The organism is Streptomyces sp. NPDC057302, assembly GCF_042667685.1.
Classification (GTDB): domain Bacteria; phylum Actinomycetota; class Actinomycetes; order Streptomycetales; family Streptomycetaceae; genus Streptomyces.
Genome location: NZ_JBHUZJ010000011.1, coordinates 97,742 through 154,457, shown reverse-complemented (window position 1 = coordinate 154,457; position 56,716 = coordinate 97,742). Strand labels below are relative to the sequence as shown.

Here is a 56,716-nt window from a genome sequence, read left to right as displayed (position 1 = left end):
GTGCATGCCCGCGCTCACCCTGGGCGTCGTCTCCTCGCTGCCGCCGCACCAGGCGGGGCTCGGCTCGGGGCTCGGCACGTCGGCCCGCGAGATCGGCGCGGCGCTCGGCGTGGCCGTCACGGGGACGGTCATGGCCTCGCACCCGGGGTTCGCCTCCGGGATGGAGGCGGCGCTGCGGACCGTGGGTCTCGTGGTGGTGGCCGCCGCGGTGTTCGTGACCATCGGCCACCGGGCCGGACGCACCTCGCCCCCGGCTGCCGAACGAACGGCCGCCGGGGGCGAGGTGAAGGTACGCGCGTACGACCGCGGTCGTACGTGAGCGGGTCCTAGATGAGGCCGAGGCCGCGAACCGCCTCGCGCTCCTCGGTGAGCTCCTGCACCGACGCGTCGATGCGCGTGCGGGAGAAGTCGTTGATCTCCAGGCCCTGGACGATCTCGTACTTGCCGTCCTTGGTGGTGACGGGGAAGGACGAGATGAGGCCCTCCGGAACGCCGTACGAACCGTCCGAGGGGATACCCATGGAGGTCCAGTCACCGGCGGCCGTGCCGTTCACCCACGTGTGGACGTGGTCGATGGCGGCGTTGGCGGCGGAGGCGGCCGAGGACGCGCCACGGGCCTCGATGATCGCGGCGCCGCGCTTGGCGACGGTCGGGATGAAGTCGTCGGCGAGCCAGGACTGGTCGCTCACGACGTCCGCCGCGTTCTTGCCGGCGATCTCCGCGTGGAAGATGTCGGGGTACTGGGTGGCCGAGTGGTTGCCCCAGATGGTCAGGCGCTTGATGTCGGAGACCGGGGCGCCGGTCTTCTTCGACAGCTGCGAGAGCGCGCGGTTGTGGTCCAGGCGGGTCATCGCGGTGAAGCGCTCGGCCGGTACGTCCGGGGCGGCGGCCTGCGCGATGAGCGCGTTGGTGTTGGCCGGGTTGCCCACGACGAGGACCTTGATGTCGTCCGCGGCGTTGTCGTTGATCGCCTTGCCCTGCGGCTTGAAGATGCCGCCGTTGGCGGAGAGCAGGTCGCCGCGCTCCATGCCCTTGGTGCGGGGGCGGGCGCCGACGAGGAGGGCGACGTTGGCGCCGGAGAAGGCGACGTTCGGGTCGTCGCTGATCTCGATCGAGTTCAGCAGCGGGAAGGCACAGTCGTCGAGCTCCATGGCGGTGCCCTCGGCGGCCTTCAGGGCCGGCGTGATCTCGAGCAGTCGCAGATTGACCGGCACGTCCGCGCCGAGCAGGTGGCCGGAGGCGATGCGGAAGAGCAGCGCGTAGCCGATCTGGCCGGCCGCGCCGGTGACGGTGACATTCACGGGAGTGCGGGTCATGGCGATCTCCGTAAGACAGCTGGCGGTGGGGGTCCCTGCCCCTTGTGCTGGATCCCCTGCCGACGCCCTCGTCGATCGCCTCTCGATGATCGATCTCTTGGCATCAAGAGAGATCCGCCGTCAGGCTATCGCGCCCCGCCCACCCCCGAGCCCCGGGAGGGTGTGGCCCACCCCACAAAGATCCGTCCGCGCTGGTCGGCGGCGGTTCGCGGCCCGTGTCCGGCCCTCCGAAAAATTTCTCCGAAATCGACAGGCATGGCTCACGCGACCCCGGGCACACGAACCAGTACCCCCACGGGAGTGGTCACACCCCCAGGCGGCCGCCACGCTCCCCCCCTGTGGTGGCCGCCACCTCCCGGTGGCCACCCCCGGCGCGCGGACCGGCTGTACTTACTTGGTGCAGCCGGTCTGTCCGGCTTTGAGGGTCGCGCACGCCTTGGCCGACGCACCGTCCTTGACGGCCACCATCGGTGTGTACGCGTCGAAGTCCGCGTTCACCGTGCCGTTCTGTTCGGCGCCTCCGGTACCGGAGATCGTGACCTTGTCGCCCGGCGCCGCCTGCGTGATGCGCGCCCAGGCCGCCCCGCACGTCTTGCTGTAACGGACCTCGATCAGGGCCTTGCCCACCGTCGCGCGCGTCGTCGTACCCGCCAACTCGCCGCCGCAGCCCATGGTCTCCGGGTCCTTGCCGGTGCAGCTCTTGCCGCTGCACTCGACGCCCGCGGGCAGATCCTTGTCGCTGGTGCTCGGCGACGCCGACGGCTTGGCGCTCTCGTCGCCCTTGTCGCCCTTGCCGAAGTCCGTCAGGAAGACGGCGACGGCTATGACGACGAGCGCGCCGACGACGCCCGCGAGGAACATCGTCAGCTTCCTGCGCCGCCGCTGCCGGTCGGGCGAGTCCCCGCCCTGGCCCGGCTCGTAGGCACCGGGCGGGCCCAGGACGACTCCCGGGTCGCCCACGCCTCCGCCCGCGCCTCCACCGGCGCCTCCACCGGCGCGTGCACCGGCACTTGCACTCGCGCTTGAGTACGACGGCTGCTGCGGCGGCGCCGTGGGCGAGACACCCGCGGGTCCCGCGACCCCGGTGACGCTGCCGCCCGGTCGGGCGGCGTGGCCGGGCCGATCGGGGCGGTCGGCGGAATCGACGCCGGCGCCCGCACTCGCGCCCGCGCCCGCGCCCGCGGCGCCGTTGCGTGCCGTGCCGCCGCCCTTGCTCTTGGGCGGGTTGGGACCCGTCTCGCCGAGCGCGGCCCGCGCCTGGGAGATCCGGATCGCCTGCATGGTCATGTCGTGCCGCATCTCGGAGCGGCTCCACGCGCGCTCGGCGAGCTCCCACATGGTGATGAGGTGCACCGGGTTGGTGCCCGTCACCTCGGCGAGCGCGACGATCGCACCCTTCGGAGCGAGGAGCCGCCCGTTCAGATAGCGCTCCCACGACGTCTTGCTGTACCCGGTGCGGTCCGACACCGCGGCAATGCTCAGACCACTGCGGTCGACGAGCCTGCGCAGCTGACTGGCGAACTCCCTGACCTGCGGGTCGAGCTCATCCGGTAGCGCCTTCCAACGAGGCATTACTCCCCCTATTCCCCCCGTACGTGCCAACTTGCCCCCGCGCGTGGTCTCCCCCGCTCTGCCCATGGGGCAGCCCCCGCTGCTCCCGACCATGGACTACCCAGAGGGATGCCGAAAGTCAGGATGTCAGTTCCCGGACGGGGGGCGTACGGGAGCATCCGGGCCACTGGCGTGCACCGTCGCACTCCCTGCGGCCCGGCGTCCAGTGTCCCACCGCCGTCCCGCTCCACGATGCGGAACCCCTGGTAGCGACCTGGGACGTCCCAAAGCGTCCCGATTGCACGGGTTGACCCTTTTGTGAAACGCCGCAGGCAGGAAGCATCGGAGACGTCAACGCACCACCTAGGGGGATCACATGCGTATCAGCAAGGGCAGGTCGAAGCGGCTGCTCGGCTCGGCGGTCGCCGTGACGGCGGGGGCGGCGATCGCGCTCGGCGGCACCGCGTCGTTCGCGCAGGCCGGCGGGCCACACGTCGTCGACGGCAAGGGCGCCGCGTACAACGACTGGGGCGACGAGGGCACTCTGTCCCGCCACAGCCACGCGAACAGCAACGCCACGCGCCTCTGGCAGACCGTCCTGTACGCCGACGGCGCCAAGTGGAAGGACAGCGCCGGCAAGCGGCACACGTTCACGAAGTGGGACATCGACGGCAACTTCGGCCGCAGGACCGAGTCGGCCACCAAGTGGTGGCAGCAGCGCGAGGACGTGGAGGACGTCGACGGCATCGTCGGCAAGGAGACGTTCGGCGTCGCGGACGACTTCCTGAACGGTCCGGGCGGCGGCGGTCACGTCACCTACAGCGGCTACCAGCACGACGCCGGCTTCAAGCGCCTCTCCGGCACGTACTACGTGAAGATCCACGGAAAGTGGAAGAAGGCGGCGTACAACTGGCGCGGCTGACCCGCGACTCCATCCACAACCGCACCCACACCCCCTGCCAGGGCCTCGCCACGTCGTGGCGGGGCCCTACCGCAGGAGGTAGCGCAGCACCCCTTCGAGCAGCACCATGAGGACGAGGAGCGTGGTGACACCGGCGGCGGAACGCCATGACCACGCCGGGCGGCGCGCACGCGAAGGCCGCCGTGGCCCGCTCGGCCGGGCAGCGGGCACGGCCTCCTCGGCCTCGACCGCCGAGGGCCCCGAACCGCCCGTACCGCCCGAACTGCCCGCACCGGCCCGGGGCCACACCCGTACCGCCAACTCCCAGTGCGCGCCGTACCGTTCGCCGTCCGCCCCCGCCACCCGGCACAGCGCCGCGACCGCCTGCCGGGGCGGTGGCTGTCTGCCGTTGAGGTAACGCTGCCAGGAGGACTTGCTGTAGGCCGTCTCCTCGCCGAGCGCGACCAGGCTCAGGCCGGTGCGGTCCTTGAGCAGCCGCAGCTGTTCGACGAAATGCCGTACTTCCGGCGGAAGTGTCTCGGGAAGCGGCTGCCAGGCAGCACTCATGCTTCACCCCCAGCATGGGCCCAGTTTGCCCCGATGACGGCTGGGCGACCCGAAGTGGTTCCTTCCGCGCGGGACGCCCGCCGCGGCGGTGCGGGGACACCATTGCGGAATGGTCACCTCCATGCCACAGGGGCAAGGCATCCCTTGTACGGAGTTGGCGGGGGCATGACGCTGTATCCCGTTGGAGCGGCTCCCCAAGAACGGGCGGCGCTCGTCCTCCCACGGGGGAGAGGACGGGCGCCGTCTTCACGTCCTCACGTCTTCACGGCCTCACGGCCTCACGGCCTCACGGCCTCCGGATCAGCGGCCGTGGCCGCCCGGCGTGACGAGGCCCGTCTCGTACGCCACCACGACGGCCTGCGCCCTGCTGTCCAGGTCGAGTTTGGTCATCGTCCGGTTGAGGTGGGTCTTGACGGTGGCCTCGCTGATGTAGAGCCGCTCGGCGATGTCCGCGTTGGACAGGCCCGTGGCGATCAGCTTCAGGACCTCGACCTCGCGCAGGGTCAGCGCCCGCAGATCGGGCGGCGGCTCGGCACGGTCACCGGCCGCGGCTCCGGCCCCGGCCTGCCGGGCGAAGGCGTCCACCAGGCGGCAGGTGACGCTGGGTGCGAAGAGCGCGTCACCGCCACCGACGGCGGCCACCGCGGCGAGCAGGCGCTCGGGCCCGGAGTCCTTGAGCAGGAATCCCGACGCTCCGGCCCGCAGCGCCCCGTACACGTACTCGTCGAGGTCGAACGTGGTGAGCACCAGGATGCGCGGCGGCGGGTCGGGGGCCTCGGCGAGGATCTTCTCGGTGGCCACGATGCCGCTCATGCCGGGCATGCGGATGTCCATCAGGATCACGTCGGGCCGGGTCGTCGCGGCGAGGGCGACGGCTTCCGCGCCGTCACCCGCCTCACCGACGACCTCGATACCGGGCGCGGCACGCAACAGCCCCGCAAGACCGGCCCGGATGAGGAACTGGTCGTCGACCACGAGCACCCTGGTCATCTAAGTCGCGCCGTCCCCCTGCGATGCGGCCTGCGCGGAGGTCGGCAGGGTCAGGCGCACGGCGAACCCTCCCTCCCCCAGCGGGCCGATGCTGATCGTCCCGCCGTAGAGCTTGGCCCGCTCCCGCATACCAATCAACCCATGGCCGCTTCCCGTGACCACTCTGTCCGGAATCACCCCCTCCCCGTCATTGGTGACCGAGACCGCCAAGTGGTGCTGCCGGTAGTGCAGTTCGACCAGCGCGGCCGAGCCTCGCGCATGCTTCAGTACGTTGGTCAGGGCCTCCTGCACCACTCGGTACGCGCACAGTTCGACCCCCGGTGCGAGCTGCCGCCGCGCGCCCTCGACGCGCAGCTCGACCGCCACTCCCCCGGCCCGCACCCGCTCGACCATCTCGCCGAGCCGCGCGAGACCGGGCATCGGGGCGTCGGGGGCGCCGTCGCCGTCCTCCCGCGCCCGCAGCACCCGCAGCATGCGGCGCAGCTCCTCCAGCGCCTCACCGCTGGTGCCGGAGATGGTGGAGAGCGCGGCATGGGCGGTGGCCGGGTCCGAGGTGAAGACGAACTTCGCGAGGCCCGCCTGCACGGAGATCACCGACATGTGGTGCGCGACGACGTCGTGCAACTCCCTCGCTATGCGCCCGCGTTCCTCGGCGACCTCGCGCCGCGCCCGCTCGTCCTGCTCGCGCTTGAGCTGCCGTGCCAGCTCGGCGGACCGGCGGGCGACGTACCCGAACCGCCAGATCACCAGGGGGAACCCGATGGCCTGCCCGGCCACGGACGCCATCGCGGCGCCCTCGCTCACCAGGCCCGCATAGATCCAGACGGCGCTCATCAGCGCGGCGCAGGGGACGGAGACGCGCGGGGGCCGCAGGGCCGCGACCGTGTAGACGGCGAGCATGGGCGCGAAGGTGTTGACGACGGGCCAGTAGCCGAGGGTGACGTACCCCGCCCAGACCAGGTGCACCAGGAGCAGGACCGCGAGCGGCGCCCTGGAGCGGAAGGCGATCGGCACATTGGCGAGCGCCACCAACGCGTAACCCCGCGCGTCGAGTTCGGGCCACCCCTGCCGCACCGACTCCTGGCCGAGGAGTACGGCGACCGTGGTCAGGGCGACCGCGATCGACGTGTCGGCGACGAGGGGGCGGATCCGCATCGCCGCAGCGTAGCCCCGGTGCGGGCGACGGAACGTCAAACTCCCGCGGTACCGCGGAAGTTGCAGGAACCGCGGCGGTACTCCGCGGGGCGTGCCCGAAGCTCAACCCGGCACGGGACGACGCCCCCGCCCCGCCGCCGTAACTTCTTGCTCCAGCACCACGGCACCGGCCGACCACCGGGGCCACACGGATCGCGGGCCGTCGGGGGACCCAACGGGGGGACCCGGCCCGGGACCTGAAGGGGAAGACACCATGAGGAACATCCGTAAGCGACTCGCTCTCGCCACGGCCACCGTGGCCCTGGGCAGCGGTCTCGCCGTCGCCCCGGCCGTCGGGGCGTTCGCGGCGCCGCAGGCCGCTCCGCGTGCCGCCGCCGAGTACAACTGCGCCAGCGAGCTGTACTCGGGCACGGCCATCACCAAGTCCGGCAGTCCCAAGAAGCAGGTGGCCGAGGTCCAGTGCCTGCTGAAGCTGTTCCACGGCTACCCGAGCCTGAAGGCCGACGGCCTGTACGGCGACAAGACCTACAACGCCGTCTACAAGTTCCAGAAGAAGAGCTTCCCGGGCACGCCCGGTGAGTGGGACGGCATCGTCGGCCCGAAGACCTGGAAGAAGCTGCGCTCGTAGCGCACCGGAAAACGACGGCAGCCCGTCCTCCCCGGGGGAGAGGACGGGCTGCCGCCTTCGCGCGCGCGGGTCAAGGCCGCCCGCCGGGCCCCGCGCTAACTGCTGATCGTGAAGTGCAGGATGCCGTCGAGGAACGGGACCTGCATCCCGTTCGGCTGCGCCATCAGCGCGAGCAAGACGATGACGGCACCAAGGGCGCCGTACGTGACCATGTCCGTGAAGCGCGAGCGCACCGCAAGCATGCCGACGCCGGGCAGCGCCCACCGCATGACGGCGCCCCCGATCAGCGCGAGGCCGATCAGGATCGTGCCGGCGCGGAACACGTCGAAGGCCGTGAGCAGCAGCCCGAGCCCCACCGTCGAGAGCACGCTGAGCAGCGGCCACTGCCGGGCGGGCGCCGGGGCGTCGCCGGCCGCGGCCCGGCCGCCGCCCTCGGGCCGCGCGGTGTCGCGGGTCAGGAGCGGGAAGCGCCGCGTGGTCTTCTTCGGCCCGTCGGGACCGGGGGCGCTGACGGCACCCTTGGCCTCGGTGTCCTCCACCGCCTCGGCCTCCGCCGCCTCGGCCTCCGGGACCTTGGCCGGCGTCGCCCCTTGCTCAGGTTCTGCGCTCATGGGCTGCACCCTTCCCGGTTCAGCTCGCGGCGGCGGACGCGGCGCGCTCGGCGGCCTCTACGACGTTGACGAGCAGCTGGGCGCGCGTCATCGGGCCCACGCCACCGGGGTTCGGCGAGATCCACCCGGCGACCTCGTGGACGCCCGGGTGAACGTCACCGACGATCTTGCCGGATTCGTCGCGGGAGACGCCGACGTCCAGGATGGCGGCGCCCGGCTTCACGTCCTCGGGCTTGATCAGGTGCGGGACGCCCGCGGCGGCCACGATGATGTCGGCCTGCTTCAGGTGCGTGGAGAGGTCGCGCGTGCCGGTGTGGCACTGCGTCACCGTCGCGTTCTCCGAGCGGCGGGTGAGCAGCAGCGGCATGGAGCGGCCGATCGTCACACCGCGGCCGACGACCACGACCTCGGCGCCGTTGATCTCCACGCCGTGCTGGCGGAGCAGCGTGATCACGCCGTTCGGCGTGCAGGGCAGCGGCGCGGGCTCGTTCAGGACGAGGCGGCCGAGGTTCATCGGGTGCAGGCCGTCGGCGTCCTTGTCCGGGTCCATCAGTTCGAGGACGCGGTTCTCGTCGATGCCCTTGGGCAGCGGGAGCTGCACGATGTAACCGGTGCAGGCGGGGTCTTCGTTGAGCTCGCGGACGACGGCCTCGATCTCGTCCTGCGTGGCGGTGGCGGGAAGTTCACGCTGGATGGAGGCGATGCCGACCTGCGCGCAGTCGCGGTGCTTGCCCGCGACGTACTTCTGGCTGCCCGGGTCGTCGCCGACCAGAACAGTCCCGAGGCCGGGCGTGAAGCCCCTCTCCTTCAGGGCCGCCACGCGGACGGTCAGTGCGGACTTGATCGCGGCTGCGGTGGCCTTGCCATCGAGAATCTGGGCGGTCATGACTCCATCTTCCCGGATGAGACCCGCCCGGTACCAATCAGGGCGCCGCCGCGGCCCGGCTGTGTCCCAGCTGTGTCCCGAGACCTGACCAGCTCTGTTGCACTTGCACAACACATAGTGAGTGCGGCTGGACAAATAAGCCTGGCCTAAAGAACGATATGCGTCACAGTGCCGCGGGCAGTGTCGGGGGGACGGACCGCATCTGTAGAACTCTCCTCCGTGATGTGCCGCGTCGTCCCCGCATTACCCGACGGAGGAAGACCGCCATGAGTTACGGCGACCCGAACAACCCTTACGGGCAGCCGCCCCAGCAGCCCCCGGCCGCTCCCGGGTACGGCTACCCGCAGGCCCCGCCCGGCGTCCCGCCGCAGCAGGGCTACGGCTACCCGCAGCAGCCGGCGTACCCCGGTTACCCGGGCGGCAACATGATGCAGCAGTCGATGCCGGGTCTCCTGGTCACGGCGCGCGTCTTCCTGTTCCTGATCTCCGCGGTGCAGATACTTTTCGCGATCATCTACCTCTACGTGGGTGCGATCGCGAGCGACGCCGGTGACAGCGGCGAGGACCTCGGCCTGAGCGGCATGGGCGAGGCGGGCGACGCGGTGGCAGGCATCGCGATCATCGGCGCTCTCATCGCGGCGGCGCTCGCGGTGCTCTCCATCACGCTCGGCGTGAAGTTCAGCCGCGGCGGCCAGGGCGTCCGGATCACCACGGTGGTCTACGGCGCGCTCGGTGGCATCCTCGGCCTGATCGGCCTCTTCGTCGGCCTCGACTCCGGCCTCGCGAGCGCCATCATCCTCCCGCTGATCTGGGTCGTGTTCGCCGTCATCATCACGATCGCCCCGGTCGTCCCCAGCGGCACCGCGTGGTTCAACCGCCCCCGCTACTGAGGCGAGAACGAAGCAACGGTGGCCGCGCCCTTGGGGAAAGGGCGCGGCCACCGCTCTGTACGGGTACGGGTATCGCTCAGTGGAATCAGTGGAAGAAGTGCCGCGTGCCCGTGAAGTACATCGTCACGCCCGCCTTCTTCGCGGCCTCGACCACCAGCTCGTCGCGGACCGAACCGCCCGGCTGCACCACGGCCTTGACGCCCGCGGCGGTCAGGATCTCCAGGCCGTCGGGGAACGGGAAGAACGCGTCGGACGCGGCGTACGCACCGTGCGCGCGCTCCTCGCCCGCCCGCTCGACGGCGAGCTTCGCGGAGTCGACGCGGTTGACCTGACCCATGCCGACGCCGACGGACGCGCCGTCCTTGGCGAGCAGGATCGCGTTGGACTTCACCGCGCGCGACGCCTTCCAGGCGAAGGCAAGCTCGGCGAGCTCGCCCGCGTTGAGCGCATCGCCCGTGGCGAGCGTCCAGTTGGCGGGGTTGTCGCCGTCGGCCTGGAGGCGGTCGGTGACCTGGAGGAGCGCGCCGCCGTCGATCTGCTTACGTTCCCAATTGCTTTCGCGGGCGACCGTGTTGGACGGGGCCGCGTGGGAGCGCAGGACGCGGATGTTCTTCTTCTTCGTGAGGACCTCGAGAGCGCCGTCCTCGTACTCCGGCGCGACGATGACCTCGGTGAAGATGTCGGCGACCTGCTCCGCCATCTCCTTGGAGACCGGGCGGTTGACGGCGATGACGCCGCCGAACGCGGAGAGCGGGTCACAGGCGTGCGCCTTGCGGTGCGCCTCGGCGACGTTCGAACCGATCGCGATGCCGCAGGGGTTGGCGTGCTTGATGATCGCGACGCAGGGGTCGTCGTGGTCGTACGCGGCACGGCGCGCGGCGTCCGTGTCCGTGTAGTTGTTGTACGACATCTCCTTGCCGTGCAGCTGCTCGGCCTCGGCGAGGCCGCCATTGCCGTCGACGTAGAGGGCGGCGCCCTGGTGCGGGTTCTCGCCGTAGCGCAGGACGTTCTTGCGGGTGTACGCGCTGCCCAGGAACTCGGGGAAGTCCGAGGTGCCGTCGGCCGCGTAGTCGTCCGCGAACCATGAGGCGACCGCGAGGTCGTACTCGGCGGTGTGCCGGAACGCTTCGGCGGCAAGCCGCTTGCGCGCGGTCAGGTCGAAGCCTCCGTCACGGACGGCGGCGAGCACGTCGGCGTACCGGGAGGGGCTCGTGATGACCGACACCGAGGGGTGGTTCTTGGCGGCGGCGCGAACCATCGAGGGGCCGCCGATGTCGATCTGCTCCACGCACTCGTCGGGCGTCGCGCCCGAGGCCACGGTCGCCTTGAAGGGGTAGAGGTTCACGACGACCAGCTGGAACGGCTCGATGCCGAGCTCGGCGAGCTGGCGCCGGTGGTCCTCCAGGCGCAGGTCGGCGAGGATCCCGGCGTGCACGCGCGGGTGCAGCGTCTTGACCCGGCCGTCCAGGCACTCGGGAAAGCCGGTCAGCTCCTCGACCTTGGTGACGGGCACCCCGGCGGCGGCGATCTTCGCGGCGGTCGAACCGGTCGAGACGAGCTCGACGCCGGACTCGTGCAGCCCGCGCGCGAGCTCCTCGAGCCCGGTCTTCTCATAGACACTGATGAGCGCGCGCTTGATGGGGCGCTGCGAACCGTGCGTACCTTCGGCGGTCACGGGATAAGTACCTTTCGTCCCTCAATGCGGTAGCCGTTACGGGCCAGACGCCCCACGACATCGACGAGCAGCCTTCGCTCGACTTCCTTGATGCGCTCGTGCAGAGCGCTCTCGTCGTCCTCATCCCCGACCGGGACCACGCCCTGGGCGATGACCGGGCCGGTGTCGACGCCGTCGTCGACGAAGTGGACGGTGCATCCCGTGACCTTCGCGCCGTACGCGAGCGCGTCGCGTACGCCGTGGGCCCCGGGGAAGCTGGGCAGCAGGGCGGGGTGCGTATTGACGAACCGGCCGCCGAACCGTGCGAGGAATCGCTTCCCCACGATCTTCATGAACCCCGCCGACACGACCAGATCGGGCTCGTACGAGGCGGTCGCCTCCGCCAGGGCGGCGTCCCACTCGTCGCGCGTCGCGTGGTCCTTCACCCGGCAGACGAAGGTGGGAATCCCGGCCTGCTCGGCACGTTCGAGCCCCACGATGCCGTCGCGGTCGGCGCCGACCGCGACGATCTCGGCGCCGTAGCCGGACGTCCCATCCGTCGCGATCTTGTCGAGCAGAGCCTGCAGATTCGTACCGGATCCGGAGACCAGCACGACGAGGCGCTTGGCCACAGGGCTCTTGGCCACAGCGGGGCCCTTTCTCGGGAGGTGCGTCTTTGTAGGGTCGTACAAAAGCTTCATGCCCCGCGATACGGGGAACTCTACGAAGCGGCCGACCGTCAGCAACGATACCGGCACACGGTGCGGCCCCTCACGGGACGGGGGCGCGGCCGGAAGGTAGCGTCTGCACCAAGACGTCACATGACGTCACACCGTCCTTAAGTTCGCTCAACCAAGGGGAAGACGCACACCTGATGCCGGACCGTAGCCTCCGCCTCCCGCTGTCCTTCGCGTTCGGGTTGACGCATGGAGGGGAGCGCGGCTCGACGCTGCTGCGCGACGGCCGCCCGTCGTCCCCGCCGCAGGACTCCCAGGACTCCGGGGGGTCTGGGGGGTCTGGGGGCTCCGACTCCTCTTCTGATGCTTCCGGCTCGGGCGGCTCCGGGAAGAAGGACGACAATCCCTTCGCGCCGCCGCCGGAGGGAACCCCGGACCAGCCGTGGCGCCCCCGCCCCGGCAACGGCGGCGACGGCCCGGACGACCAGGGCCGTTCCCCCTGGGGCAGCCAGTGGAGCGACCGGCAGCCCGGCCGCGCCCAGGGCGGCGGCTTCGGCGAGCGGCCCGGCCAGCAGGGCGGGGGCCAGGGCCCCGAGGGGTCTTCCGGCCCCGGCTCCGGCATGCGCTGGGACCCGACGGACCCGGCCCAGCGCCGCGCCCGCTACGCCCTGCTCTCCGGCATGTGGGCCTTCTTCTTCGCGCTCTTCGGCTGGCGGTACGTGGCTCTGCTCCTGGGCGCGCTCGCGCTGAACTGGGGCATCAGCTCGCTGCGGGCGAAGCCGAAGCAGCCGGACCCGACCGCGCCGGCCCCTCAGCAGCCGGTGGCCGACCCCGCGAGCACGAAGCCGCAGCGGACGGCGGCGATCAGCGGCCTGGTGACGGCGTCGCTCGCGCTGGCGCTGGTGGCGGCCACGTTCGCGGCGCAGCTGGTGTACCGCGACTACTACACCTGCGTGGGCGACGCCCTCACGAGCCAGTCGCAGCAGCAGTGCGAGGACCTCCTGCCGGAAAAGCTGCGCCCCCTCCTGACCGAGCGCGACTAGCCCTGGCCGGGGGGCCTCAACCGGGGCCGCCCTCTTGCCCCCGGATCAGCCGCTGGTCCCTGTTCGCCAGAACGCCGCTTCGCGGCGGTGTTTCCCGCCCACCCGCCCGATTGCCCCGGGGTGCTCCGGTGGGGGGCCGTTGGGCGCGATGCGGCGCGCTTTGGTGCGGGTGGCCGGGAGAGGGGTACACCACCCGAGCCGCCCACCCAACCGGATACGCCGCGGGGTAATCGGGTGGGTGGGCGGAAAAAATCCGGCGCGAAGCGGCGGGCTCGGGTGCGACGGCCGCAAGCCAAACGCACCACCCAAGCCCCCACCCGGATACACCACAGGGCAATCGGGCGGGTGGGCGGGAAAGAATCCGGCGCGGAGCGGCGGGCCTGGCGTGGGGCGGCTGCGGCTACGGTGCACGCGAGGGATGCCGGGCCCTCAAGCCCCCGGAGGCCGCTCCTCAGCGCCCGCGCCCGCGCCCGCATCCCGCAACGCCGCCCACCGCGCCTCCCGAGCCCCCTCCTCGTGCCAGTCACCCACCGCCCCCGGCAGGAAGTCGTACGGCTCGAACACCTCCGGAGCAGCCGGCACCGGCGTCGGCGCAGGCGCAGGCTTCGGACGCCGCCGGGGAAGCCGTGGCACGCGGAAGCCAGGAGTACGCAACCGCGGAACGCGGGGCCGCGGCAACCGCGGCCACGACCACCGCGGCACAGCCCTACGGCTCCGCAGCCGCCACCCCCGCACCGCCAGAGCGACCGGCACCCCCACCACCCCGGTCCACCCCACCGCCGCCGCCCCCGCCTGCCACCACACGGGCCCGAAGTCGGCCAGGACGGCCACCCCCATCGGGCCCCCCGCAAGCTCGGCAAGACCCGCCACGACCACCCCGCACAGCACCGCCGCCGCCCCCGCGACCAGCGCCGTCCGCCCCCGTGACCACGCCTCGTCCCGCTCCCCGCGGACAGGCGCCGCCGCGGCCGCGGTGAACCACGCCACCGCGATCCCCGCACCCAGCGGCACCGCACCCGCCGCCCACGTCAACGGCGACCCGGGTCCCTCCACCGGCACCGCCGCCAGCAGCGGGAACGCCGGCAGCATCGGCCCCGCGCTCACGCCGAGCGGCCCCGCCACGCTCCCCGTGCCCAGCGCGAAACCGGGCCCGAGGCCGTACGCCGCGCCCCACACCGCCGCGTTCGGCACCAGCGCCACGGCGAGCAGCAGCACCGCGAATCGGCCCGACCACACGTCCGTGACCTGCGCGAACGACGCCCTCGCCAGACCGCCGTGCAGCGCGAGGGAGACCCCGGCCAGCAGCGCTCCACCGCCGAGCAGCACCAGCGCCCCCGCCGCCCCGGCCCGCGTGACGGCGCGGACGTACCGGCGTACGAAGAAGGGACGTACCCCCGCAGGCAGCAAGCGAAGTCCCACCCGCACCACACCCGGCAGCGGCCCCGGAGGCCGCCCCAGCGCCGTCCAGACCCCCACCGCCGCCGCCCCCGCCACGAGCACCGGCAGATGCACGGCCGCGCTCCCCCACGAAGGCCGCAGCTCACCCCCGGCCGCGTACAGCGTCGCGGCGGCGCCCACCAGCAGATAGCCGCCGACCACCCCGCACCACGCGGTCCGCGGCGCCATCCCCCGCTCCTCGGGATCCGCCGCGACCCGCGCCGCCCGGTGCGCCAGCCAGCACGGAAGCACCATCAGGAGCATGGGCGTGACGCCGAGCGGGGCCGGAGCCCCGGAAAGCGTGTCCGTCCTGATCAGCTCCGTGCCGTGCGCGAGCAGCCACACGGAGGCCGCGACGTTCAGCGCCCCGCTGGGCCCGCTGTCCGGATAGGGCGAGCTGATCCAGAGGACCATCACCATGACGGCGCACGAGCCGAGCCCGAGCCCTGCCGCGACAGCGCCTCCGAACAGGCACGTCGCCAGTCCGGGTGAGCGGTCGCGGAACCGCTCGATCAGCGGTTTGAGGGGCGGCAACGGAGAGCTGCGGTCAGTGATTTGAGTCACGGCGCCATGCTCCCAACGACACGCGCTTTCTCCCCGTAACAGGCGAATACCCGATGTGTCGCACAAGATACGTTTATGTACTTTTTCGTACGACGGATCAGCCGCGCCCGGCTCCCCGCCGCACGAAGGCCCACGGTCCCCGGCGCGGAGAGTCCGACATGACCCAGAGCCCTGCCGCACCCAAGCGCTCATCAGCGCTCAAGCAGGGGGGATCCCCTTCGTTGCCGTCCCCCAAGGAACGCCGCCGCCTGCGCGAGGCGAAGTCCCTGAGCCAGACCGAGGTCGCCGCGCGGGTGGGCGTCACCCGGGAGACGGTCCGCTCCTGGGAGTCGGGACGCTCGACGCCACGCGGGCGCAGACGCGACGTCTACGCGAAGCTGCTGGCCGAGATCGCGGACGAGCGGGCCGGGTCCGGTGCCGGGAGCACGGACAGGACCGAACGGGCCGGCAAGCGCCCTGCGCGGCGTCCCAGCTGGGCACAGAACCTGGAGCCGACCGTCGACACCAAGGAAGGCACGACCCCCGGGCGCATCCCGGTGGGCGCGGCGATGAACGGCCACGCACGGCCGCCCGAGCCGATGGTGCGGGCGACGGCGACGAGCACGGCTGCTGCGACGGCGACGCGTACGGCCACGGCCGCCACCCGCGCCGAGCCGGCGCCCGCGGCGACCAGGCCCGCCGCCGGGTCGACCCCCGCCGAAGCCTTCGACGCGCTCTGCACCACCTGCGCCCCCGGCCTCGTACGCCAGACCTATCTCCTCACCGGGCGCCGCACCCTCGCCCAGGAATCCGTGGAGCGCGCCTTCCAGCTCGCCTGGCAGCGCTGGCCCGAGGTCGCCGTCGACCGCGACCCGGCGGGCTGGGTGCGCGCGGCGGCGTACGAGTACGCGATGTCGCCCTGGCACCGGCTGCGCCCCGTCCACCGGCACCCGGCAGCGCCACCCGCCCTGGCCGCCGACCGCGCCTTCCTCAAGGTGCTGCTGAGCCTGCCGCCCGCGCAGCGCCGCACCCTCCTGCTCTACGACGGCGTCGGGCTCGACCTGCCCGAGACCGCGGCCGAGACGGAGGCGAGCACGCCCGCGGCGGCGGGCCGTCTCCTGCACGCGCGCGAGGCGCTCGCCGAGAAGCTGCCCGAGCAGGCGGCGACCCCCGAGGACCTGCACCAGCGCCTGGCCGAACTGAGCGCCGCGGAGAAGCTTCAGCCCCCGAACGCGGGCCGGGTCCGCACCGGCAGCGAACACCGCACCCGCTTCTGGACGCGGGCGGCGATCGCGTTCACGGCGCTGATCGTCGGCGCCACGGCCCTCACGCTGCGCTCGGCCCCCACGCACTACGAGCCGCCGCAGGCCCCCGGCAAGGCCATCAGCGGCGTACCGCCGAGGATGGGCCCCGGCCACCTGACGTACCAGGACCAGATCCTGCACAAGAAGCTCCGCGAGGACCTGTCGAGCGGCCCGGAGAGGCTTTCGCCGCTGGCCCGTTAGGGGCACTCCGAAGGGGGCGCGGGGAACCGCGCGAGCAACCACGGTCGGCCCGCAGACAAAAGAAAGTGGGCCCGCACCTCTCGTGAGAGAGATGCGGGCCCACTTTTCACACGGTTCAGGCAAACTCAGCCCGCGAGGATCGCTCGCGCAAGCTTCGCCGTCTCGGTCGGCGTCTTGCCGACCTTGACGCCCGCGGCCTCAAGGGCCTCCTTCTTGGCGGCAGCCGTGCCGGAGGAGCCGGAGACGATGGCGCCGGCGTGGCCCATGGTCTTGCCCTCGGGCGCGGTGAAGCCGGCGACGTAGCCGACGACCGGCTTCGTCACGTTGGCCTTGATGTAGTCCGCCGCACGCTCCTCGGCGTCGCCGCCGATCTCGCCGATCATGACGATCAGGTCGGTGTCGGGGTCGGCCTCGAACGCCTCGAGGGCGTCGATGTGCGTCGTGCCGATGACCGGGTCGCCACCGATGCCGACGGCCGAGGAGAAGCCGATGTCACGGAGCTCGTACATCATCTGGTACGTCAGCGTGCCGGACTTCGAGACCAGGCCGATGCGGCCCGGCTTCGTGATGTCGCCCGGGATGATGCCGGCGTTCGACTGGCCCGGGGTGATGAGGCCGGGGCAGTTCGGGCCGATGATGCGGGTCTTGTTGCCCTTCGACTTCGCGTACGCCCAGAAGGCGGCGGAGTCGTGGACGGCGATGCCCTCGGTGATGACGACCGCGAGGGGGATCTCGGCGTCGATCGCCTCGACGACGGCGGCCTTGGAGAAGGCCGGCGGCACGAAGAGGACGGAGACGTTGGCGCCCGTCTTCTCCATCGCCTCGGCGACGGTGCCGAAGACCGGTACCTCGGTGCCGTCGAAGTCGACGGACGTGCCGGCCTTGCGCGGGTTCACGCCACCGACGATGTTCGTGCCGTCGCCCAGCATGAGCTTGGTGTGCTTCATGCCCGTGGCACCGGTCATGCCCTGGACGATGACCTTGCTGTCCTTGGTCAGGAAGATAGCCATGGTGTTCTGACCTGGTCCCTTACTTCGCAGCCGCGAGCTCGGCGGCCTTGTCGGCCGCGCCGTCCATGGTGTCCACGCGCTGTACGAGCGGGTGGTTCGCGTCCGACAGGATCTTGCGACCCAGCTCCGCGTTGTTGCCGTCGAGACGGACGACCAGCGGCTTGGTGACTGCCTCGCCCTTGGACTTGAGCAGCTCGAGCGCCTGGACGATGCCGTTGGCGACCTCGTCGCACGCGGTGATGCCACCGAAGACGTTGACGAAGACGGACTTGACGTCCGGGTCGCCGAGGATGATCTCCAGGCCGTTCGCCATGACCTCGGCCGAAGCGCCGCCGCCGATGTCGAGGAAGTTGGCCGGCTTGACGTTGTCGTGCGCCTCACCGGCGTACGCGACGACGTCGAGGGTGCTCATGACGAGACCCGCGCCGTTGCCGATGATGCCGACCTCGCCGTCGAGCTTGACGTAGTTGAGGTTCTTGGCCTTGGCGGCAGCCTCGAGCGGGTTGGCTGCGTCCTTGTCCTCGAGGGCCTCGTGGTCGGCCTGGCGGAAGTCGGCGTTCTCGTCGAGCGAGACCTTGCCGTCCAGGGCCAGGATGCGACCGTCCTTGGTCTTGACCAGCGGGTTCACCTCGACGAGGAGCGCGTCCTCGGCGACGAAGGTGTCCCACAGGGTCACCATGGCCTCGGCGACACCCTCGGCCACGTCGGCCGGGAACTTCGCCTGGGCCACGATCTCGCGGGCCTTGGCGATGTCCACGCCCTCGACGGCGTTGACCGGGACCTTCGCGAGGGCCTCGGGGGTCTTCTCCGCGACCTCCTCGATGTCCATGCCGCCCTGCACCGACGCCATGGCCAGGAAGGTGCGGTTGGTGCGGTCGAGGAGGTACGAGACGTAGTACTCCGCCTCGATCTCCGGGGACAGCTCGGCGATCATCACCTTGTGGACCGTGTGGCCCTTGATGTCCATCCCGAGGATGTCCGTCGCGCGAGCGACGGCCTCGTCGGGGTTGTCGGCCAGCTTCACGCCGCCGGCCTTGCCGCGGCCACCGACCTTCACCTGTGCCTTGACGACCGACTTGCCGCCCAGCTTCTCGGTGGCCTCGCGCGCCGCCTCAGGCGTGTCGATGACTTCACCGGCCAGCACCGGTACACCGTGCTTGGCGAAGAGGTCCCTCGCCTGGTACTCGAACAGGTCCACGCGCGTCCGTCCCTTTTCCGTGATCTCGCTGCGATCTCGCTGCTTTGTGGTCAGCTGTCTGCGTGGGCGTGCCGCGGAGGGCAACGTGACTGCGCTGTCACAAGGGAGGCGTAGGACGGAGTCCGGTACGCGGCATGTCCGTCTCGCAGGTTATCGCCGTGGGCCGTAGGTCCCTAAATCGCAGATCACATTTGGGCGGTGATGACTGTCACAGATCGCGAGAACGCCTACGGGGAGGGCGGCCCCTGTGGTGACAGAGGCCGCCCATTTGCTCCTGTTACTGCTGGTGCAACTGCGTACACGGCTACAGCTTTGTACGCAGCTGCGGCTACAGCTCGCGCCGCCGCACGGCTGTGACCGCTACCGTCTCGCCGCCGACCGTCAGAGGGCGTACGTCGCGTTGTACGCCTGCTCGTACGTCGGCAGGTAGTCCGGGGTGACCGAGCCGGCCACGCCCTGGACGCCCGTCACGGCGTTGCCGGCGAGGGACCGCGCGTCGGGGGCGACGGTGCCCGTGAGGTCCCGCGCGAACGGCGAGACCTGGCCGACGACGCCACCCGCGAAGGGGCGGACGTCGCCCGTGACGCCGTACGCGAGCTCGTCCGCGCTGCCGCCGACGCCCCGCACGACGGGCCGCACCTGGTCGGTGACGGTCTGCACGAGCGGCGACACCGCACCGACGACGCCGCCCGCGAAGGGCTGCACGTCGTCGCCGACGACACCCTGCGCGAACGGCGGGACCTCGCCGACGACCCCACCGGCGAACGGCGTCACGTCGCCGACCACGCCCTGCGCCAGGTAGGAGACGTCGCCGACCGCCTGCCCGGCGACCGGCACGACACTGTCGACGGCGGTGGCGGCGACGGGCGGCAGCACGGCCGTGGCCGTCTCGTCGACGATCGGGGCGGCGGTCGCTGTGGCGGTCGCTGCTGTGCCCTTGACGTCGGGGGCGAAGGCGGAGAGCGGGCCGAAGAGGTAGTCGACGGAGTCTTCGGGGGTGCTGGCGCCGGGGGCGGTGACGTCGGGGGTGCTGGCGTCGGGGGTGCTGACGTCGGGGGTGCTGACGTCGGGGGTGGTGGCGGCAGGGGCTTCGACCGCGGGGGCCTTCGGGGCGGCGGCCTTGGGAGCTGCGGCCTTCGGGGCGGCGGCCTTCGGGGCTGCGGCCTTCGCATCGGCGACGGTGGACTTCGCCTTGCCCTGGGCGTCGGCGACATCGGCGGCGTCGACAACATCGCTGACGTCGGCGACCGCGTCGGACGCGTTGTCCGGCAGGGCCACAGAGTGCTGGGGCAGCTCGTCCGCACTGGCGACGGCGGAACCGAGCGCCCAGGCGCCCGTGACACCGGCGGCTATGACGATGGAACGACGGATGTTCTTGTTCATGCGTGCTTCAGATCCTTCGAACTCTGGCTGTGGATCCGACCCGGATACGTCGGGTCGGCGGGCAGACCTTTGCCACCCCCGCGCGGCAGGTCTTCGCGGGGAAAGGGCTGCCCTAGCCAGGGAATTCGGGAATGTCCCGGTGCCGTTCGCGGATCGGCGCGAGGACCTGAACGGCCCCGGCACCCCGCAGAAGCCGCACCGGCGCACGGCTGTCGAACGCCGCCGCACACGGATCACCGTGTCGCACGGAACTGCCGTCACCGGCCGCCTGGCCACCCAGCGTCCGCGCCGGATCGCCGGGCCCGCGCACGGGCGGGAACGACTCGTGCCCCCTGCGGTGCGCGTCGTCGGAGGTGTCGCCGCCGAACAGAACGACGCCGCGTGCCTGCTGACCGACCGAGAACGTGACGCCGGTGGCAGTGCTGGTGCCGACGCTGGTGCCGGTGCCGGGGCTGGTGCCGTACGGGGACTCGCCCCGCGCCTCGTGCGCACGGCCGACGCCGGGGGTGTGGGCGCTCCCCGGAGAGTGGGGCTCGGCACCGTGGTCCGCGTCGTCGCCGGCACCGGGGTCGGTGCCGGGATCGATGCCGGGGAGAGCGGGAGCGCCGGGGATGTGGGGAATCCCGGGCAGCTTGGGGAGCCCCGGAAGGTCGGGAAGCCCGGGAGCACCGGGCGGCCTCTGAGGGAGCACCCGCTGCGGCGACGCACCCTCAACAACTCCGGTGGCGCTCTCCGCAACCGGCCGCACCGCACCCCGCGCGCTCCGGACCACGGGCTCGGCGGCATCAGCCACCGGCTCGGCGGCATCGACCACCGGCTCCACCGCAACGTCGCGCACCGGCTCGGCCACCCGCTCCCGCAGAGGCTCGGTCACCCGTGCACGCTCCGGTGCCGCCGTAACTCCGTCCACCGCGTGCGCCCGTTCCCCACAGAGGAAGCCAAGGACGAGCAACCCGGCAAGCAGCAGCATCACTTGCAGCACACGCCGCCCGGCCGCCGCGCGCACCACGCGCACAGCGGCATCAGGCAGAGCGACTGCGACTGCTGCGGGAGTCAAGACGAGGGGGTTCCTCTACTGGGCGAGGCGGGACACGCGGAACTGACACGCGGAACACAATGCTCCGGGAGTGAGGCCCGCCGATCCTCGCACGAGCCTCCCGCTCTCGCGCAAGCCCCCTGTTACCGATGCGTATTCATGTCCGGTATGGGAAGGGGACGCTTCTCGATCGCCGCCGCCATCACCTCCGGGAAGAGGTCCGGGGTGCAGGCGAAGGCCGGTGCGCCCAGCGCCGAGAGCGCCGCCGCGTGCTCCCGGTCGTACGCGGGTGTCCCCTCGTCGGAGAGCGCGAGCAGCGTCACGAACTGCACCCCGGACGCCTTCATCGCCGCGACCCGCTTCAGCATCTCGTTGCGTATGCCCCCTTCGTAGAGGTCGCTGATGAGGACGACGACGGTGTCGGCGGGCCGGGTGATCTGCGACTGGCAGTACGCGAGCGCCCGGTTGATGTCGGTCCCGCCCCCCAGCTGCGTGCCGAACAGGACATCCACCGGATCATCGAGCTGATCGGTGAGGTCGACGACATTCGTGTCGAAGACGACGAGCCGCGTGTTGAGCGACCGCATCGAGCCGAGCACGGCGCCGAACACCGAGGCGTAGACGACGGACGCGGCCATCGACCCCGACTGGTCGATGCAGAGGATGACCTCCTTCTTCACGGACTGCGACGCCCGCCCGTACCCGATGAGCCGCTCGGGCACGATCGTCTTGTACTGCGGCAGGTAGTTCTTGAGGTTGACCGCGATCGTGCGGTTCCAGTCGATGTCGTGGTGGCGCGGCCTGCTGACACGGGCGCTGCGGTCGAGCGCGCCGGTGAGGGTGGCGCGGGTACGCGTGGCGAGCCGCTTCTCCAGGTCCTCGACGACCTTGCGCACGACGGCCCGAGCGGTCTCCTTGGTGGTCTCCGGCATGGCCTTGTTGAGGGAGAGAAGAGTCCCCACCAGATGTACGTCGGCCTCGACGGCCTCCAGCATCTCGGGCTCCAGGAGCAGCGTGGAGAGGCCGAGCCGCTCGATGGCGTCGCGCTGCATGACCTGGACCACGGACGAGGGGAAGTACGTCCGGATGTCCCCGAGCCACCGCGACACGGACGGCGCGGACGCCCCGAGCCCCGCCGAACGGTCCCGCCCCCGGTCCTTCTTCCCCCCGTCCCCTCCCCCGTACAACGCGCCGAGCGCCCCGTCCATCGCCGCGTCCCGCCCGACGAGCTCGCACCCCGTACCGTCCGCCGCACCCCCACCCAGCACAAGCCGCCACCTGCGCATCCGCTCCCCCGCGAAATCCACCGCTTCCTCCACCCTCAACCCACCTCCACAAACACACCATCGCCACCGCCACCGCCACCAACCCGGACCCCAGCCCCGTCCCCGTCCCCGGACACGAAACCGCCCCCCAGCAAGAGACTCAGCACCGGCAGCACCGCATCCGCGCGCTCCGCGTCCAGCTCCGCCCCGAAGCCAGGTATCCCGCCGGAGACGGCCGGGCCGCCGCCGCCCTCCCCCGTTCCGCGCCGCACCAGCTCGCCCAGCGTCCGCCGCACGCCCGGTTCGTAGGCCGAGAAGGTGCGCCGCAGCAGGGGCAGTACGTCGGTGAAGGCTCGGTCAGGGACCCCGGTCAGCCAGTCGTCGACAAGACCCAGCAGTCGCTCGTCGTGCACGAGCAACATGCCGCCCCCCGACCCACCGCCCACGAACCCCTCGATCCAGGCGGCGGCTTCAGCGGGTTCCGTTCCTCGGGACAGGGCGAGCCCCATGAACCGCGCGGCCTCACCTTCGGCCAGCGCCCCGCCGTCCATCAGGATCCGCACGCACCGCCCGCGCACCACCCCGGCAACGCCGTCCCGCTGCCCCAGCACCCTCAGCACGGTGTGCCACCGCTTCCGCATACCGGCGCCCGCCGCGGCGGCACTCGGGACGCCCGGCGCCCCTTCACCCACGGAGCCAGAGCCCAACTCCCCGAGCAGGCCCACCGCCTGGTGCACCGCGTCCACATGCCCCCGCATCTCGAGCGCGGCGTCCTGATCGAGGCCCGAGCAGGCGGGCGGCAGCCCGACGAACACCCGCTCGGCAAGCCCCACGGCCACCTCCGCGAGCGCGGCCGTGTCCGTGCCCCGCACATCCCCGTACCGAAGCGACCGCACCAGCGCGGGCAGCGCCTGCGCCAGATGCCCGACGTCCGTGTCCAGCGCCGCCCGGTCCGCGAGGACCCGCATCACCACCGGCAACACGTCCGGCAACTCGGCCAGCAGACACCGCTCGGCCAGCGCGGTGACATCGGCCAGGGCGCCGGCCCCGACGGCATCGGACTCCACCCGGGCGGTGGCCGCCCCCAGCACGGTCGTCCCCCACACCCCCGCCTCCGCCACCTTCACGGAAAGCTCCGGCTCCCACCGCAGCCGCCAGGTCTCCCGGAACGTACCCGTACTCCCCCGTGACACGGCGGGCTCGCCCCAGCCGATCCCGAGCAGCCGGAGGCGATGCAGCAGCCTGCTGCGTGCCGCGTCCGTCTCCTTGCGCAGGTCGAGCTCCAACTCCCGCTCCAGCGCCTCCGGTTTGAGCCGCAGCTTCCGCTGGAGCCGGGTGAGATCGCGCTGCAACGGCACGGCAGGCGCCGAGTCAGGCACCTCCCCGAGGACGTCCCCGACGACGAGCCTGTCGTGCACGAGGGAGAGCGGCACGTCCGAGCCCTCGCACATCACCGCCCGGATCGCGTCCGTCGTCTCGGTCAGCCCCGGCAGCGGCCGCCCCCGCATCGCGGCGAGCGTGTCCGCGAGGCGTACCGCCTCGATGACATGCGCGGACGACACGAGCCTGTCCTCGTCCCTGAGCAGTCGCGCGACCTTCGTCAGCCAGCGCTCGACGGGACGGTCGGGCGCGTTGAACAGATGCCCGTACCAACCGGGTGAGGCGATCCCCGCGCCGTACCCACTGGCCCGGGAGAGCCGGCGGTGCGTCCAGGGCACCCAGGTCATGTCGACCTTCACCTTGGGCAGCCCCTTGAGCAGCGCCCGGTCGGCCGCCACGGTCACCTTCTGCCGCAGCGCGGGAACATGCCAGGCCCCGCACACGACCGCGACTCCGTCCGACCCGAACTCCCGCTGTGCCGCACGGACTTCCAGCCTCATGTACGCCTCGCGCACCAGGTCACGGTCGTGCCCACCGGTCCCGTACTCCTCGCGCAGCGCCCCCATGGCCTCGCCCACCGCGTCGAACGGCGCGAAGGCGTCCGCCCCCGCCCCCCGGTGCTCGACGACGTCCTCCCACCACCGCTCGGGATCGTCGTACCCTGCCGTCTCCGCGAGCACCGCCAGCGGATCGATCCGCACAGCGTCCACACCCCCCGGAGCCGCGGCGCCCTCCGTGTCCTCCGTCTCCTCCATCCCGGCCGTCTCGTCCGTCCCCTCCGACCGCGCCAGCGCATGCGCCGCCGGAAGGTCCATGAACCGGACCGGAACCCCGGCTGCCGCAGCCCACTTGATCGCGACCCACTCCGGCGAGAACTCGGCAAGCGGCCAGAAAGCCGAACGGCCCGGCTCGTCCACCACGTGCGCGAGCAGCGCGACCGGTGGCCGCATCCCTTCGTCAGCGGCGAGCGCCACCAGGCCGTCGGCCTCCGGCGGACCCTCGATCAGCACCACGCGCGGGGCGCCCTCCTCGAGCGCGGCCCGCACCGCACGCGCGGACCCCGGCCCGTGATGCCTCACCCCGAGCAGCAACGGCCCCTCGCCAGCCCGAGTCGTCCCCCGCACCTCGTCGTCCATGTCCGCTCCTCCCCGTCTCACGCGAACAACCCAGCGTCATGCCCGCACCCGACCCGCTCGGGCCCGCCCCGCCCGTCACACGCTCACCTCTCGGCACGCGCGGTAGAAGTCCTTCCAGCCGTCGCGCTCACGGACCACCGCCTCCAGGTACTCCTGCCAGATCACCCGGTCCGCCGCCGGGTCACGCACGACCGCGCCGAGAATGCCCGCGGCGACATCGCCCGGCCGCAGCACGCCGTCCCCGAAGTGCGCGGCGAGAGCGAGACCGTTGGTCACGACGGAGATGGCCTCGGCCGTCGAGAGCGTGCCGCTAGGCGACTTCACCTTCGTACGCCCGTCGGCCGTGACTCCGTCCCGCAGCTCGCGGAAGACGGTGACGACGCGGCGTATCTCGTCGATCCCCTCGGGCCCGGTCGGCAGATCGAGCGAGCGCCCGATCTGGTCGACGCGGCGCGAGACGATGTCGACCTCGGCTTCGGCGCTCTCCGGCAGCGGCAGGATCACCGTGTTGAAGCGGCGGCGCAGCGCGCTCGACAGGTCGTTGACCCCGCGGTCGCGGTTGTTGGCCGTGGCTATCAGATTGAAGCCGCGGACGGCCTGCACCTCTTGGCCCAACTCCGGTATGGGCAGGGTCTTTTCCGAGAGGATCGTGATCAGCGTGTCCTGCACGTCGGCGGGGATGCGGGTCAGCTCCTCGACCCGCGCCGTCATGCCGTCGGACATGGCCCGCATGACGGGGCTCGGCACGAGCGCGTCGCGGCTGGGGCCGTGCGCGAGCAGCTGCGCGTAGTTCCAGCCGTACCGGATCGCCTCTTCCGGCGTCCCCGCGGTGCCCTGCACGAGCAGCGTCGAGTCTCCGCTGACCGCGGCCGCCAGATGCTCGGACACCCAGGTCTTCGCGGTGCCGGGCACGCCGAGCAGGAGCAGGGCGCGGTCCGTGGCGAGGGTGGTGACGGCGACCTCGACGATGCGGCGCGGCCCCACGTACTTCGGCGATATCACCGTTCCGTCGGGCAGCGTGCCACCGAGCAGATACGTCGCGACCGCCCATGGCGAGAGCCGCCAGCGGGCAGGGCGCGGCCGGTCGTCCTGCGCGGCGAGCGCGGTGAGTTCGGCGGCGAAATCGTGCTCGGCGTGCGGCCGCAGCACGCTCTGCTTCCCGGGCTGGTTCTCGGTCGTCGAGGTCGTCGAGTCGACGGACACGGTCATGGAGCGATCCCCCTCCAACTCGTCCGGACGCATCTGGCCCGGATGTGATTCCAACCGTGCACCACGCCACTGACAATCGACCCTGGCACCCCGCTGACCTGCACAGATACCGAGTGCCGGATCGATTGTCAGTGGTGGGATCTACCTTCGATGACATGACTCAGCAGGGGGTGCGCTGGACGGCGGATCAGGTCCTTGCCTTGGCACCTGATGCCCCGTCACGCAAGGCGGGAAGCAAACTCGGCGTCGCCGGCCCATGGTCGGAGGCGGGCAGTTCGGGCGAGGGGACGGTGTGGGGACTGTGCAAGGGAAGTGGCAGCAAGCCGTATCAGACGGTTGTCGACATCGCGGACGTCACCGGCGCGGCAGCCCCGGCGTACACATGCAGTTGTCCGAGCCGCAAGTTCCCGTGCAAGCACGCGCTCGGGCTGCTGCTGCTCTGGGCGGCCGGCGAGGGGCCGTTCGGATCGGAGCCCGACGCACAGCAGCCGCCGGCCTGGGCGGAGGAATGGCTGGCCGGACGCCGCAAAAGAGCAGAGAAGAAGCGGAGTTCGGACGCGGCACCGGGCTCGGCGCCCGCTGATCCCGAGGCCGCGCGCCGCAGGGCGGAGCGGCGGGCCGAGCGGGTCACGGCGGGAGTGATGGAGCTGGAGCAGCGCCTCTCGGACCTGCTGCGCGGCGGCATAGCCTCCGCCGAGCAGTCGGGGTACGGACTGTGGGAGGAGACCGCTGCCCGCATGGTCGACGCCCAGGCGCCCGGACTGGCGGCGCGGGTGCGGGAGTTGGGGGCCATACCCTCCTCCGGGCCTGGCTGGCCCGTGCGGATGCTGGAGGAGTGCGCGCTTCTCCACCTCCTCGACCAGGGCTGGCTGCACCGCGAGCAACTACCGGAGGGTCTGGCGGCCACGGTCCGCTCCCGCATAGGCCTGCCCACGCCGGCGGAGGGTCCGCCGCTGCGGGACCACTGGCTGGTGCTCGCGCAGTACGACACGGCGGACAGCAAGCTCACCACCCGCCGGATCTGGCTGCACGGCGCGGAGTCCGGGCGGACGGCTATGCTCCTGTCGTACGGAGCCGCGGGCCGCGCACCCGCGCTCGCGCTGCCGGTCGGCCTCGCACTGGACGCCGAGCTGACCACGTATCCGGGCGCCGGTCAGTTGCGGGCTGACCTGGGCGAACAGTTCACCGCGCCCGCGCCGACGGCAGCCCGGCCGCCCGGCATGCGTACGGAACAAGCCGCGCACCGCTACGGCGATGTGCTGCGGGACGACCCATGGCTGGATTCCTGGCCGGTGACACTGAGCGAGGTCATACCGACCCCGCTCCCGGGTCCCTCGTCCGACGGGTGGCAACTGGCGGACGCGGAAGGCGGCACGGCGCTGCCCATCACCCCTTCCGCGGTGTCTCGAGCGGGTCTGTGGCGGCTGGTGGCACTCTCCGGAGGCGCTCCGGTGACGGTCTTCGGCGAATGTGGTCACGAGGGCTTCACCCCTCTGGCGGCCTGGCCGCGCGGATCGGGAGAGGCGGTTGCCCTGTGCTGACCACCACGCCTCGCCACCGTCGCCACACCGCCCACCGCCTTGCGGCCACCGGTGTGTTCCGTGAACGCGAACGGCGGATCGAGCAAGGCCAGTAGGCCCAGCAGATCCAGCAAATCCAGCAGATCCAAGAAGGCAGTTCCAGACGAAAGACCGAGTGATTCGTCCGAGGGAGGAGTCCACATGACCGGCACCACCGCACTCACCGAAGCGACCGTCGTCCCCTGGGAAGACCTGGTCACCGCCGCACTCCTCGGCACCGACCGCCGCACGCCTCCGGTACCTACGAAGGACACTCAGGGCTCCAACGACACTCAGGGCTCGCAGCACGCCCAACCCAAAGACGCCCCGACCGCTCTGCTGGACGCAGCAGCCGTGCAGACCGTCCGGCGCAGAGCCGGTCTTCGCCCCGCGCCCGCCGCGGCGCCTCCGGAGCCTGCCGCGGACGATCCCCGGCCTCTGGTGCCGCCCGCGGCGCGGCGCAGGCTCGCCACGCTGCTCACCGACCACCCCGGCGCGGGCAGCGGCGGACGCCGGGGCGCGGTGCCCGACCTGATGGAGCTGCTGCCGCAGTGGCTGGCGCTGGCCAACGACCGCGGCTTCGCCGCCCCGCCCGAAATGCTTCCGGCCCTCCTGAACGCGGCCCGTGGGCGCACGGACCTCCGGCCGCAGGCGCTCGCCTTCGCGGGCCCGCGGGCTCTGTGGCTCGCGCGGCTCAACCCGGACTGGAAGTTCGCACTCCGTTCCACCCCGGGCGGCGGGGTGTCCCTGCCCGCCCCGGAGGAGACAGCACAGGTCCAGCAGCTTTGGGAGGAGGGGCTGTTCGCCGAGCGGGTCGCCCTGCTCGGGGCGGTTCGGGCGCATGACCCGGCCGCCGCGCGCGATCTGCTCGCCACCACCTGGAGCACGGAACGGGCGGAGGACCGCCTGATGTTCCTCGACTCCCTGCGCACCCAACTGTGCGACGCCGACGAGCCGTTCCTGGAGCAGGCCCTCACCGACCGCAGCCGCAACGTCCGCGCGACGGCGGCCGAGCTCCTCTCCGCGCTCCCCTCGTCCGCCCTCGCCGCGCGGATGGCGGCCCGCGCCGCCTCGTGCGTGGCGATCGACCACGCGCAGGGCACGAAAAGCACGCCGACGCTCACGGTCGAGGCACCGCACGAGTGCGACGCGGGCATGGAGCGGGACGGCATCATCCCCAAGCCGCCGTCCGGTCGGGGTGAACGGTCGTGGTGGCTCAGCCAGTTGGTCGAAGCGACGCCGCTCGGGACCTGGACGGAGCGGCTCGGCGGGCGGACCCCGGCCGAGATCGTGGCGCTTCCCGTGGCCGACGACTGGCAGAGCGAACTGCACGCCGCGTGGTGCCGCGCGGCTGTGCGGCAGCGTGACGCGCTCTGGTCCCGGGCGCTGCTCGGGGCTCCCTCGTCGCCCGACGCGGCGGGCCCCGGAGCGGCGTCCCTCGCCGAGCGCGCGAAGCTCCTCGCCGCGCTGCCTGCCGGGGAGCGGGCCGGCTGGGTCGCGGGGTTCATCGCGACGCACGGCCTCTCGGAGGCGTTCCAGCTGCTCGGCGTGTGCGCGTTGCCCTGGTCGGAGCCGCTGGGCAGGGCGGTGGTGGACGCGCTGAACATCGCGCGTGACGCCGGGAGTTACCCCTGGAGTTTCAGCGGAGTGATGGGTTTGGCCGAGCGCTGCCTCGACCCCGCGGAGGCGGTCCGTCTCGACGCACTGACCGCGGTGCCGGACGAGCCGGAGGACGCTTCCCCCGGGGCGGGCGGCTACTGGTCGGAGGCGTTCCAGCGCCTGGTCAGTACGTTGCGTCTACGCGCGGCGATGCGGGCGGAGCTGGGCGCCGGGCCCGGGAGCCCGGGTGCGGCGCCGGAAGACCCGGAGGTGCCGTCATCTTAGGAAGCCCCACTGTCGAGCCGAGGCGGTCGGCCACCCTCACCGACGCCCCGGCCACGAGGCAACGGCAGCCGGACCCCTCCACCACGAGGCGAAGGCAGCCAACCGCCCCCGCGGCAGCCCCAAGCCGACGAGCAGCTCTCTGCGCGGCACGCGGTCGGCGGGCCGCTCCCACCACGGCGCCAAGCCGTCGAGCGACCCTCACCGCGGCACGGAGCCGACAGCCCGCTCCCGCCGCACCACAGAACCGCAAGGCCACCCTCACCGCAGCGCGAGGCCGACAAGGCACCCTCGCTCCACCGCGCGAGAGGCCGGGCACCCTCGCTCCACCGCGCGAGAGGCCGGACGCCCGCGCCCCGGAGCAAGAGAGGCCTGGCGCCCGCGTCGCAGGGCAGCGGCCGTCAGGTGCCCGCCGGCTGGCGGACGTTCGCCCGGACCCAGTCCACGATCGAGGCGGTGGTCGCCCCGGGAGTGAAGATCTCCGCGACGCCCTTCTCCTTGAGCGGCGCGATGTCCGCCTCGGGGATGATGCCGCCGCCGAAGACCTTGATGTCCTCCGCGTCGCGCTCCTTGAGGAGCTCGATCACCCGCGCGAAGAGCGTGTTGTGGGCGCCGGAGAGGATGGACAGGCCGATCGCGTCGGCGTCCTCCTGGATCGCGGTGTCCACCACCTGCTCGGGCGTCTGATGCAGGCCGGTGTAGATGACCTCCATACCCGCGTCACGCAGTGCCCTCGCGATCACCTTGGCCCCGCGATCATGACCGTCGAGACCCGGCTTCGCCACCACCACGCGGATCGGACCGGCTGCCACACCCATCACTGCCTCCATGTACCGATATCCATCTGCCCAAGCACTGGCACCCCGTGCCGCACCGGCCGGGGAAGTGAACGAACGTTATCTCCAGCATCTCGCACCCGGCAGTTTCACGGTGGAGAGCGAGGGGGAAATCACACGATGGGACACGTTCGCTGCGCGCCACTCCCGTATCCAGCGGTCTGCGGACCGTTTGCGGGACGGCGCAAGGGGAGCCGCAACGAGGTCGCCGTGCCACCGCGCCGTCAGCCGCGCGCCGTGGTGATGCGGCGCATCGGCGACAGCGCCGGTATTCGGAGCGCCACCGGCGCCGACCACGTACCGCCGTACGACCTCCGCCACGCCTCCCCACTACGGGCACACGGGGGACAGAGCCGTCCCCTCGCGTGCCGACCGGGAGGTCGACCATGACCATCACGAGGGTCTTGCCCTTTCGCCCGCCATGCCTCATGTTGCCCGCCAGACTGGCGGGGCTCTCCCTGGCTCTGCTGAAAGCGACCGCACTCGAGGTGGCGATCCTCGCCGGCCACCTTCTCCTGTACCCCTCGGGCATCGTCCAGGAACGCAGGATCGCCGCCGAACTGCCGTCGCCCGACGCGCCCCGGCTCCCCGCGGAGCGCCGGCCCCCGGTCATCCTCCTGCACGGCTTCATCGACAACCGCTCGGTCTTCGTCCTGCTGCGCCGCTCCCTTGCCCAGCACGGCGGCCAGCACGTGGAGTCCCTGAACTACTCCCCCCTCACCTGCGACATCCGCACCGCGGCCGAGTTACTCGGCCGCCATATAGAGGAGATCTGCGAGCGCACGGGACACCACCAGGTGGACATCGTCGGGCACAGTCTCGGCGGCCTGATAGCCCGCTATTACGCGCAGCGCCTCGGCGGCGACGAACGCGTCCGCACGCTGGTCACCCTCGGTACCCCACATGAGGGAACGCGGGTCGTGCCGCTGGCCGACGCACACCCGATCGTGCGCCAGATGCGCCCCGGCTCGGACGTGATCGAGGAGCTGCGCGAGCCCGCGCCGGGCTGCCGGACCCGTTTCGTGAGCTTCTGGAGCGACCTGGACCAGCTGATGGCTCCCCTCGAGACGGCCTGCGTCAACCATCCCGACCTGATCGCGCAGAACGTACGTGTCTCCGGTATCGGTCATCTCGCCCTGCCCGTGCACCCCGCGGTCGCCGCCGGAATCCGGCAGGCCCTCGATCTGCCTGCTCCGGGGAGCTCCGTGGCGGGCGCCGAGAACGGTCTGACCGTGGCCTGAGGAGCAAGTCAGGACGGCAAACGCACCCCGCGGGGCACGCAATTTGTCGAACGGAGCTCGAACGCAGGGCCAAAGCTGTGCCCGCAGACCGCCGAAAGGCGGCCGAATGCCCGTTTCCTGAGAGCGTGAAACCTGCCGAAGATTGTCGCGCCCGCATACCGCCGGGTACAGTCGCCGCACTGCTCTGCCCCTGCTGCCGAGGCGAAAGAGAAGTTGGTGAACGACCGTCACCCGTCGGGGAGCTCGACACCCCCGGCCTCGGCACCCGCCGACTATGCGCCCTACGCGGCGTATGACCAGCAGAGCACCCAGCACGGCGCCTACACCGGGTACGACGGCTACTCCACGGGGAGCTTCGACACCACAGGCAGCTATGCGACGGCCGGTCCCGACACCGGAAGCTTCGCGTCCGACCCGCTCTTCGGCGACATGCCCGGCAGTTCTTACGACACCGGCCAGTGGTCCACCACGGGGACGCAGCAGACTCTGAACTACGACCCGTACGCCGCGCAGCACCAAGCCGCGTACGACACCAGTGGGTACGAGACCGGCAGCTACGACACCAGCGCCATGTGGTCGACCGGCGGCTATCAGCACCTCGCCGCCGACATTCCGGCGCAGCCGGGCCCCGACGCCACCGGCCAGTGGGAGACCGGCGCCTGGAACCAGCCACAGCACCAGCATCAGCCGCAGCAGACCGGCCAGTGGGAGACCCAGGCCTTCGACACCGGCGCGTACGACGCGACGGCGTGGAACTCCGGCGGCCAGGAGATGCCGTACGGCGCCACCGGGACCCACGAGGCGTACGGCGCCCCCGAGACGCTCGTGACGCACGAGGCACCCGGCGCGTACGAGCCCCAGGACACGCCCGGAGCCCCGGACACGTACGAGGCGCCCGAACCGTACGAGCATTCGCCTTACGACACCGGGTCCTACGCCTCGGCGGCTCACTCCCCCGAGGCCTACGCGCAACCGACCCCCACCGGGCACGAGTTCACGCCCGACGAGGCTCCCGCCGATTCACTCGGTCCGGTCGAGCCGAGCCGCCACAGCTCCATCGAGGACGACGAGCCGCCGGTCATGGACCGCGCGCACGGCACCCGCTCGCGGGCCCGCCGCCGCTCCCCCGCCAAGCGTTCCGCGCTCTTCACCGTCGCCGTGCCCTCCGCCTGTGTGATGGGCGTCGCGGGTATCGCCGCCGCCTCCGTGGGCGACTTCGGCGGCGGCGACGAGAAGGAGGCGCAGGCGGCATCGGCCCCGGACCCCGCGTCGGTCCAGCCCTCCGCCGCCAACAACAAGCTCGACACCCAGCTGGCGAACCTCTCCGCGGATGCCGGCGACTTCGCCGACCGCGCGAGCCGCACCCAGGAGCGCATCGACCTCAAGGCGGAGAAGGTCGCCGCCGAGAAGAAGGCCGCCGAGGAAGCCGCGCGCAAGGAGCGTCTGCGCCCCAAGTTCGCGCTGCCGGTCAAGCAGCATGGCCTGAGCGCCTACTACGGCCAGGCGGGCGTCAACTGGATGTCCGCGCACTCCGGGATCGACTTCCCGGTGTCGTACGGCACCGAGGTGCTCGCCGCCACCGATGGCGTCGTCTCCACGAAGTGGAACAGCGCCTACGGCAACATGGCGATCGTCACCGCCAAGGACGGCACGGAGACGTGGTACTGCCACCTCTCCACGCACAAGGTCTCCAGCGGCCCCGTCAAAGCAGGCGACCCCATTGCCTTCTCCGGGAACTCCGGCAACTCCACGGGACCGCACCTGCACTTCGAGGTGCGCCCCGGCGGCGGCTCGGCGATCGACCCGCTGCCGTGGCTGCGCAGCCACGGCCTCGACCCGACGTAACTCCGGCCGCCGCCCGCGGCGCTACAGCTTCTCCACCGGCGCGTACCGCAGCAGCAGCCGCTTCGGCTTGGGCTCCCCGAAGTCCACCGTCGCCTCGGCGTTCGCTCCCGTGCCCTTCACTCCGACCACGGTCCCGAGGCCGAACTGGTCGTGCGTGACCCGGTCCCCGATCGCCAGCGCGACCACCGGCTTCTCCGAGGCGCGGCGCGTGGCGAAGCCCTGCGCGCCCCCGGTGCGCGAGCGCGACGACGACAAGGAGGAGGCGATTCCGGCCGCTGGCCCGGAGGACGCCAGTGCGCCGACGGAGCCCTTCCGCTTCCAGTCCAGATGGACCTCCGGGATCTCCTCCAGGAAGCGCGACGGCGGGTTGTACGAGGGCTGTCCCCAGGCGCTGCGCATCGAGGACCGCGTCAGATAGAGCCGCTCACGCGCGCGCGTGATGCCCACGTACGCGAGGCGGCGCTCCTCCTCCAGCTCCTTGACCTGGCCGAGGGAGCGCATGTGCGGGAAGACGCCGTCCTCCATGCCGGTCAGGAAGACGACCGGGAATTCGAGGCCCTTGGCGGTGTGCAGCGTCATCAGCGTGATGACTCCGGAGCCGTCGTCCTCCTCGTCGGGGATCTGGTCCGAGTCGGCGACGAGCGCGACCCGCTCCAGGAACTCGGAGAGCGTGCCCGCAACCGCCGTGCCCGCGTCCTCTGCGCCTTCGGCCTCCCCCTCGGAGTCCGTGTCACCGCTGTCCTGCTCGAACTCCAGCGCCACGGCGGCGAGTTCCTGGAGGTTCTCGATGCGCGTCTCGTCCTGCGGGTCGGTCGATGCCTGCAACTCGGCGAGATACCCGGTCCGTTCGAGCACGGCCTCCAGGACGACGGCGGGGCCCGCGCCGGACTCGACGACGGTCCGCAGCTCTTCCATCAGCACGTTGAAACGCTTGACGGCGTTCGCCGAGCGGGCCGCCATTCCGTACGCCTCGTCGACGCGCTTCAGGGCCTGCGGGAAGGAGATCTTCTCGCGCTGCGAGAGCGCGTCGATCATCGCCTCCGCGCGGTCACCGATGCCCCTCTTGGGCACGTTCAGAATGCGCCGCAGCGGTACGGAGTCCTCCGGGTTGGACAGCACGCGCAGGTATGCGAGGACGTCCCGGACCTCCTTGCGCTCGTAGAAGCGGACGCCGCCGACGACCTTGTACGGCAGGCCGACGCGGATGAAGATCTCTTCGAAGACACGGGACTGCGCGTTCGTCCGGTAGAAGATCGCGACGTCGCCCGCCTTCGCGTCGCCCGCGTCGGTGAGCCGGTCGATCTCGTCGGCGACGAACTGCGCTTCGTCGTGCTCGGTGTCCGCGACGTAGCCGGTGATGCCCGCGCCCGCGCCCGCGTTGGTCCACAGGTTCTTGGGGCGGCGGCTTTCGTTGCGCTCGATGACGGCGTTGGCCGCGGTCAGGATCGTCTGCGTGGAGCGGTAGTTCTGCTCCAGGAGGATCGTGGTCGCGTTCGGGTAGTCCTCCTCGAACTGGAGGATGTTGCGGATCGTGGCGCCCCGGAAGGCGTAGATCGACTGGTCCGCGTCACCCACGACGCACAGCTCGGCGGGGTCGTCACCCTCGCCGCCGGCGGGGCCCACGAACTCGCGCACGAGGGCGTACTGGGCGTGGTTGGTGTCCTGGTACTCGTCGACCATCACGTGCCGGAAGCGGCGGCGGTAGTGCTCGGCGACGTCCGGGAACGCGCGGAACATGTTGACCGTCGTCATGATCAGGTCGTCGAAGTCGAGGGCGTTCGCCTCGCGCAGCCGCGACTGGTACATCGCGTAGGCCTGGGCAAGGGTCTTCTCGAAGCCGTCGGCGGCCTGACCCGCGAAGGTCTCCTCGTCGATCAGCTCGTTCTTCAGGTTCGAGATCTTGGCGCTGAAGGACTTCGGCGGGAACTTCTTCGGGTCGATGTCCAGGTCACGGCAGACCAGCGCCATCAGGCGCTTGGAGTCGGCGGCGTCGTAGATCGAGAAGGAGGAGGTGAAGCCCAGCTTCTTCGACTCGCGGCGCAGGATGCGGACGCACGCGCTGTGGAACGTCGACACCCACATCGCGTTGGCCCGCGGCCCGACGAGCTGCTCGACGCGCTCCTTCATCTCGCCCGCGGCCTTGTTCGTGAACGTGATCGCCAGGATCTGCCCCGGGTGCACGTGCCGCTCGGCCAGGAGGTACGCGATGCGGTGCGTGAGGACCCGGGTCTTGCCCGAGCCCGCGCCGGCGACGATGAGCAGCGGGGCGTCCGCGTGCACGACGGCCGCGCGCTGGTTCTCGTTGAGCCCCTCCAGTAGGGCCGCCGGGTCGATCACGGGGCGGGGGGCGCCGCCTCGATAGTGCGCGTCCCGGGGTGTGGGCGCGTCGAACTTCCCGTCGAACAGATCATCCGGAACGGATTCCGGAGCACTGTCCTCGGGCGGCGGCGGGGGCTCTTCCTCCGAAGCCCGCGAGGGCTTGAGGTCCGCCAGGAAGCTGTCATCAAAGAGGCTGCTCATCGCCTCCCGAGTCTAGGCGGCCCCACTGACAACCCGCCCCGGGTTCCGGCCACGTCACTCCGCCTACGCCCTGCCCGCGAACGGTCACGCTCCGCCATGGCCCGGCGTGCCCGCGTCAAGAGCTTCGTAAAGTAACGAAAACGTATCGGGCATATCGAACATCAACCTTCACACGGACCACACGAGTTGGCTAGCGTGCTCCGCAGGCTGCTCGTACTTCCACCGGCGAACCCCGCCGGGAACGGGCGGCCTCCGCCGAGTTCGATCTCCTCGGAGCCGGGGACCCACGATGAACTTGGGGTGAATCGGTCCCGTACGCAGTACGGGACTGTAGGGCAACCTTCCGGAACCACCCGCCCGAACCCGACAGCTAACCCGGTAGGCGGTCTACGGAAGGAGTCGCCTCCCTTGGCGTCGCACCGCAAGCCGCGGACCCGCATTGCCGCCCTACGCGCCACCCCCGCCCTTGGCATCACGACGGCGGCCCTCACCTCCGTGGCCCTCCTGTCGCAGAGCGCGCAGGCGGCGCCGTCCGCGCCGCAGAAGCCCAGCCTCGAAGAGGTGCAGAAGAAGGTCGACGACCTTTACCACCAGGCGGGCGTGGCCACGCAGAAGTACAACTCGGCCAAGGAGCGCACCGACAAACAGCGCAAAAAGGTCGACACCCTCCTCAACGACGTGGCCAAGCGCACCGACAAGCTGAACGAGGCCCGTCAGGAGCTGGGCACCTTCGCCGCGGCCCAGTACCGCACCGGCGCCGTCTCCGAGACCGCCACGATGATGCTCGCCGACGACCCGCAGGGGTACTTCGACCAGAATCACCTGTCGGACCGGCTGACCTCGCGCCAGAAGAAGGCGGTCGACGACTACCAGACGCAGCAGGCCTCGGCGACGAAGCAGCGCACGAAGGCCGCCAAGAGCCTGGAGACGCTGAGCGACTCCCGGGACGACCTCAGGACGAGCAAGCAGACCGTCCAGAAGAAGCTGGGCCAGGCGCGCACGATGCTCTCGGAGCTGACCGCCGAGGAGAAGGCACGGCTCGCGGCGATCGAGAAGAAGAAGGAAGACGAGGCCAAGCGCAAGGCCGCGGAGCTGGCCCGCAAGCAGGAGGCCGAGGCGGAGGCCAAGCGCAAGGCGGCGGAAGAGGCCGCGGCGAAGGAGCGCGAGAAGAACAAGGAGACCCCGGACTCCGGCTCCGGCTCCGGTTCCGGCACCGGCTCGGGCACGGGCACGGGTTCCGGCTCCGGCGGCACGGACAGCGGCTACGCGACGAAGGCCGCGAAGGTCATCAACTTCGCGGAGGCGCAGATCGGCAAGCCGTACGTGTGGGGCGCCACCGGCCCCGACTCCTACGACTGCTCCGGGCTCACCCAGGACGCGTGGAAGGCCGCGGGGATCTCCCTGCCGCGTACGACGTGGGACCAGGTGAAGGTCGGCACCACCGTGAAGACCGCCGACGCCAAACCGGGTGACCTGGTCTTCTTCTACGACGACATCAGCCACGTAGGGATCTACATCGGCGACGGCAAGATGATCCACGCCCCGAAGCCGGGCGCCAACGTCCGCGTCGAGTCGATCTACTACATGCCGATCCACAGCGTGGTGCGGCCCGCGTAACCGTCACGCATGGACGTCACGACGACCCACAAGTAGACGTCACACAAGGAAGGGGCCCTCCACGCGCGCGTGGAGGGCCCTTTCCCACGGGCGGGGTCAGGTCCACAGCACCGCGATGAAGATGTTCGCGACGGTCAGCAGCCCGACGGCGCCGAACATCCCCTTGTCCACCTTCTCCTCGTCCCGCTTCACGTAGACCAGCGCGAGGATCACGATCAGGACGGCCATCTTGATGCCGATCTTGACGTTGTTGACCGGGTTGTCGTCCGCCTGGTTGAGACCCACCAGGATCACGCCCGTGACGAGCATCGTCAGCGCGCCGTGCAGCATCGCCGGGCTGAAGCGGGCCGTGCCCTGGCCCATCTGCTTCATCTGAGTGAGGAAGCCGCCCAGGAGGGAGGCGATGCCGATGATGTGCAGGCCCACGAAGAGATGGGTGAGAACGTCCATGGTTCCGGAGCCTAGCCGGGGCCTTAGCACCACTCCGCAGGCAGGTGGGCCGCAAGCGCCGCATCGGTCACACGCGTACGCGAAGGGCGCGCGGTCCAGCGAATCGCGCGGTCACATACGGCAAAGGCCCAGAACACTTCCGCCAGTTGCGCACAATCCGTCACCAACCCGTGACCGTCAGGTTTAGCGTCCTTCGTCAGGTGACCGGCTCCCCACCGCCGCCCGGACCAGGGGCGGCAGTCGGCCACCACCGCCGAGAATCCGGCGGCGGACCGTCCCCCTGTGCGGGCCGCCGCCGGAACGTTAAGGAGCCCCCTTCGTGGCAGCGCACCGCAAGCCGAAACAGCGCTCGCTCAGTGGCCATACGGCCCGCACCGCCGCCACCATCGCCCTCGCCGGGGCCGCGTCGGCCACCGCCTTCGACGGGACGGGACACGCCGATCCGCGGCTCAGCCCGGCCGAGGTGAAGTCCAAGGTCGACGCGCTCTACCGCGAGGCGGAGATCGCCACCGAGAAGTACAACGGCGCCAAGGAGAAGTCGCAGAGCGCCGAGAAGTCACTGGGCGAGCTGCGCGACGAGGCGGCCCGCAAGACGGAGAAACTCAACTCGGCGCGCGCTGGCCTCGGTTCGATCGCGGCGGCGCAGTACCGCAGCGGCGGCATCGATCCGGCCGTCCAGCTCGCGCTCTCCTCCGACCCCGACCAGTACCTCGAGCGCGCCGCGCTCGCCGACCGCGCCGACAGCCGCCAGGCCGCGGTCGTCACCGGCGTGCAGAAGCAGCTCCAGGAGATCGACCAGCTGCACACCGAGGCCGACGGCACCCTCGCGCACCTCAAGTCCCGCCAGGCGGAGCTGGAGAAGCACAAGAAGACCGTCAACGGAAAGCTCGACGCGGCCAAGCGGCTCCTTTCACAGCTCTCCGGAGACGAGCGCGCGGAGCTCACGGGCGCGGACAGGGCGTCCCGTGCCGCGGACCGGGACGGCGTCTCGGGCGCGGCGGCCAAGGCCCCCAACTCCCGCGCCGCAGCGGCCGTCTCGTACGCCTACAAGGCGCTCGGGAGCCCGTACGTATGGGGCGCCACCGGCCCCAACGCCTTCGACTGCTCAGGGCTCACCCAGGCCGCCTACCGGTCGGCCGGAGTCGACCTGCCACGCACCACCTACGCGCAGATCGCCACCGGCGAACGGGTCCCGCGCTCCCAACTCCAGCCCGGCGACCTGGTCTTCTTCTACCAGGGCATCAGCCATGTCGGTCTCTACGTGGGCAACGGCCAGATGATCCACGCCCCGAACCCGAGCGCCCCCGTACGCCTCGCACCGATCAGTCAGATGCCGTTCGCGGGGGCCGCGCGGGTGGCGTGAGGGAGCACGCGGCTGACGCGAAGGGCCGCGCGGACGGGGTGCTGGGCCGCGCGGACCCGCAGGTACTGTCAGGGCCATGCCCTGCCGTACGCTGCCGCCGCCCCCGCCACCTGCCTACCTGCGCACCTGGCCGGACCGGAACGCGCTCCTGTACGACCGTGGCATGGCGCTCGACGCACTGCGCAGGCGGAGCCTGGGCGTACACCGGATCCTGCTGCTCTGGCTGTTCGCGCTCGGCTGCGTCATCGGCTGGGCGCTTCTGACGGTGCCGCTCGAGATGATCGAGGACCACGATCCGATGGCCTTCGTCATGGGCCCGCTCTGCGCGGTCCTGGGCCTCGGAGCCCTCGCCCCCTGCGTCTACGGCGTCGTCGTCGGTATCCGCAACGACCGCAAGACCCGCGAACTCACCGACAGCTGGCTGGCGCTGGACAGCCACCCGGCATCGGACTCCGCTCTGCGCTCCCCCGCCCTCAGCCTCTGCTGGCTCCTCTCGTCCCTCCTCGTGTGCGCGCTCGGCCTGTGGGCATCCTTCGCGGCCGCCGCCTACGCCGAGCCGGGACGGGACTCGTACGGCGATGTCGCGCTCGGCATGGGCACGGGCCTGATCCTGTGGCTGACGGGCCTGATCGGCATCACCAAGGCGGTGGGCCACTACCGCTGGGCGATACGGAAGCTGGGCCCCGCCGGCCCGGTGGCAGAGGCCGCCACGCACCGCTGAGCCGCTGCCGGGCCGCTGCCGGGCCGCTGCCGGGCCGCCGACCAGGGAAGGCCATCGGCCGGGGCAGGACCGCCCCGCCCGTCAGACCAGCCGCCGCGCCGTCGCCCACCTCGTCAGCTCGTGCCGGTTGGACAGCTGGAGCTTCCTCAACACCGCCGACACATGCGACTCGACCGTCTTCACGGAGATGAAGAGCTGCTTGGCGATCTCCTTGTACGCATACCCCCGCGCGATGAGCCGCAGCACTTCGCGCTCGCGCTGCGTGAGGCGGTCCAGGTCCTCGTCGACCGGGGGCGCGTCGGTCGACGCGAAGGCGTCGAGGACGAACCCGGCCAGGCGGGGCGAGAAGACCGCGTCGCCGTCCTGCACACGGAAGATGGAGTCGACCAGGTCCGTGCCGGTGATCGTCTTGGTGACGTAGCCGCGCGCCCCGCCACGGATGACTCCGATGACGTCCTCGGCCGCGTCCGAGACGGACAGCGCGAGGAACCGCACCGGGCTCTCGGCATCGGACATCAACGGCGCGCAGCGGCGCAGTACTTCAACCCCGCCGCCGCCCGGAAGGTGCACGTCGAGGAGCACGACCTCGGGACGCGTCGTCGTGATGACCGTGACCGCCTGGTCGACGTCGGCGGCCTCGCCGACGACCTCGACACCGGTGATCGAGGTCCTGCCGATCTCCGCCTGGACGCCCGTGCGGAACATCCGGTGATCGTCGACGAGGACGACGCGCGCACGGCGGCCCTCCTGGCCACCGGCGACGGCGGCATCAACCGCGCCGGCCGTCACGTCGGCCGTCACGTCGGCGGCCTGATCCGATCCGGTCGCCCCGCCGGTCACCCCGGTAGACGTGTCCGGTCCGGCCGCGGACGGCTCGGCCGCACCCTCTGATCCACCCCTGGGCCCCACGGGCTCACTCGCGTCGCTCATGTCGTCGCCGTCCTCTCCATCTCCAGCTCGACTTCCGTGCCGCCCCCCGGCACCGCGCGCAGCCGCGCCGTGCCGCCGTTGCGCTGCATACGGCCGATGATCGATTCTCGTACGCCCATGCGGTCGTCCGGCACGGAATCCAGATCGAAGCCGGGGCCACGGTCCCGGACGGAGACGAACACCGTCTCCCCCTCGACTTCGGCGAAGACCTGCACCGCACCGCCCTCGCCACCGTACTTGGCGGCGTTCACCATTGCTTCCCGCGCGGCCTGCGTCTGCGCCGTCAGCCGGTCGTCGAGCGGGCAGTCGCCGACTATGACGACCTCGATGGGCACGCCGTGCTTGTCCTCCACCTCCGCGGCGTCGCGCCGGACCGCTTCGGCGAGGGTGTCGGGCTCTTCCGCCTCGTCCTTGCCCGTGCCCTCCGGCTTGTAGAGCCATTGGCGCAGGTCGCGCTCCTGGGCGCGGGCGAGGCGGCGCACTTCGGAGGCGTTCTCCGCGTTGCGCTGGATCAGGGTCAGGGTGTGCAGGACCGAGTCGTGCACATGGGCGGCGACCTCCGCCCTCTCCTGGGCGCGGATCCGCATGAGCCGCTCCTCGGAGAGGTCCTGCATCATGCGCACGAGATAGGGGCCGGCGAGCAGCGCGACACCGACGAGCACGGCGAGCGCGGCCTGCAGTACGGAGCTGAGGTGCGAGGTGGAACCCTGCAGCACGACGATGCCGCTGACACCGGCGCCGACGAGCAGCACTCCGGCCCCCGCGCGGGCGATGGTCAGGGTCCGCCTACGGCGGCCGACGGCCATCCAGCGGGCCCGGCGGGCGTTGTCGGCCTGTCGCCAGACCAGCGCGACACCGGCGGCGACGAGCAGGGTCGGGACCAGATAAGCCTTGGTCGAGCTGCCCAGATCCACATTGCCGACGAAGACCATGGCGACGACGACCATCGCGAGGAGCGCGACGAGCTGGCCCTTGTCCGGCTTGCGGGCCACGAGTCTGCGACGGCCGTCGGACGCCGTCTCGCTGGTCACCGCGGAAGGCGGCCGCTGGGCGTCGACCCCGCCGACGCCCAGCGGCACGAAGAACCAGAACGCCGCGTACAGCAGCGCGCCGAGCCCGTCCGCCATGGACAGCCCGACGAAGATCAGCCGCACCCAGACGACGGGCAGCCCGAGATGACCGGCGAGGCCGCGCGCGACCCCGCCGAGCCAACGGCCGTCACCGCTGCGATAGAGCTTTCGCAGCGGCCGCTCGTCTTCGATGGATACTGCTGCGGCTTCCGGCATGTCTCCGATATTCACACGCGTACGCGGGCGCGGGCATCAGGGTCGACCCCCTAGACGTCCCTGATCTCCGCCCCGGACGCGAGGGTGCGAAGGCCGGGGCAGGGGCGTGTCAGGGACGATCTCAGGGTTCGGCCAGGGTTGTCCCGACTGCCGCGGCGGCCCCCGGCCCGTCACCATGGACACATGACAGACGAGCAGCCCGCCGGGACGGGCCCGCAGGCCGCGCCGCGCGATCCCTTCACCGCCACGGCGCAGGAGCCGGGCGGGCCGATGGTCGTGCGGGCCTTCCGCCGCGACCGCCGGCACAAAAAGCTGGGCGGCGTGTGCGCGGGGCTCGGTCAGCACTGCGACATGGATCCGGTGATCTTCCGGATCGGCCTCGCGCTCCTCTCCGTCACCAGCGGGCTCGGCCTTGTGTTCTACGGATTCGCGTGGCTGTTCGTCCCCTTCGAGGACGAGGAGGAGAACGAGGCGCGCAGGCTGCTCTCCGGCCGGGTGGACGGCCAGGCCCTGACGGCGGTGCTCTTCGCGCTCGTCGGCTGCGGCGTCTTCCTCTCTCTTCTGAACAACGGCGGGGCGCTCACTTTCGCGGCCGTCCTCGCCCTGCTCCTGGCGGGCGCGGGGTACTGGTCGCAGCAGCGCGGTACGACCGACCCCGATCCGGTGGCGGCCCAGGCCGTGGCGGACGCCCCGCCCGAGGCGAAGGCGCCGCCGGTGGCCGGTGCGCCTTCGTGGTGGCGGGATCCGATCGTCAAGGACGGCACGCACGACGGGATCTCGGGCTACTTCTGGGGGCCCGAGGGAGTGGCCGTCCAGTATCAGCCCGACCCCCCGCACGGGCGGATACGGCAGCGGGAGCCCGCCGCGGCGGCCCCCCGGCCCAAGCAGCGGGGTCCGCGCTGGATCGGCGGTTCCGTCTTCCTGGGAGCGCTGCTCGCCGGTGGTCTCGGCACAGGCCTCACGTGGGAGGAGCAGTCGCTCGGCACCAGTCTGCAGACCGGCCTCGCCCTCGCGCTCGGCGTGTTCGGCATCGGCATCGCTCTCAGCGCCTTCCTCGGGCGCACCGGCGTGGGCTCGATCGTGCTCGCGGTGATCACGGCCGGGCTGCTCGCGGGCGCGGCGGCGCTGCCCAAGGACATCAGCACCACCTGGGCGCGCACGGAGTGGAAGCCGGCCACGGCGGGCCAGATCCAGTCCCGGTACGAACTGGGGACAGGCGTCGGCACGCTCGACCTGACCCGCGCCGCTCCCGGCAAGGGCCGCACGGTGAGCACCAACGCCGATGTGGGGGCGGGACAGCTGAAGCTGATCTTGCCGAAGGACAGCACGGTGAATCTGGACGTGGAAGTGGGTGTCGGCGACATCCAGTTGCCGGACGACCCCAAGAAAGACGTGGACATCGCTCCGGGCAAGGAGAAGTCAGTGACGCTGAGCCCACCCGCGGGCAGCAAGGACGGCGGCACGATCGAGCTGCGCGTCGAAGTAGGCATCGGACAGGTGGAGGTGACCCGTGCTACGTCATGAGTTCCATCCCGGCAAGCTGGTCCTTGGCCTGTTCCTGCTGATAGCGGCCATCGCCTACGCGGGCGACGCGGGCGGCATCTGGGACACACCGTGGTTCGTGGCATTCCCGCTCCTGCTGGCGGGTCTGCTGCTCGGCGGCGCGGCGGCAGCCGTGTCCTACGGCATACGCGGTCGGCCCTCGGCCCGCTCGGCGGCCACCACCCCGAGCCGACCGGTGGACAGCACGTCGGACCGGATATCCGACCGCTCGGGCGACGGCTCCAGGGAGGTCTAGCCGGGGGCGACCGCGCGGGCCTACCTGGGGCGCGTCAGGCAGCCCGGGTAGATCCGCCCCAGCCCGCCCTAGGCCGCTCCGGGTCGGTCCGAGCCTGCCCAGGCCCGCCGAGCGGCTCAGCCGAGGCCCGAGCCGTATTTGCGCCGGGCCGCGATCATCGCGTCGAGCGAGAAGATGGACGCCCCCGCGAGGATCAGCGGGAGCCAGGCCATCAGGTAGGCCAGGTCGTTGCCGTAGTAGTAGGGCTCGGTGGACCAGCTCACGGTCAGCCAGAGGCTGAGCGAGATCAGCGCTCCGCCGAGCGCGGCGATGCGGGCGAAGAGGCCTACGAGGGTGCCGATGCCGACGGCCAGTTCACCGAGGGCGATGGCGTAGCCGAAGCCGACCGGGCTCTTGAGGGAGAGGTCGACGAGGGCCGGGACGGCGGAGATGTCGCGGACGCCTTCCATCATCTCGCCGATGGACCCCGCGCCACTGGCCGACATGAAGGCGCTGTCGGTGAGCTTGTCCAGGCCCGCGTAGATGAAGGTGACGCCGAGGAAGACCCGGAGCGGGAGCAGGGCGTATCGGGAAGCGCTCTCCCGCCAGCCGCTGCTTCTGACGTAGCTGGTGTGGCTGTCGCTGCGCATGCCGTGAGCCATCGCTCTCGCCGCCTCTCCCATTGACCCGCTTCGCCCATGGACCCGTCATCTGACGATACGTACGAACAGGGGGGCCTGCTCAGTGGCTTGCACCGAATTCGCGAGGACCGGTCCGGCGGCGGGCCGGGGCCTTCAGTCCGTGACGTCGATCGTGCAGCGGTTCGTCTCCATGCCCGCGGCCGTGATCACCTGGACGTCGACGCGTCCCGGCTCCACGTCGACCGGGACGGGGACGGTCAGGACCGTGTCGGTCGGGTTGGTGAAACCGCCCGGGACGGGGACGAGCGGCACATGGACGTGGACGGTTCCGATGCGAACGACCATACGGGCGAGGCGATCGGCGGTCTGTGCGCCCGGGGGCACGAATCCGGCGCCGCGGATCTCGATGTCGTCGCCCGTGCGGATGGGGGCGTCGAGGTCGCCCGCCTCGCGGGCGCGCACCACGGAGAGGACCACGGGCCGGCCGCCCTCGGCGTACTTGCCCGCGATGTACGTCGCCGCGGACACCAGGACGAGCAGAGCGAGGCCCCACGGCAGGTCGGGCAGCTGCTCGGGGCGGCGCGCGAGGCGTACGGCGGCGAAGGCCATGGCGACGGCGCTGACCAGGACGTACTGCGCGTCCGCGAAGCTGCCGCGGCCCGCGTCGTCGGTGAGCAGGTCGGCGGCCCGGGGGCGGTCGGCGGGCACCTTCTGCAGCCGCTGGCCAAGGACCCGCAGGCCCACCACGCGGCGTACGAGCACGGCGACCCCGCAGACCACGGCGAGGACGGTCACGGCGCCGGCGGCGCGGGCGAGGTCGAGCCCGGCGATCAGCTCGTCCCGCTCGCGGTGCCCCGACGCCCCGGCGAGCTCGCCCACGAGCACGAGCACGGCGAAGACGACGAGGAGAACCCAACAGGCGGCCACCGCGCGGGAGGTGGAGAGGCGGTTGTCCTCGCCGATCAGCGGGGCGAGGACGCCGCCGCGCGCCCGGTGCGCATATCCGGCGCCGGTCAGCAGGCCGGCGACGACCACGGCCGCGAGCAGTCCTGCGGTGCGGGCGAGGGTCCACCCGGTGCCGATCGCGGTGAGCGCCTGGACCAGGAGCAGCACGCCCACGGCCACCCAGACGACGCCGACGGTGCGCCGCCACGCCAGGCCGAGCCAGGCCTGGCCGTCGGCTCTGCCGCGTTCGGCGACGTCACGCGCCGACTGGGTCAGCTCGTCCGACACCCACTGCCGGGAAGCGCCCGCCGAGTGGGCGACCGCCGCGGGCAGCCCCTGCCCCGCCGCGAGCTCGTCCCGCTTGGCGAGGAATGCGGCAACGGCACGCCGATGTCCCTCACGCGCGCCGTGCGGGCAGTCGCCGCATGTGCAGCCGCCCCCGTGTGCGCCCTGCCGCGCCTCCTGCACCGCCACCGCGTACGCCGCCTTCCCCACCCTGGTTCGAACACCGAAACGTGAACTTCCTTGCGATGAAAGGGGATTGTGCCGTACTGGAAGGCGATCAGGTTCCCTGGGTCAGGTCAGCGAGGGTGATTGTGACTCGCTCGTGTTGACGGCCGAGGTCACGGGATCAGGCCAGCAGATCCGGTTCGCTGCGGCTGATGTCCTGCCACAGGGACTGGTAGTTGATCCACGCGACGAGATCGCTGCCGAGTTGCTCGCGCGTCGCCACCGCCTGTTTGTGGCCGATGAGGATCGGCCGGCCCGCCGCCCGTGCGCTCAGCTGGACCTGGCAGGAGCGCTCCATCGTCAGGAACCACCAGGCTGCGGCGTCGACGGAGTCGCCGACGGTGAGCAGCCCGTGGTTGCGCAGGATGACGGCCTTGTGGACGCCGAGCGCGGTGGCGATCCGCCGGCCCTCGTCCGAGTCGACGACGACGCCCGTGTAGCCGTCGTACAGCGCGTGGCTCTCGTAGAAGGCGCAGGACTCCTGAGTGATCGGGTCGAGGAGTTCGCCGAGTGTGGACAGGGCGCGGCCGTGCAGCGAGTGGCAGTGCGCGACGGCGACGACGTCGGGCCGCGCCAGGTGCGCCTGCGCGTGGACGGTGAATGCGGCCTGATTGACGTGGTGGCGGCCCTCGACGACCTGCCCTTCCGCGTTGACGAGGACCAGGTCGCCCACGGTGATGTGCTTGAAGGGCATCCCGAAGGGGTTCACCCAGAAACAGTCCTCGTGCTCCGGGTCCCGCGCCGTGATGTGGCCGGACACCCCGTCCTCGTATCCGAGCCGACCGAAGATCCGCAGCGCACCGGCGAGCCGCTCCTTGCGGTGCCGCCGTTCGTCCGCCAACGAGTCGTGCACCGGCGGCATCGCGAACTGCAACCGCTCGACGGGTATCGGAGTGGGCGCCTGCATGTGTCCTCCATCTCTGGCTGTACGGAGCGGAAGTTACCGCCGGTCAGCGCAGGAAGACAGGGGTCCCCTGTGAAGAGAGTGCGCAATCGGGGCGCGAAACCGGACAGCAGGTGTCGGGTATCGGCGGGACACTCGCCGTATGACGACGAACTGGGCAGCCTTCAGCGCAGCAGAACCCGCCTTCGCGCGGACCGCCGAGGAGCGGTTCGGCCTGTTCACCCACCACGTCCTCGCCACGCTCCGCAAGGACGGATCACCGCGCACGACGGGCCTCGAAGTGCGCTTCCTGCACGGGGAGTTGTGGCTCGGCATGATGCCGGGCTCGATGAAGGCCCTCGACCTGCGCCGCGATCCGCGGTTCTCGATCCAGGCGAACCCTGGACCGGGTACGGAGATGGCGGGCGGCGACATCCGGGTCTCCGGGTGTGCGATCGAGGTCGAGGACCCCGAGGTCATCGCCGCCTACGTGGGGGAGGTCAAGCCGCCGGAGCCGTTCCACCTCTTCCGCACGGAGCTGACGGAGGTGGTCCGGACGTACATCGAGGACGAGAAGTATCTGGCGGTGCAGCTGTGGAAGCCGGGTGCGCCGGCGCGGACGACCAGGCGGACCTGACGTACGCGAACGGCGCCGCCCACCTCGGTGGACGGCGCCGTGTCAGCTCTGCGGGAGCGTCCCCGCGGGGAGGGTTACTCCCACTCGATGGTGCCCGGCGGCTTGCTCGTCACGTCGAGGACGACGCGGTTCACGTCGGCGACCTCGTTCGTGATGCGCGTGGAGATCTTCGCGAGGACGTCGTACGGCATGCGCGTCCAGTCGGCCGTCATGGCGTCCTCGGAGGAGACGGGCCGCAGCACGATCGGGTGGCCGTACGTCCGGCCGTCGCCCTGCACGCCCACGCTGCGCACGTCGGCGAGCAGCACCACGGGGCACTGCCAGATCTCACGGTCGAGACCGGCCGTGGTCAGCTCCTCGCGGGCGATCGCGTCGGCCTCACGGAGCAGGTCCAGACGCTCCTTGGTGACATCGCCGACGATGCGGATGCCCAGGCCGGGGCCGGGGAAGGGCTGGCGCTGGACGATCTCGTCCGGCAGGCCGAGCTCCTGGCCGACCATCCGCACCTCGTCCTTGAAGAGCTGGCGCAGCGGCTCGATCAGCTGGAACTCGAGGTCCTCGGGGAGGCCGCCCACGTTGTGGTGGGACTTGATGTTGGCGGTGCCGGAGCCGCCACCGGACTCGACGACGTCCGGGTAGAGCGTGCCCTGGACGAGGAACTCGACGGGCTGGTCACCGGGCGCCTCGGCGATGATCTCCGCCTGGGCCTGCTCGAAGACGCGGATGAACTCGCGGCCGATGATCTTCCGCTTCTGCTCGGGGTCGGAGACCCCGGCCAGCGCGCTCAGGAAGCGCTCCTGTGCGTCGACGACCTTGAGCTGCACGCCCGTGGCCGCGACGAAGTCCTTCTCGACCTGCTCGGTCTCGCCCTTGCGCATCAGACCGTGGTCGACGTACACACAGGTCAGCTGCGAGCCGATGGCCTTCTGCACGAGTGCGGCGGCCACGGCGGAGTCGACGCCGCCGGACAGGCCGCAGATCGCGCGCTTGGTGCCGACCTGCTCACGGATCGCGGTGAGCTGCTCCTCGACGATGTTGCCGGTGGTCCAGTCGGGCTTGAGGCCCGCGCCGCGGTAGAGGAAGTGCTCGAGCACCTGCTGGCCGTGCGTGGAGTGCATGACCTCGGGGTGGTACTGCACGCCGTACAGCTTCTTCTCGTCGTCCTCGAAGGCCGCGACCGGCACGACGTCCGTGGACGCGGTGACGGCGAAGCCCTCGGGCGCCGCGCTGCACGCGTCGCCGTGCGACATCCACACGGACTGCTCGGAGGGGGTGCCCTCGAAGAGCGTCGAGCCCGGCTTGGAGACGGCCAGGGCGGTCCGGCCGTACTCCCGCGCACCCGTGTTGTCGACGGTGCCGCCGAGGGTGGTCGCCATCAGCTGGAAGCCGTAGCACATGCCGAAGACGGGGACGCCGGCCTCGAACAGCGCGCGGTCCACGGAGGGCGCTTCCTCCGCGTACACCGACGAGGGGCCGCCGGAGAGAATGATCGCTGCGGGGTTCTTCGCGAGCATCTCGGAGACCGGCATGGTGCTCGGCACGATCTCGCTGTAGACCCGGGCCTCGCGGACGCGGCGGGCGATGAGCTGGGCGTACTGCGCTCCGAAGTCGACGACCAGAACGGTGTCGGGGGCGGCGGCAGCGGGGGACGCTGATGGCACGGCGGCGGCCTTCCGGCGTTGAGCGTGAGCTTGAGCGTGAGCTGGGGCTCGTGCATGAGCAGGGGTCTGTTTTGTCGATTCTAACGGGCCCGCGGACACCCCCTTCGTCGCATCCGACGGAGGAGGCCCTCGCGCATCCGCCGGAGGAGGCCCCCGCGCAGGTGGCAGTGCGGGGCGCCCCAGCAGGACCAGTGGGTCCAGTGGGACCAGTGGGACGTCTCAGCATCCGAGCCGCGGCGCAACCCGTGTTGACCGGGAACGCGCGCCTGGGGGCATACTGTCCTCGTGACCAAGCACCTCAGCTTCCTCTTTACCTATGGCAACCGGCCCGCCGGCTGCCATGGTCGAGCTGCTTGATCCACTGACAAGCGACTTCCCAGGCGCCCCGGGCCGACAAGGCCCGGGGCGTTCTGTCATTTCCGGGCCTGGTCGCTCCGGGGCACTCCACCAGATCCAGCGGACCCACCGGATCCGCATCCGCCGAGGAGCCCCAGATGAGCATCGCCACGACGACGACCGACAAGACCGGCGCCCGCACCCTTGAGGCCGCCGACGTGATCGAGGGCGCGCGTGACCGCATCGACGCGCTCGACGACCGCATCATCGGTCTCGTACAGGAACGGATGGCCGTGTCGGCCGTCATCCAGGAGGCCCGCATCGGTTCGGGCGGCCGTCGCGTCAATCTCTCGCGCGAGATGGAGGTCCTCGGCCACTACAGGGACGCGCTCGGCAAGCCCGGCACGTCGCTCGCGATGACGCTCCTGGAGCTGTGCAGGGGCCGGGTCTGAGCCCTTCCGGTGCCGCCATCGGGGCTCGCCGGACGCCGTCCCGAGGCGCGCCGGACGTCGCCCCGGGTCCCACTGGACGCCGTCCCGGATCCCACCGGACCTGAGTTCGGGTCCGCTCTCACCCGTACGGCGCGTGACCGGGTCCGGAGCGGCTTCGTTGTCCCGATGTCCGTGCCAGCCAGGGGCGGGCACGGAAAAACCACGCGTGGCTCCGCTGGAGCGATGAGGCGTACACCTTGTGTGCGCCGTGGGACCTCGCTCCAGAGACGTGACCGGACGGCAGGGGACAGCAGCCCGGTCACCCAGGGAACGGTCGGCTTCGGGGACGCCCGGAGCCGACCGGCCTTAGTCCCCTCCAAGCGCTCCCCCAGCGTTCCCGCAGTGCTCCCCAAGCGCTCCCCCAGTGCTTTCCCGAATGTCCTCCGAACCGCCTCCAGCCGTCCTCAGCCGCTCCCAACCGTCCCCCGGCCCCCTGCTCTGCAGCTGCTTCGTCCCCACCGAAAGACCCAGCTGTCCCTGTTCGTCCGGATCATGGCGAACCGGTTGCGCGGGTCGCGGCGCATCCACCACGATGCCTAGCAGGACAGGCCGTACGCGCGGCACTGCACAACTCAATTGCCATTGGTCGAGACCACTTGTGCGCCCCCCGTGCGCCGGGGCGGCCACCAGTGCTCTCCGACTCGCGGCGCACTCCCCCGGCGCCGCTCCGTGGCACCGACGCTGCCCTGACGTCGGTGCTGACAGCCAAGGGCCCCGCGGATCCGTCCCGCGGGGCCCTTCGGTCTGCCGTGGCTTCGCCTCGCCGGGGGGGGGGGCAGGAGCGGCCGAGGGAAGTGACTCAGTCCTCCTGGCCGTCCGGGTTCTTGGGCAGGCAGAACATCAGGGCCCACATCAGGGCGACGAGGCCACCGACCCACCACAGCACGGTGATGAACGCGTCGCGGTTGAGTCCGGCGTCGGATGAGCCGCCGGCTGTGGCGAAGAACACCAGGGCTGTCAGTGCGGTGCCCAGGGCGATGCCCAGGTGCATGGCGGTGTTGAACAGGCCCGAGGCGGACCCGGCGTCCTCGTTCGAGACCCCGGCGAGTGACATGTCGGCGAGCGGGCCGCCGACCATGCCGAGGCCGAAGCCGATCAGTATCACCGGGGCGGTCATCCCCAGCAGGGTCAGGTCCGCCTGGTCCGCGTCGGCCTGGAGTCCGTAGGCGGCCATCGCAGCGATCGTGACGAGGGCTCCGACCTGGGGCAGTCGGCGGGCGAAGCGCCCGCTGCTCTTCGCCGCGATTGTCGCGCCGGCCAGCTCTCCCAGGGAGAGCAGCACGAAGGCCAGGGCCGCGTGGAAGGGGCTCATGCCCAGTCCGCGCTGGAGGTAGAGGGTCCAGGTCATGAAGAACAGCCCGCACAGCAGGCCGTGCAGCAGCTGCGCGGCCATGCCGCCGGAGAACCGCCTGCCCCGGAAGAGGGACAGGGGCACGAGCGGGGCGTTGTCCTGCTTGCGCTGCTGGTGGCGCAGGAAGACACCCAGCACCAGCAGTCCTGCACCAAGCAGGGCGAAGCACCACAGCGGCCAGTGATGGAGGTGCCCCTCGGTGAGGGGGAAGACGATCAGGACGATGGCCAGTGCGGACAACGCCATGCCGGTCAGGTCGGGCCGGTCGGCCTTCCCGGAGGTGGACTCGGGGATGAACCTGCGTCCCAGCAGGAGCACGGCGAGACCGACGGGCACGTTGATCAGGAAGATCGGCCGCCAGGACAGCCCGAACAAGTCGGCCTCGGTGAGCAGGCCGCCCGTCACCGGGCCCAGGACATTGGCGAGGGAGAGGACGGCCCCGTACAGACCGAACGCTCTGCTGCGGTTCTGCCCCTCGAACGTGACGTGGAGGGTGGCCAGGACCTGCGGGATCATCGACGCCACTCCCACGCCCTGGAGCGCGCGGGCGGCGATCAGCTCGCCCGGCCCGGCAGCGAGGCCGCACAGCAGAGAGGCCGCGGTGAACACGACGGTGCCGATGAGGAGCATCCTGCGCCGGCCGTAGAGGTCGCCGAGGCGCCCGCCGGTGATCAGCCCGATGGCGACGGGCAGTGAATAACCGGTGGTCAGCCACTGCAATGCGGCCGGTCCCGCGCCGGTCGACTCCTGGATCGCGGGCAGGGCGGTCAGCACGACCGACTGGTCGAGGATGTCCATGAGTTCGGCGGTCAGCAGCACCAAGAGAGCGATCCGGGCCGCCAAGGCCATGCTCGGGTGGGGAGGTGCTGGGTGGGGAGGTATTGGGTGGGTCTGGGTGCTGTGCTGCGGCTCGTTGTCGAGCGCGGAGGAAGACACGACGGGAAACTCCTGATCCAAAGGGATCGGGGAGCCCTGCCGACAGCCGCACCGGGGCCGGAAAGCACGAAACCCGGGGCAGACGGCAGAGCTGCACCCGGGAAGGAAAACTGCGGGGAGGGATGACGCAACTCAGGCCAGCGCGACGTCCGCCCCCGGAAACGTGCGACACAACAGCACGTGGGGAACGCGGACGACTACATGGCCTGGTTAATAGGACGTCACCTCAAGATCGACACAGACACAGAAGGACAGAAGGACAGAAGGAAAAGGAACAGGAATTCCGGTCACCGCCACCGACACCTCGGCACAGCGACTCGTCCACGATAAGCCACTCCCGGACCCCGCCTCACGTCGTGACACAACCGCACGCGGGTGGCGCTCCGCAGGGTGCGTCGCATCCTGCGGAGCATGGTGGGGACTGTCAGGTGTTGGTCTGAGCGAAGTACACGGACCGGAACTTCACGCCGGAGTCGGGTGTACCGCCGGCGTTCACCACCGTGTGGACGCCTTGGCACTCGGCCTCTGGGAAGAGGAAGACATTCGAGGGCGTCTTGTTTGCGAACTTCCAGGCATCCACGCTTTTCCCGGATTCGACTTCAGGGATCTCGATGCACATCCTCCCCTCGATGTCGTCCAACTTGCCAAACTGCGGGTTCGCCGAATCGCCGTACGCATAGGTGGCGTAACCGTCGACGGCGGCGGCTGAAGCAGGCACCGTTGCGAGGAGAGTGAGGGCACCGAGGGTGGCGCCGACGGCGTGTCGAAGACGCATGGAACAAATCCTGTTCTCTGCCGGGACTTGGGCCCGTGAATCATGACGCCACGACGTCGGCACTCCCCCTCCTCCCGGGCGCCAAACCACTCGCGGGAAGTGCGCAGAAACGAAATCTCTGCCGCCATGTGGGTGTGCGCGCACAAGGCCGAATTCACCGCGCGGGGTGTGGTGTCCGCGGCGGGATTCGGGCGCCCGGCGGATGACTCTCCGCAGCGTGCCCGCCCCGCTACCGCCAGATCCAGAACCTGAACGGGCTCAGGACCACGATCGCCAGCGCCATGCAGCCCACCACGATCACCACGCTCCACACCCGGCGGCTGCGCTCCGAACGCGCGCTGCGCCGCGGCCCGGACGGCGCGGACCGCCACTCGTCCGGACGCCACGCCCCGGCGGCGCCCTCCCCCCGCGCCGCCTTGCGCTTCCTGCGCCTGCGCCCCAACGCACGGGAGTCCGCCGCCGCTTGGCGTGCCGCCTCCTCGTCCAGGCGCCGCAGCCGCTCGGCCACCATGCGCGCCCGCGCGGACGGCTCCTTCGGCGCCGAGGAGCGGATGTCGCGCAGACTGTCGCGCTCGAACCGCTCCCACACGTCGTCCGGCACCTCGGCCGACAGGCCCTCTCCCAGGCCGCCCGACCGATCGCCCGACCGATCGCCCGTCCGATCGCCCGTCCGATCGCCCGACAGGCCGTCCGGCCTCTGGCCCGGTATCTCGTCCGGCTCCGCCACGCCGCCCCCTCCTGCTGCCCCTTGCTCCCGGCGAACCACCGCGGAGCGGAGGAATTTCTACGTCACACGGCAATGGACGCACAAGCTCTGTGATCCAAGCCACATAAGAATTCTGTGAGTTCGAGGACAACCATTCACAGGAGACACAGGTCATGCATGCGTAACAACGGCCACACCCGCGTCCCCACCGCGGAGGCCTCCACCTCCGTATCGCCCACCAGGTGGTACGCCGGACTCACTGAGGTCTTCATGAAGCTTCGCCGTGTCATGGCCGCCGCGGCCGCGACCGCTGCCATAGCCCCGCTCGCGCTGCTTTCGGCCCCTGCCGCCTTCGCGACCGACGGCGCCACGCCCACGCCGACCGAGACGATCACCGAGACGGCCACGCCCACTCCGACGGTCACGCCGTCCGAGACGGAGTCCGAGACGGCGACGCCGACCCCGTCGGCCACCAAGACCACTCCGGCGCCGTCCGAAACGGCCACCGAGACGGGCAAGCCCACGGAAGAGCCCACCGAGACGGACGAGCCGACCGAGGAGCCCTCCGAGGAGCCCACGGACTGCGCGGTCGACGACGACGGTGCGGACGACGAGTCGAAGCTGGATCTCGGCCTCTCGGGCCTGCCCGGCAAGATCGTCGCGGGCAGCGGCTGGCACCAGTTCAAGCTGACGGCCACCAACCCCAGTGACGAGGACCTCGGCGAGGTCCAGTGGCTCGCCGCCGTGGACAACTTCACGGAGAGCCAGGACGAGAAGGACTGGCTCGCCAACTACGCGCAGATCCAGTACTTCAACCCCGAGTCCAAGGCCTGGGAGTCCATCGCGGACGAGGTCACGGGCGGCGTCTACTTCGGCACCACCGAGCTGGGTGCCAAGGAGAAGGTCGACATCAAGCTGCGCCTCAACGTCAGCGCCAAGGCCCCGGCCGGCGACGGCTACGCGCTCGGCCTCGGCGGCTACCTCGACTCCGAGCAGAACTGCGTGCACAACGCGTTCGCGTTCTACGATTTCACGGTCCTGAAGCCTGGCAGCGACAACGAGAACCCGGGCGAGGCCGAGGAGAACGAGGGCGGCAAGAAGCCTACCGGCGGCGAGAAGCCCCTGGGCGGCGCCAAGGAGATCCCGACCACCGGCAACCTCGCCGAGACCGGCTCCAGCTCCATGCTGCCGACCATCGGCCTCGTCGGCGGCGTCGCCGTCATCGCCGGTGCGGGCGCCGTCTTCGTCGTCCGCCGCAAGAAGGCCGACGTCGGCGCATAACGCCGGGGCGCGTCACCGCGCCCGAGGCCACGCTCGCGAAAGGACCTGCGCTCGGAGGGGGGCGCAGGTCCTTTCGCGTACGTACGTTCCTCGGGGCGCGGCGGCGCTACTTCTTGGCGGGCACGGAAGGCATCCCCAGGAAGGGCAGCTTCAGCGCGCCGAACGCGTCCGCCGGTACCGCGGGGGACTTCGGCTCGACGGCGGCGAGACGTACGTACCGCGTGCCCGGGGCGGGGCGGGTGTCCTCGGCGCCCTTGTTGGGCCAGAACGACATCGCGCGCTCGGCCTGCGCGGTGATCGTGAGCGACGGGTTCACGCCCAGGTTCGCGGAGACCGCGGCGCCGTCGACGACCGAGATGCCCGGGTGCCCGTAGAGGCGGTGATAGGGGTCGATGACCCCGGTGTCCGCGGAGTCGCCGATCGGGCAGCCGCCGAGGAAGTGCGCCGTCAGCGGGGTGCCCATCAGCTCGCCCACGTTCGACCCCGCGAAGCCGTTGATCTCCTTGGCCAGCAGTGTCGCGGCCTCGGTGGCCTCGGGGATCTGCGTCGGGTTGGGGGCGCCATGGCCCTGCCGGGCGGTCAGCAGGCCCTTGCCGATGCCCTTTTCCTTGCGGTACGTGGTCAGGGAGTTGTCGAGCGTCTGCATGACCAGGCCGATGATGGTCCGCTCCGACCAGCGCCGGTTGGAGAGCGAACGGACCATGAGCCAGGGGTGCTTGGCGACGTTGCCGAGCCATCCCGTGACGCGCGCCTTGCCGCCCTTGATGCTGTAGGGGACCTGGAGGATCGTCAGGCCGCCCATCGCGTTCGACTTCTTGCCGTAGCGGACGGGCTCGATGTGCGTGGAGGCGTTCGGGTGGATCGACGAGGTGATCGCGACGCCCTTGCTGAAGTCCGCCTTCTCGATGCCGTGCTGCTTGCGGTAGCGGCGGTCGGTGGTCTGCGAGCCGACCAGGGCCTCGGAGTTCGTGCGGGTCAGCGCGCCGAGCCGCCCCGAGATGCGCGGGAGCAGGCCGGTGTCCTTCATGCGGTGCAGGAGCGTCTGCGTGCCGTAGGTGCCCGCCGCGAAGACGACCTCGCGCGCGGTGAACGTACGCCCGTCGCCTTTGCGTTTGTTGTCGGTGCGCAGGGTGGCGACGGCGTAGCCGCCCCGCGAGTCCTCGGTGACGGTGACGACGGACGTCATCGGGTGGATGACGGCGCCCGCCTTCTCCGCCAGGTAGAGGTAGTTCTCGTTGAGGGTGTTCTTCGCGCCGTGCCGACAGCCCGTCATGCACTCGCCGCACTCGGTGCAGGCCTTGCGGGAGGGGCCCGCGCCCCCGAAGTACGGATCGGGAACTTCCTTGCCGGGCGTGGCCGTTGAAGTACCTGAGGCGTCCTGCTCGTCGCCGAAGAAGACGCCGACCGGCGCCATGTGGAAGCTGTCGCCCACTCCCATGGCCTGGGCGGCGGCCTTCAGGTGGACGTCGGACGGAGTCGTGGTCGGGTTGATCCGCACCCCGAGCATGCGCTTGGCCTGCTCGTAGTAGGGGCCGAGCTCGTCCTGCCAGTCCGTGATGTCCTTCC

The 56,716-nt window shown here is 71.1% G+C and carries 48 protein-coding genes and 1 riboswitch (2 of these 49 cut by a window edge); of the genes, 18 read left to right on the top strand and 30 right to left on the bottom strand.

Annotated elements, in window-relative coordinates; translation table 11 throughout:
• Positions 1-319 carry the 3' portion of an MFS transporter gene (locus tag ACFUPX_RS11590; protein ID WP_383319760.1) on the top strand. The gene continues 1,112 nt to the left of window position 1, outside the view, so 319 of the gene's 1,431 nt are visible here — the last part of the coding sequence; the start codon falls outside the window, past its left edge; the stop codon is at positions 317-319.
• A 7-nt stretch (positions 320-326) separates the two neighbouring features.
• On the opposite strand, the gene ACFUPX_RS11585 is transcribed toward ACFUPX_RS11590, so the two are convergent.
• Together ACFUPX_RS11585 and ACFUPX_RS11580 are read right to left on the bottom strand one after the other, a co-directional pair.
• Complete coding sequence (locus ACFUPX_RS11585; protein WP_383319758.1) at positions 327-1,316, bottom strand: malate dehydrogenase; 990 nt, start codon at positions 1,314-1,316, stop codon at positions 327-329.
• 390 nt (positions 1,317-1,706) lie between these two features.
• Positions 1,707-2,888: an XRE family transcriptional regulator gene (locus ACFUPX_RS11580; RefSeq protein WP_383319756.1), complete on the bottom strand. Its 1,182-nt coding sequence runs from the start codon at positions 2,886-2,888 to the stop codon at positions 1,707-1,709.
• A 355-nt stretch (positions 2,889-3,243) separates the two neighbouring features.
• Between ACFUPX_RS11580 and ACFUPX_RS11575 the strand changes: the two genes are divergently transcribed.
• Complete coding sequence (locus ACFUPX_RS11575; RefSeq protein WP_383319754.1) at positions 3,244-3,789, top strand: peptidoglycan-binding protein; 546 nt, start codon at positions 3,244-3,246, stop codon at positions 3,787-3,789.
• A gap of 66 nt (positions 3,790-3,855) precedes the next feature.
• Here the strand turns inward: ACFUPX_RS11575 and ACFUPX_RS11570 are convergent, their stop codons facing one another.
• The 3 genes from ACFUPX_RS11570 to ACFUPX_RS11560 all read right to left on the bottom strand — a co-directional run bounded on the left by ACFUPX_RS11570 (position 3,856) and on the right by ACFUPX_RS11560 (position 6,480).
• Positions 3,856-4,335, bottom strand: coding sequence for a helix-turn-helix domain-containing protein (locus ACFUPX_RS11570; RefSeq protein ID WP_383319752.1), 480 nt, complete (start codon positions 4,333-4,335; stop codon positions 3,856-3,858).
• Between the two features lie 300 nt (positions 4,336-4,635).
• Positions 4,636-5,325: a response regulator gene (locus tag ACFUPX_RS11565; protein ID WP_383319750.1), complete on the bottom strand. Its 690-nt coding sequence runs from the start codon at positions 5,323-5,325 to the stop codon at positions 4,636-4,638.
• The gene (locus tag ACFUPX_RS11560) at positions 5,326-6,480 is read right to left on the bottom strand and encodes a sensor histidine kinase (RefSeq protein ID WP_383319748.1); all 1,155 of its coding nucleotides are present in this window, start codon (positions 6,478-6,480) and stop codon (positions 5,326-5,328) included.
• Between the two features lie 253 nt (positions 6,481-6,733).
• Between ACFUPX_RS11560 and ACFUPX_RS11555 the strand changes: the two genes are divergently transcribed.
• The gene (locus ACFUPX_RS11555; protein ID WP_383319746.1) at positions 6,734-7,108 is read left to right on the top strand and encodes a peptidoglycan-binding protein; all 375 of its coding nucleotides are present in this window, start codon (positions 6,734-6,736) and stop codon (positions 7,106-7,108) included.
• 95 nt (positions 7,109-7,203) lie between these two features.
• Here ACFUPX_RS11555 and ACFUPX_RS11550 read toward each other — a convergent pair whose 3' ends face one another.
• Positions 7,204-7,719, bottom strand: a complete 516-nt coding sequence (locus tag ACFUPX_RS11550) for a DUF3017 domain-containing protein (RefSeq protein ID WP_383319744.1) — start codon at positions 7,717-7,719, stop codon at positions 7,204-7,206.
• Between the two features lie 19 nt (positions 7,720-7,738).
• Positions 7,739-8,605: a bifunctional methylenetetrahydrofolate dehydrogenase/methenyltetrahydrofolate cyclohydrolase gene (locus ACFUPX_RS11545; protein WP_383319742.1), complete on the bottom strand. Its 867-nt coding sequence runs from the start codon at positions 8,603-8,605 to the stop codon at positions 7,739-7,741.
• Between the two features lie 266 nt (positions 8,606-8,871).
• Between ACFUPX_RS11545 and ACFUPX_RS11540 the strand changes: the two genes are divergently transcribed.
• Positions 8,872-9,495 (top strand): hypothetical protein, encoded by a 624-nt coding sequence (locus ACFUPX_RS11540; protein ID WP_383319740.1) that lies wholly within the window; start codon positions 8,872-8,874, stop codon positions 9,493-9,495.
• An 85-nt stretch (positions 9,496-9,580) separates the two neighbouring features.
• On the opposite strand, the gene purH is transcribed toward ACFUPX_RS11540, so the two are convergent.
• Together purH and purN are read right to left on the bottom strand one after the other, a co-directional pair.
• Positions 9,581-11,170 (bottom strand): bifunctional phosphoribosylaminoimidazolecarboxamide formyltransferase/IMP cyclohydrolase, encoded by a 1,590-nt coding sequence (gene purH, locus ACFUPX_RS11535; RefSeq protein WP_383319738.1) that lies wholly within the window; start codon positions 11,168-11,170, stop codon positions 9,581-9,583.
• Positions 11,167-11,796: a phosphoribosylglycinamide formyltransferase gene (gene purN / locus ACFUPX_RS11530; RefSeq protein ID WP_383319736.1), complete on the bottom strand. Its 630-nt coding sequence runs from the start codon at positions 11,794-11,796 to the stop codon at positions 11,167-11,169. The genes purH and purN overlap by 4 nt, the downstream gene beginning before the upstream one ends.
• A 227-nt stretch (positions 11,797-12,023) precedes the next feature.
• Here purN and ACFUPX_RS11525 point away from each other — a divergent pair, with 227 nt between their 5' ends.
• Positions 12,024-12,869 (top strand): hypothetical protein, encoded by an 846-nt coding sequence (locus ACFUPX_RS11525; RefSeq protein WP_383319734.1) that lies wholly within the window; start codon positions 12,024-12,026, stop codon positions 12,867-12,869.
• 429 nt (positions 12,870-13,298) lie between these two features.
• On the opposite strand, the gene ACFUPX_RS11520 is transcribed toward ACFUPX_RS11525, so the two are convergent.
• Positions 13,299-14,870, bottom strand: a complete 1,572-nt coding sequence (locus tag ACFUPX_RS11520) for a DUF6350 family protein (protein WP_383319733.1) — start codon at positions 14,868-14,870, stop codon at positions 13,299-13,301.
• 158 nt (positions 14,871-15,028) lie between these two features.
• On the opposite strand from ACFUPX_RS11520, the gene ACFUPX_RS11515 reads away from it, so the two are divergent.
• A complete protein-coding gene (locus ACFUPX_RS11515; protein ID WP_383319731.1) occupies positions 15,029-16,354 on the top strand; it encodes a helix-turn-helix domain-containing protein in 1,326 nt (441 codons plus the stop codon).
• Between the two features lie 125 nt (positions 16,355-16,479).
• On the opposite strand, the gene sucD is transcribed toward ACFUPX_RS11515, so the two are convergent.
• The 7 genes from sucD to ACFUPX_RS11480 form a co-directional block, all read right to left on the bottom strand.
• Positions 16,480-17,364 carry a succinate--CoA ligase subunit alpha gene (gene sucD, locus ACFUPX_RS11510; protein ID WP_383319729.1) on the bottom strand — a complete coding sequence of 295 codons (885 nt, stop codon included), beginning with the start codon at positions 17,362-17,364 and terminating at the stop codon, positions 16,480-16,482.
• A gap of 19 nt (positions 17,365-17,383) precedes the next feature.
• The gene (gene sucC / locus ACFUPX_RS11505) at positions 17,384-18,562 is read right to left on the bottom strand and encodes an ADP-forming succinate--CoA ligase subunit beta (protein WP_383319727.1); all 1,179 of its coding nucleotides are present in this window, start codon (positions 18,560-18,562) and stop codon (positions 17,384-17,386) included.
• Positions 18,563-18,943: 381 nt separating this feature from the next.
• Positions 18,944-19,945 (bottom strand): hypothetical protein, encoded by a 1,002-nt coding sequence (locus tag ACFUPX_RS11500; RefSeq protein ID WP_383319725.1) that lies wholly within the window; start codon positions 19,943-19,945, stop codon positions 18,944-18,946.
• Positions 19,946-20,057: 112 nt separating this feature from the next.
• Positions 20,058-20,819, bottom strand: a complete 762-nt coding sequence (locus ACFUPX_RS11495) for a hypothetical protein (RefSeq protein ID WP_383319724.1) — start codon at positions 20,817-20,819, stop codon at positions 20,058-20,060.
• A gap of 305 nt (positions 20,820-21,124) precedes the next feature.
• Positions 21,125-22,267, bottom strand: a complete 1,143-nt coding sequence (locus ACFUPX_RS11490) for a vWA domain-containing protein (RefSeq protein ID WP_383319780.1) — start codon at positions 22,265-22,267, stop codon at positions 21,125-21,127.
• A gap of 35 nt (positions 22,268-22,302) precedes the next feature.
• Positions 22,303-24,762, bottom strand: coding sequence for a DUF5682 family protein (locus ACFUPX_RS11485; protein WP_383319722.1), 2,460 nt, complete (start codon positions 24,760-24,762; stop codon positions 22,303-22,305).
• Positions 24,763-24,837: 75 nt separating this feature from the next.
• The gene (locus tag ACFUPX_RS11480; RefSeq protein ID WP_383319720.1) at positions 24,838-25,971 is read right to left on the bottom strand and encodes an AAA family ATPase; all 1,134 of its coding nucleotides are present in this window, start codon (positions 25,969-25,971) and stop codon (positions 24,838-24,840) included.
• A 155-nt stretch (positions 25,972-26,126) separates the two neighbouring features.
• Between ACFUPX_RS11480 and ACFUPX_RS11475 the strand changes: the two genes are divergently transcribed.
• Positions 26,127-27,512 (top strand): SWIM zinc finger family protein, encoded by a 1,386-nt coding sequence (locus ACFUPX_RS11475; protein WP_383319718.1) that lies wholly within the window; start codon positions 26,127-26,129, stop codon positions 27,510-27,512.
• Positions 27,513-27,692: 180 nt separating this feature from the next.
• A complete protein-coding gene (locus ACFUPX_RS11470) occupies positions 27,693-29,414 on the top strand; it encodes a DUF5691 domain-containing protein (RefSeq protein WP_383319716.1) in 1,722 nt (573 codons plus the stop codon).
• A 398-nt stretch (positions 29,415-29,812) separates the two neighbouring features.
• On the opposite strand, the gene ACFUPX_RS11465 is transcribed toward ACFUPX_RS11470, so the two are convergent.
• The gene (locus ACFUPX_RS11465) at positions 29,813-30,229 is read right to left on the bottom strand and encodes a cobalamin B12-binding domain-containing protein (protein ID WP_249588266.1); all 417 of its coding nucleotides are present in this window, start codon (positions 30,227-30,229) and stop codon (positions 29,813-29,815) included.
• A 404-nt stretch (positions 30,230-30,633) separates the two neighbouring features.
• Between ACFUPX_RS11465 and ACFUPX_RS11460 the strand changes: the two genes are divergently transcribed.
• Together ACFUPX_RS11460 and ACFUPX_RS11455 are read left to right on the top strand one after the other, a co-directional pair.
• Positions 30,634-31,488: a lipase family alpha/beta hydrolase gene (locus ACFUPX_RS11460; RefSeq protein ID WP_383319714.1), complete on the top strand. Its 855-nt coding sequence runs from the start codon at positions 30,634-30,636 to the stop codon at positions 31,486-31,488.
• A 216-nt stretch (positions 31,489-31,704) separates the two neighbouring features.
• Positions 31,705-33,333, top strand: a complete 1,629-nt coding sequence (locus ACFUPX_RS11455) for a M23 family metallopeptidase (RefSeq protein WP_383319712.1) — start codon at positions 31,705-31,707, stop codon at positions 33,331-33,333.
• Positions 33,334-33,354: 21 nt separating this feature from the next.
• On the opposite strand, the gene pcrA is transcribed toward ACFUPX_RS11455, so the two are convergent.
• Entirely contained in the window at positions 33,355-35,853 is a 2,499-nt protein-coding gene (pcrA, locus tag ACFUPX_RS11450; protein WP_383319710.1) for a DNA helicase PcrA, read from the bottom strand.
• 243 nt (positions 35,854-36,096) lie between these two features.
• Positions 36,097-36,254, top strand: a riboswitch (cyclic di-AMP (ydaO/yuaA leader).
• 7 nt (positions 36,255-36,261) lie between these two features.
• On the opposite strand from pcrA, the gene ACFUPX_RS11445 reads away from it, so the two are divergent.
• Positions 36,262-37,470: an NlpC/P60 family protein gene (locus ACFUPX_RS11445; RefSeq protein WP_383319708.1), complete on the top strand. Its 1,209-nt coding sequence runs from the start codon at positions 36,262-36,264 to the stop codon at positions 37,468-37,470.
• Positions 37,471-37,566: 96 nt separating this feature from the next.
• On the opposite strand, the gene ACFUPX_RS11440 is transcribed toward ACFUPX_RS11445, so the two are convergent.
• Entirely contained in the window at positions 37,567-37,920 is a 354-nt protein-coding gene (locus tag ACFUPX_RS11440; RefSeq protein ID WP_160506724.1) for a hypothetical protein, read from the bottom strand.
• 319 nt (positions 37,921-38,239) lie between these two features.
• Between ACFUPX_RS11440 and ACFUPX_RS11435 the strand changes: the two genes are divergently transcribed.
• Together ACFUPX_RS11435 and ACFUPX_RS11430 are read left to right on the top strand one after the other, a co-directional pair.
• On the top strand, positions 38,240-39,283 hold the full coding sequence (locus tag ACFUPX_RS11435) for an NlpC/P60 family protein (RefSeq protein WP_383319706.1): 1,044 nt from the start codon (positions 38,240-38,242) through the stop codon (positions 39,281-39,283).
• Positions 39,284-39,359: 76 nt separating this feature from the next.
• Positions 39,360-40,004 (top strand): hypothetical protein, encoded by a 645-nt coding sequence (locus tag ACFUPX_RS11430; protein WP_383319704.1) that lies wholly within the window; start codon positions 39,360-39,362, stop codon positions 40,002-40,004.
• Positions 40,005-40,085: 81 nt separating this feature from the next.
• Here ACFUPX_RS11430 and ACFUPX_RS11425 read toward each other — a convergent pair whose 3' ends face one another.
• Positions 40,086-40,934 carry a LuxR C-terminal-related transcriptional regulator gene (locus tag ACFUPX_RS11425; protein ID WP_383319702.1) on the bottom strand — a complete coding sequence of 283 codons (849 nt, stop codon included), beginning with the start codon at positions 40,932-40,934 and terminating at the stop codon, positions 40,086-40,088.
• The gene (locus ACFUPX_RS11420; protein ID WP_383319700.1) at positions 40,931-42,220 is read right to left on the bottom strand and encodes a PspC domain-containing protein; all 1,290 of its coding nucleotides are present in this window, start codon (positions 42,218-42,220) and stop codon (positions 40,931-40,933) included. The genes ACFUPX_RS11425 and ACFUPX_RS11420 overlap by 4 nt, the downstream gene beginning before the upstream one ends.
• Positions 42,221-42,403: 183 nt before the next feature.
• Between ACFUPX_RS11420 and ACFUPX_RS11415 the strand changes: the two genes are divergently transcribed.
• Both ACFUPX_RS11415 and ACFUPX_RS11410 read left to right on the top strand, forming a co-directional pair.
• The gene (locus tag ACFUPX_RS11415) at positions 42,404-43,744 is read left to right on the top strand and encodes a PspC domain-containing protein (protein ID WP_383319698.1); all 1,341 of its coding nucleotides are present in this window, start codon (positions 42,404-42,406) and stop codon (positions 43,742-43,744) included.
• Positions 43,731-44,018, top strand: coding sequence for a hypothetical protein (locus ACFUPX_RS11410; RefSeq protein ID WP_383319696.1), 288 nt, complete (start codon positions 43,731-43,733; stop codon positions 44,016-44,018). The genes ACFUPX_RS11415 and ACFUPX_RS11410 overlap by 14 nt, the downstream gene beginning before the upstream one ends.
• 116 nt (positions 44,019-44,134) lie before the next feature.
• Here ACFUPX_RS11410 and ACFUPX_RS11405 read toward each other — a convergent pair whose 3' ends face one another.
• The 3 genes from ACFUPX_RS11405 to ACFUPX_RS11395 all read right to left on the bottom strand — a co-directional run bounded on the left by ACFUPX_RS11405 (position 44,135) and on the right by ACFUPX_RS11395 (position 47,000).
• Positions 44,135-44,659, bottom strand: a complete 525-nt coding sequence (locus ACFUPX_RS11405) for a DoxX family protein (protein WP_383319694.1) — start codon at positions 44,657-44,659, stop codon at positions 44,135-44,137.
• A gap of 132 nt (positions 44,660-44,791) precedes the next feature.
• Entirely contained in the window at positions 44,792-46,057 is a 1,266-nt protein-coding gene (locus tag ACFUPX_RS11400; RefSeq protein WP_383319693.1) for a hypothetical protein, read from the bottom strand.
• A gap of 157 nt (positions 46,058-46,214) precedes the next feature.
• Positions 46,215-47,000 carry a class II aldolase/adducin family protein gene (locus tag ACFUPX_RS11395; RefSeq protein WP_383319691.1) on the bottom strand — a complete coding sequence of 262 codons (786 nt, stop codon included), beginning with the start codon at positions 46,998-47,000 and terminating at the stop codon, positions 46,215-46,217.
• 139 nt (positions 47,001-47,139) lie between these two features.
• Between ACFUPX_RS11395 and ACFUPX_RS11390 the strand changes: the two genes are divergently transcribed.
• Positions 47,140-47,613: a pyridoxamine 5'-phosphate oxidase family protein gene (locus ACFUPX_RS11390; RefSeq protein WP_383319688.1), complete on the top strand. Its 474-nt coding sequence runs from the start codon at positions 47,140-47,142 to the stop codon at positions 47,611-47,613.
• A gap of 74 nt (positions 47,614-47,687) precedes the next feature.
• On the opposite strand, the gene guaA is transcribed toward ACFUPX_RS11390, so the two are convergent.
• Complete coding sequence (gene guaA / locus ACFUPX_RS11385) at positions 47,688-49,274, bottom strand: glutamine-hydrolyzing GMP synthase (RefSeq protein ID WP_383319686.1); 1,587 nt, start codon at positions 49,272-49,274, stop codon at positions 47,688-47,690.
• Positions 49,275-49,768: 494 nt separating this feature from the next.
• Between guaA and ACFUPX_RS11380 the strand changes: the two genes are divergently transcribed.
• Positions 49,769-50,062, top strand: a complete 294-nt coding sequence (locus ACFUPX_RS11380) for a chorismate mutase (RefSeq protein ID WP_383319684.1) — start codon at positions 49,769-49,771, stop codon at positions 50,060-50,062.
• Positions 50,063-50,900: 838 nt separating this feature from the next.
• Here the strand turns inward: ACFUPX_RS11380 and ACFUPX_RS11375 are convergent.
• From ACFUPX_RS11375 to ACFUPX_RS11365, 3 genes are all read right to left on the bottom strand, one after another.
• Positions 50,901-52,301, bottom strand: a complete 1,401-nt coding sequence (locus ACFUPX_RS11375) for an MFS transporter (RefSeq protein ID WP_383319682.1) — start codon at positions 52,299-52,301, stop codon at positions 50,901-50,903.
• A gap of 511 nt (positions 52,302-52,812) precedes the next feature.
• A complete protein-coding gene (locus ACFUPX_RS11370) occupies positions 52,813-53,163 on the bottom strand; it encodes a hypothetical protein (protein ID WP_383319680.1) in 351 nt (116 codons plus the stop codon).
• Between the two features lie 229 nt (positions 53,164-53,392).
• Entirely contained in the window at positions 53,393-53,890 is a 498-nt protein-coding gene (locus ACFUPX_RS11365) for a hypothetical protein (protein ID WP_383319678.1), read from the bottom strand.
• Positions 53,891-54,046: 156 nt separating this feature from the next.
• On the opposite strand from ACFUPX_RS11365, the gene ACFUPX_RS11360 reads away from it, so the two are divergent.
• Positions 54,047-55,150, top strand: a complete 1,104-nt coding sequence (locus tag ACFUPX_RS11360; protein ID WP_383319676.1) for an LAETG motif-containing sortase-dependent surface protein — start codon at positions 54,047-54,049, stop codon at positions 55,148-55,150.
• A gap of 106 nt (positions 55,151-55,256) precedes the next feature.
• Here the strand turns inward: ACFUPX_RS11360 and ACFUPX_RS11355 are convergent, their stop codons facing one another.
• Positions 55,257-56,716, bottom strand: partial view of a GMC oxidoreductase gene (locus tag ACFUPX_RS11355; RefSeq protein ID WP_383319673.1) — the 3' portion only. It continues 385 nt past the right edge of the window; the window shows 1,460 of its 1,845 coding nt (coding positions 386-1,845); the start codon falls outside the window, past its right edge; its stop codon occupies positions 55,257-55,259.

Bases quoted from the DNA above. Each gene is read 5' to 3' on its own strand.
- ACFUPX_RS11485 (WP_383319722.1), bottom strand. From the start codon at position 24,762: ATGGACGACGAGGTGCGGGGGACGACTCGGGCTGGCGAGGGGCCGTTG.
- ACFUPX_RS11415 (WP_383319698.1), top strand. From the start codon at position 42,404: ATGACAGACGAGCAGCCCGCCGGGACGGGCCCGCAGGCCGCGCCGCGC.
- ACFUPX_RS11555 (WP_383319746.1), top strand. From the start codon at position 6,734: ATGAGGAACATCCGTAAGCGACTCGCTCTCGCCACGGCCACCGTGGCC.
- ACFUPX_RS11570 (WP_383319752.1), bottom strand. From the start codon at position 4,335: ATGAGTGCTGCCTGGCAGCCGCTTCCCGAGACACTTCCGCCGGAAGTA.
- ACFUPX_RS11375 (WP_383319682.1), bottom strand. From the start codon at position 52,301: ATGGCCTTGGCGGCCCGGATCGCTCTCTTGGTGCTGCTGACCGCCGAA.
- ACFUPX_RS11430 (WP_383319704.1), top strand. From the start codon at position 39,360: ATGCCCTGCCGTACGCTGCCGCCGCCCCCGCCACCTGCCTACCTGCGC.
- sucD (WP_383319729.1), bottom strand. From the start codon at position 17,364: ATGGCTATCTTCCTGACCAAGGACAGCAAGGTCATCGTCCAGGGCATG.
- ACFUPX_RS11460 (WP_383319714.1), top strand. From the start codon at position 30,634: ATGACCATCACGAGGGTCTTGCCCTTTCGCCCGCCATGCCTCATGTTG.
- ACFUPX_RS11490 (WP_383319780.1), bottom strand. From the start codon at position 22,267: ATGCGCAGGTGGCGGCTTGTGCTGGGTGGGGGTGCGGCGGACGGTACG.
- ACFUPX_RS11440 (WP_160506724.1), bottom strand. From the start codon at position 37,920: ATGGACGTTCTCACCCATCTCTTCGTGGGCCTGCACATCATCGGCATC.
- ACFUPX_RS11560 (WP_383319748.1), bottom strand. From the start codon at position 6,480: ATGCGGATCCGCCCCCTCGTCGCCGACACGTCGATCGCGGTCGCCCTG.
- ACFUPX_RS11565 (WP_383319750.1), bottom strand. From the start codon at position 5,325: ATGACCAGGGTGCTCGTGGTCGACGACCAGTTCCTCATCCGGGCCGGT.
- ACFUPX_RS11370 (WP_383319680.1), bottom strand. From the start codon at position 53,163: ATGCGTCTTCGACACGCCGTCGGCGCCACCCTCGGTGCCCTCACTCTC.
- ACFUPX_RS11525 (WP_383319734.1), top strand. From the start codon at position 12,024: ATGCCGGACCGTAGCCTCCGCCTCCCGCTGTCCTTCGCGTTCGGGTTG.
- ACFUPX_RS11515 (WP_383319731.1), top strand. From the start codon at position 15,029: ATGACCCAGAGCCCTGCCGCACCCAAGCGCTCATCAGCGCTCAAGCAG.
- ACFUPX_RS11395 (WP_383319691.1), bottom strand. From the start codon at position 47,000: ATGCAGGCGCCCACTCCGATACCCGTCGAGCGGTTGCAGTTCGCGATG.
- ACFUPX_RS11380 (WP_383319684.1), top strand. From the start codon at position 49,769: ATGAGCATCGCCACGACGACGACCGACAAGACCGGCGCCCGCACCCTT.
- ACFUPX_RS11470 (WP_383319716.1), top strand. From the start codon at position 27,693: ATGACCGGCACCACCGCACTCACCGAAGCGACCGTCGTCCCCTGGGAA.
- ACFUPX_RS11465 (WP_249588266.1), bottom strand. From the start codon at position 30,229: ATGGGTGTGGCAGCCGGTCCGATCCGCGTGGTGGTGGCGAAGCCGGGT.
- ACFUPX_RS11500 (WP_383319725.1), bottom strand. From the start codon at position 19,945: ATGAACAAGAACATCCGTCGTTCCATCGTCATAGCCGCCGGTGTCACG.
- ACFUPX_RS11390 (WP_383319688.1), top strand. From the start codon at position 47,140: ATGACGACGAACTGGGCAGCCTTCAGCGCAGCAGAACCCGCCTTCGCG.
- ACFUPX_RS11420 (WP_383319700.1), bottom strand. From the start codon at position 42,220: ATGCCGGAAGCCGCAGCAGTATCCATCGAAGACGAGCGGCCGCTGCGA.
- ACFUPX_RS11360 (WP_383319676.1), top strand. From the start codon at position 54,047: ATGCGTAACAACGGCCACACCCGCGTCCCCACCGCGGAGGCCTCCACC.
- ACFUPX_RS11425 (WP_383319702.1), bottom strand. From the start codon at position 40,934: ATGAGCGACGCGAGTGAGCCCGTGGGGCCCAGGGGTGGATCAGAGGGT.
- ACFUPX_RS11550 (WP_383319744.1), bottom strand. From the start codon at position 7,719: ATGAGCGCAGAACCTGAGCAAGGGGCGACGCCGGCCAAGGTCCCGGAG.
- pcrA (WP_383319710.1), bottom strand. From the start codon at position 35,853: ATGAGCAGCCTCTTTGATGACAGCTTCCTGGCGGACCTCAAGCCCTCG.
- ACFUPX_RS11575 (WP_383319754.1), top strand. From the start codon at position 3,244: ATGCGTATCAGCAAGGGCAGGTCGAAGCGGCTGCTCGGCTCGGCGGTC.
- ACFUPX_RS11475 (WP_383319718.1), top strand. From the start codon at position 26,127: ATGACTCAGCAGGGGGTGCGCTGGACGGCGGATCAGGTCCTTGCCTTG.
- ACFUPX_RS11545 (WP_383319742.1), bottom strand. From the start codon at position 8,605: ATGACCGCCCAGATTCTCGATGGCAAGGCCACCGCAGCCGCGATCAAG.
- ACFUPX_RS11540 (WP_383319740.1), top strand. From the start codon at position 8,872: ATGAGTTACGGCGACCCGAACAACCCTTACGGGCAGCCGCCCCAGCAG.
- ACFUPX_RS11580 (WP_383319756.1), bottom strand. From the start codon at position 2,888: ATGCCTCGTTGGAAGGCGCTACCGGATGAGCTCGACCCGCAGGTCAGG.
- ACFUPX_RS11480 (WP_383319720.1), bottom strand. From the start codon at position 25,971: ATGACCGTGTCCGTCGACTCGACGACCTCGACGACCGAGAACCAGCCC.
- ACFUPX_RS11585 (WP_383319758.1), bottom strand. From the start codon at position 1,316: ATGACCCGCACTCCCGTGAATGTCACCGTCACCGGCGCGGCCGGCCAG.
- ACFUPX_RS11405 (WP_383319694.1), bottom strand. From the start codon at position 44,659: ATGGCTCACGGCATGCGCAGCGACAGCCACACCAGCTACGTCAGAAGC.